Raw genomic sequence first — 44,615 nt, 5'->3', positions numbered from 1 at the left:
GGTATCTACAACATATTCTTGATCGTGCGATGCGCGAGCTCGTCGTATCTGCTCGAGCTCAACCGGGAGGCTACGATGCAGCTTGTCGTCTTTGCTATGAAGAAATTGTTCACCCTCGCGTGGCATAAATCCTCCTAGCTCAAAGCAGCAATTAGCTCGTGATACCGAGTCAGTACAGAATCAGCGCCAAATAAGTAAGAGTTGGTGCAAACGATGTCAAACTTCGCGGCGGCAATTTTCTTGAGTGTATCATCAGCTACCCCGCCATCGAGCCCTATTTCGAGATCTGCATTGAGAGCGCGCAGCTCAGCTACTTTTTTGAGCGCGGCCAGATGGAGTTTTTGACCTGCAAAGCCAGCTGGATAGGCCATAACCAAGACATGAGAGAGCTGCTCGAGAAATGGCTCGAGAGCTGATACCGGGGTCTCGGGGTTGATGGCAATCCCAGCGCGAATCCCACCCTTACTAATCCGCTCAATTGCTTCGGCCACACCATCGACAGCTTCGTACTGCACGATAATCGTATAGGGACGCAACTTAATCGCATAGCCGATGTGTTCATTTGGATGCGCGACCATCAGGTGTAGATCGAGTTTGAGTCCAGACGGTGGCTCAATTTCTTGTGGTAGGATTGTTTTATTGTCAACAAACACGCCATCGATAATGTCGAGCTGAAATCGATCCGTCAGCTGACGAACCAGATTGAGCTTTTGCCGATACCCAGCGGTAGTAGACTCCAGAATTGCCGGTACAACCTTCGCCATTAGTAACGCTCCTCAAGATCAGCGATTTGCTGAATGCGGCGATCATGACGCTCTGCGCCGGAGAACGGCGTCGTCAGCCAGACACGAGCTATCTCGACGAGCTCCTCCGCTGATACGTAGTCGTTCGGAAGCGCTAAGACATTCGCGTCATTATCATCTCGCGACTCAATAGCCACATGTTTCTCCCAAGCTAGCGCTGCCCGCACACCGTCGATCTTATTTGCCGCCATCGCCATACCTTCGCCCGACCGGCAAAGCAAAATGCCCATGCTGCCGGGCGTACTAACCACCGACTCACCTACCCGCTCAGCATACGGTGTAAAGTCATCATCCGGATCAAGCGCTGGCGCACCAAGATCCTCGATCGTGAACTCACCCTCCAGTGCGTTCACGAGCTTCTGCTTTGCCGCAAAGCCACCATGGTCAGCAGCAATAAAGACGGTCGACGGAACGTGCTTCGTCATATGCCTATTATACCTGGATTATACAGGTCTGTGTGAGTAATGCGTGTGCAAAATAAGCTATTTAAGCTTCTTGCCGACAAGCCCAACGAGCTCGACGAGTCGATTTGAGTAGCCCCACTCGTTGTCGTACCAAGCGACAACCTTCACCATATTACCCCCGACGACATTGGTAAGCTTCAGGTCAGCGATCGAGCTATGTGGGTTGCCCACGAAGTCTCTCGACACAAGCTCTTCTTCGGTGTAGCCGAGCACCCCACGGAAGCGCTCTTCTTTTGCGGCCTTTTTGATTGCCGCATTTACTTCCTCGATAGTTGCGGACTTCTTGGTCAGAAACGTGAAGTCAGAGAGCGATACCACAGGGGTAGGCACACGGATCGAAAGACCCTGGAAGACACCCTCGAGTGCCGGGAGCGCCTTAGCAGCAGCAATCGTAGCACCCGTGCTGGTTGGCACGATGTTTTCGGCAGCATTGCGACCTTCGCGGAGATCTTTAGCTGGAGCATCTTGCAAAGCCTGACTGGCGGTATAGCTATGCACGGTGGTCATCATCGCTTTCTCAATGCCAAACTCGCGCTCGATGACCGCCGCTACAGGAGTAATGCAGTTAGTCGTGCAGCTGGCGTTTGAAAAGACATGCTTGTTTTTCACGTCAATCGTATCTTCATTCACACCGATCACGTGGGTCGCAACGAGTGAGTCATCACCCTTGGCAGGCGCTGAAATGACGACTTTCTTCGCGCCAGCCTTTAGGTGTAAGCTCGCGTCTTCCCCCTTCACAAATCGACCCGTAGATTCGATCACAACATCTATATCCAGCTTCTTCCATGGCAGTGCACTCGGATCTTTTTCGGCAAAAACTTCTATCTTATGCCCACCGACGATAATGTGCTTCTCATCTGAGCTGACGTCCTTGTGATAGAGCCCATAGTTCGAGTCGTGCTTTAGTAAATGCGCCAGTACACGCGGCTCTGTGAGATCGTTGATTGCGACAATACGCATACCTGGCGTAGCAAAAGCCAACTTAAATGCATTGCGTCCGATACGTCCGAAGCCGTTAATAGCAACTCGAGTGGTCATGTGAGGAAAATCCTTTTGGTTAGTTATGCTTGAAAACGCTTACGTTTGTTTCCATTGTAACCACAAAGGAGTATGTACTCAAGCTTATAATATACGGCGAGATCGTGATGCTTAGGCTGTGTGTTTGTCTGGCATCTTAGAGTGCATCTGACAGACATTGTCTTTGCAATCAGCGCCTTGCGCAAGAGCAATGAGCGTTTCCTTATCCTGCACGCCGCAGAGCGCCTGCTTCGTCTGGGTATTTACGAAGCTCGGCACGGCCGAAAAACCGCCACATGCCGCCTCGATAATCTCAGCGTATTGTTTCATCAGTGCTTCGTTCTCAGGATGCTGCCATACCTCGAGACGCCTGATCTCCCCACCTAGTTCCTTATTCACATCATCAATCACCGGACGCATCGAGATGCAGTGCGGGCAAGTCTCACCGTAAAACTCGATCACATGACTAAAATCGGCCACTACCCTTCATCCTCCTCATTTTCTTTTGACTCATCATGCGCTGCCACTTGCGGCTTTGCCTCTGAACTGCGCCAATACCATATTGCTGTCAAAAAAATAAGCGTGCTCGTAAGGGCTGAAAGTAGGCAGTACTGACACCAAGCTTTGATGATAAATGCTTGAATACCAGTCAAAACGAGTGATACCACGAAGCCAATTGCGCCCCATCCCAACATAAAATACCTGTTTGGTCGCTGTTGATTCATTACAGCTACCAACATCATAAAGAGTACGAGAAGATAGAACCCAACCCCACCCAGAGCGATTGGTATATCACCAATGGTCGCAAACTTACTTGTCAGCACGCGTTCGCACCCACCAGTAAAGTTACACTGCAAGCCTAGCTTGGTATAGTGCTGGACCGTCAACAACGTAGCATCATATAGTCCAACAGTCGCCAGCGCTAACCACACCCACACCTGGACCGGAAGTTGTCGCCGAAAAGTCACCTCAGCCACGCGAACTACTGTGCCGCCTTAATTGCATCTTCGACAGCTTTCTTGAGTGCCGATGGATCACCCTTCAAGTCCAATAACTTGCCGTCGAGATAAAAGGTTGGTGTCCCCTTAAGCTTAAGTCTTGTCCCGAAATCCTTATCCCGCCTAATATCACCTTCACCGGCCTTATTATCATAGTCACTCTTAAATTGATCGACATTTAGGCCTATGCCACTTGCGTATGTAATGTATGTTTCTTTTGGATCATCTAGCTCTGACCAGTCGTCCTGTGTCTCAAACAGCTTATCGTGCATCTCCCAGAACTTCCCTTGCTTAGCTGCAGCTTCAGACGCGTACGCGGCTACTTGAGCGTTCTTATGCGGGCTCGGATACAGTGGGTAATGTTTAAACACTACCGTCAACTGGTCTTTGTATGTATTGCGAAGCTCTTCAACGGTTTTTTCGTAAAACTTACAAGCCGGACACTGGAAATCGGCAAACTCTGTAAGCACAATTTTCTTATCTGACGAGCCGTATATCTGGCCCTCTTTGAGAGCTGCCTTGTCCTCCTCACTTAATGCCACACTCGGCGACTGAGTATCTTCTGGCTTAGCGTCATTAGCTGGATTCGTCGCTGCACGAACCGCAAACACAATGATGCCGACTACAATCAATGTAAACAGGGCTGGAAGGATATATTTTTTCATGCACCGATTGTATCACAGATCAATGATCCGTCACCCGGAGCATGAAGATTCGCTAGAGATTACCAATATCTTTGGTGAGCGAATCAAGCTCGGCATCGATAGCATCAATATCTTGACGATCTATTTCGGTCGCTGCCGCCTTGATATCACTGGCTGATTGCACTGACTGCGTACTCGTATTGCTCGAAGTCTGTCGAGTGGGCTTCGGCTTTAAGGCAACAAATACTAATGCTCCTATGATGACCAGAATGGCAAGAATAATAATGACCTCGATTACCCCAATGCCCCTGCGCGCAGTCCTCATTGTGAATCTCCTTGTGGGGATACGCTTGGCGATACTGATAGTGTAACAGATGGGCTAGCGTTAGATGAGCTCGTCTCTTTGCCTTCTAGGACCTGTAGAATTGCCTGGAAATACGCCTTCACTGATTGTCGATACACCTTGATGGCTGCCTTGTAGACATCTACCTGGCTCTTGATTAGGGCTACCTGCTCTACTGCATCATCATTCTGGCACGAAAAGCCCGCGGCCGTCGCCTTGATACTCGCGACCGCATCATCTACCGCTTGAGATTTTGTAACGATGTCAGTCTTCAAAGCCTCTTCATTCTTAATCGTGATATTCTTCTTTGCCTTAAAATTTTCTACCCGAGCTAAAATTGTATCTATAGCTGATTTTACATTTGCGGTTTTAGTCTTAATTGCCTCGAAACGCTTCTTGGCATTAGCCTCTTTGACCTCACAGCGCTTGATACGTTGCTGGTCCTTATTCTTTTGTTGTTTCTCGCGAATTTCTTCTTTGATAACACTTATTTTTCGTAAGGCCTCTGCCCGGCCACGTTTGTCATCGAGCCCCGGGGTGTTTGTTGCTGTCGAAGATACCGCAGTCGATTTATCTGCATGACCTTCACCTTCTGGATGACTGCCATTATGAGCCTGAACCGACCCAGTAAATGCAGTTACCAACAGCACGAGGCACAGACCATACCCGAGTCGCTGAATGTATTTCATATATGACAAAACTACACCGCGCAGCAGTGTAGTGTCAAATAGATTATGCTTACAGTGCCGAGTCTAGCCGAGCTTGACTTTGCTTTCGACGAATTCTGCAACTTTGCGGATTTTCTTATCGTACTTCTTCATCGTTAGCTTATCCGGTGTCGAGGTTGCATTCTTCTTCGTGTAATACAAAGTACCCGTTTCTGGGTTCTTCAGTACTATGAGTTGGCGTGCTTGTTTCTTAGCCATAACGATTGATTATGTTATCAGATCTGACTAAAATTGTCTAGATATAAAGCTAGTCTATTGATTATTTTACTATTTGATTATATTATCGTACGGATAATTGCACCTACAGAAAGAGGTTCCGATGAATAAGGTGGTCATCACCATCGACGGCGGTGCTGGAACAGGTACTTCCAGCCTCTCCAAACGGATCAGTGCGCTGCTCGGTATCGAATGGCTGAGTAGTGGCGATCTCTACCGTGCTCTCACTTGGGGCTGCCTGGAGAATGGGGTCTCTTTCGACCCCGGACAGCTCAGCGCCGACGAGGGGCTGCCGCCAGAGCTCACGAGAGCATGCGCCGAGCTGGCACGAGACTTCGCGCCACACATCAAAGACGGCACTGTCGTGTCAGTGTGTGGTCGCCAAGTCGATGAGCAAATGTTGCGCAACATGAGTCCCTACGTACCCCACATCGCGAAGTTGCCGCTGGTTCGTGCTGAGATCGTCAAACTGCAGCACCAGTTCGCAAAGTATCGACCGGCAGCGATCATCGAGGGGCGCAACGTCGGTGTCGACGTCTTCCCAGAAGCACTCCGTAAGATCTTCCTCAAGTGCAACCCTACTGAAGCGCTTCGCAGACGCGCTGAGCATGACCATGCGATTGCAATCGAGGATGTCGCCGGCCGAGATCAGCTCGACCGCACACGAGCCGTCGCCCAGTTGCGTCCCGCGCCCGATGCCATCGTCTACGACACGACTGACACCCTCACCGAGCAGCTCGCCAAGAACGTGATTCTCTCCCTCAAGGACGTCCCTGTCGCTAGAGAGTTCATCGCTTCCTACCTCGTAAGGCTGACCGCCTAGCATAGTCCCCCCGACTTCGGTCGGGGGTGTTTTCTTTTATGCCTCTAGCTCGATACTAACTGGGCAATGATCGGAACCCATCACGTCGGGATGGATCTCAGCCGAAATTACTTTGTCTTTCAGGCTACTCGAAACAAGCACATAATCAATCCGCCAACCGACATTGCGGGCGCGCGCACCTCCAAAGTGTGACCACCAAGTGTAAAAACCATTGCCTTCTTTAAACAATCGCAAAGTGTCCACAAAACCCGCCTTCACAAAAGCATCAAATCCGGCACGCTCTTCATAGGTAAAGCCTTTCTTGCCGATATTTGGCTTTGGACGAGCCAGATCGTCCTCGGTGTGGGCTACATTCAGATCGCCACAGAAGACTACTGGCTTCTTCTTCTCAAGCTGCTGACAATACTCGAGAAAGGCCGGGTCCCAATGCTTCTCACGCAATGGCACTCGTGATAAATCGTCTTTGGCGTTTGGCGTGTAGACCGTCACCACATAAAACTTTTCAAACTCAGCAGCGAGTACGCGCCCCTCAGTAGATGCATCGCCATAAGAATCCTCAAGCTCGTACTTCTTGGCTATATCGTCTGGGAATCCATACAGTACCCCTACGGGCTTGACCTTCGTAAATATTGCAGTCCCCGAATACCCTGGACGAGTTGCCGAGTTCCACAACTCCTCATACTCAGGCAAATCGACTTCTGCTTGTCCTTGCTGCGCCTTAGTTTCTTGCAGGCATAATATATCTGGTTGATGAGCCTCGATAAAGGGCTTAAAAACGTCTTTCTTGAGCACGGCACGAATGCCATTTACATTCCATGAATAAATCTTGATTGTAGACATGCTACCAGTATACGAAAAAGCTGCTCCAGGGGATATCCCTGAAGCAGCCGTACATCACGTGGAGTACGTCACACTACCTTGAGCTGCGCGCCGACATCTCTGGCTAGCTCGCTCAGCGGCTCAACATGTTCAGGCTGACACGTCACTCGCAGCCAACCATCGCCAGGCCGGATCGACATTCGACTACAGTCACTGCGAAACGCCGCTTCGATGCGACGGCGCAGATTGCCGATGTCCCGCTTGCGTGCATGGATGGTCACCACGCACCTATCACCATGCCCACTTGCCTTCTTGCTCATCTGATGGCTCCTTCCAGCAATTTCGGGTAATCGAGGATGTAATAGATTCGCAGTCGAGCAAACGCATCATACGCTTGCTCCAGGCTTGCAAAATGAATCCGAAATACTTTACCGTCACGATGCCGGACGTCGGAATAGGCGATCCCTTTCGCGGTGAGCATATCAACGATCTGCTCACAAGCTGAAAGTGGGCACGCTGCCAGAGGGAAGCTACTCCGATCCGTCAGCTGCAATACGGCGTTCATGTCCACGCCACCCAGTTCGAGAGTATTGATGAGATGCAATAGTTATCGATCGTCATAATGTAGCCAGCCACACAGCCATGCAGCAGCAGCCAACCCAGCCACACGATTGCATGCGCAAATTCCTCGCACTCGGCATGAGTTCGAGGCCGTTCAACGCCGTCAACGCTCGGCAACTCGATACCACATTCCAGCGTTGTTGCTCGTCCACGCTCGCGGAAATCACGATCTTGAACAATCAATCGTCTCGCCCATTCGTACGGATCATCCGACCAGTCACTGTCCGACCTGGGGATTACTGTCACTCTAAAGACCTGCATGATGCTCCTCTTGGTTTTGTGTAGGTGCGGGTTCGAAAACAAAAAGCGCCTCGGGGTGAGGCGCTTGTGCTTCGTCTTCGATTGATCGAATCGTTAGTCGTCAATACGGACGTAAACAGGCGCCTCTTTGCGGAGGAGCTTGTTGACGATAATTGTAATGACAGCTTGCAGACGACTCATGGAACTAGAGTACGACGAAAATAGTATAAACGCAAGTATTTCGGACCTTTTTTTAAAACACATTTTATGTGCCAAACAAGAAACCCACCGGCTCGTCGGTGGGTTGTCAGCATAGATGTGTGTATCGATATAAAATGAAGGAATGATTCCGCGTGGACAAGACGAGGCTGCTTTCCTACGTCTGATATTTGTCCCGCGCCCCTTTAAGGAAGGCCTTTAGCGAGCTATTTGTCGCTGTTTGAGTTTTAGCGCGTTTAAGCGCTCGGCCTTAAGAGCCCATTTGGTCGCCATCTCATCCAACAGCTCATCGATCGTGCGCATGTCGTGTACTAGATTTTTTGGTGCTCTTCGGTTGCGACGGGTTAGTTTTTTCATAAAACCTCCTTTCGTCTTACCGTGACTATATATTCGCATGCGAAGTCTGAGAAATCGGTGAAAAATCTCACATGTTGTTCGGTTTTATGCAGATTCTTAGACTGTATGTTGAGCTTTTTCGCGCAATCCCAGATAGAGAGGTACTGCTATGAAGGTAAACAAAAATCCGACTTCGATCTTGCCTGTCAAAAAGACGACTGTGCAGACCAAAAACCGTCCAAGAGCAATGAAGATCTGACGAAACAAAAAGTAATTTGATATGTCGGATGACTGTTTAGCTTCAGCATAGACAACCTTTTCGAATGACTCATCAAGCAAATGATAACTGAGCTGACTGTATGCGTTGAGTAAAAATACTCCGATCGGCGAAAAAGCCAGGATTCGGATCAACCAGCTTGGAGCATGCAATAGCACTCCAAAGGTAATCGCTTTTTTTGGATTGCGATCTACTCGCCTCCCAAACCACACCACCACACCGATCATCATGAGGGACGTCACGGTAAAGACTGCACCAACCTCGACCACACTCTTCAGCGCGAGATAGATATAGAGCGGCCAAAACGTCTCAGTAGCAATCTGCATCGCACCAAATGCCACATATGCCCAACCCTTCTCAGCCACGTCCGCCCGCTTAAGCCTCCGCCATGAAAACTGTGGCTTTGGAGTCTTGATATCTTTTGTCATAAACAACGGCAGTATTGCGAGTACCGTCATAACTGCAGCCACATAAAACGATGAGGCAAATGAGGAGCTGACGATAACAAGTGAGCCAGCTAATGGCCCCAGTGCAGACGCCAAGATAACCACTGCTTTGGTTAAGGATATCTCCCTACCCTCCGCCTGCCTGTCTACGCTTTTCGTGAAGTCCACATGATACGCAGCCCAAAACAAGCCTGCAGCAAAGGCAAAGAGAAGCGTCGGCAACACTAGATACCCACCTACTTGCTTGAGTACGCTCACCGAAAACATATAGCCAATAAAGAGAATGTCAGCCGCGGCCATGGTTTTCTTCACGCCAAGCTTATGATTGAGCACAAGCCCAACAGGCGTTGCGATCAGCATACCGATAAACTCTATGAGATAGAAGAGCGCGATAAAACGGACTGAGAAGCCAATCGTTAGGAGATAAATCGGTATAAATACTAACACCAAACTACGAGCCAGGGTCTTGAGGAAAGTAGCGATATACAGTTCATCAAGCTCACGATTGCGCAAATAGCGCAATAAGTTATAACCCGGTACGGCGAAGTGCTGGCTCATCGATGACTACGCGCTTAAGATAGTGCTAATTAGGTAGTGCTACAAGGATAATACCCATCCCAATCATGGCGACCAAGGTATAGCCCAGATCAATTGCAACAAGCTTCTTGCTGCGGCCAGCAAACAGCGTGTGGATCACATGAGTCGGGAAGATAAAACCAGCCCAAATCCAGAATCCAGTCACAGCGCCTTCTACCCAGGTATCAGCTGCTACATACTGCACAAATAGAGCTAGCACATAGCTCACGAGCAACCAACAAAGCATTGTCACGAGATAAATCTGTCCGCCAGACTTCGACAGATCTTCTTGCGTTTTGTTGACCAGTTTCATCCACTCTTTGCCAAGTAGTGGCCCATACCAAACGGCGCCAACGATCATCGAAAAAGCCGTCGCAGCGAGTACACCCCAAAGATTAATAGTGACTGGTTCCATGTTTTCCCTCCTTAAATATATCTGTTCTATAGCTTAGGCGTATTATGCCCTAAGCTGGCAGCGGATGGCAAGCTTAGGGCTGGTTTGAGACTATTCACGAGCGGCTGCAAGCTAGACAGCCGGGCCAATATACTTGAAGCGTGGGCGAATGACTCCCTCGACCGTCATTGATGCAGTGAAATCATCAAGTGGCCGTAGCCAAATCTTGCCTGGGGCTTTGGGCATGTCGTAGAGCGACACATAGACAACGTGCGGCTCGAGATTTGATTCAAGCATAGCTACAAAAAGCACGAGATAGCGCTGACCCTTGTAGTGTTCGTAAACCCCTGTCTTGAAACTAGGCGTTGAGCTCGGCGAGTTTGTGCTTGGCATTGATGAGCTCCACGTTATGCTGGGTGAATAGTCCACGTCGACTCATGACTTCGACTTCTCCATGCTGAAGCGTTTTGTCAGAAATGACAAGCCGAATCGGGCAACCGATGAGCTCCGCGTCAGCAAACTTACCTCCTGCAGAAAGATCCGCTCGGTCGTCAAACAATACTTCATCGACCCCCAAGTCTTCATAAAGCTCTGATGCGGCCTTGTGTGCATCCTCGCCCCCGAGCACCACTAGATGATACCGATACGGAGCAACGGCTCCTGGCCACGCTAGACCCTTTTCGTCAGCAAATTTCTCAGCAATGATCCCGATCAAGCGACTCGTCCCGATACCATAACTACCCATCCATACCGGATGGCGTTCATTTTTCTCATCCGTATACTCAAAGCCCAGTGCCTTCGAGTATTTCGTGCCAAGCGGAAAGATATTGCCGGCCTCACTAGCGGTGACTTCTTCGAGTGCACTAAAGTCCACACCGAGTTTTTCAGCATCCTCTGGGGTTGTGACTTCTTTGTTGTAGGCTATCTTATTTGCTCGATCGAGATAAATTGTATCCTCGCCGGCTGGCAGTACGACTTGAAACTCGTGTGAATAATCATCGGTAAAATCACCTCCCGAGGCATAGCAAAGAAATGTATCCGCTCCAAGCCCAAGCCGCTGATACACGCGCATGTAGACAGGCTTTATCGCCTCGTAGAATTCCTTCAGATCGGCTTCGTCACGATGGAAGCTATAGAGATCCTTCATACGAAATTCTCTTCCGCGCAAGAGACCCGACTTAGCTCGTGCCTCATTACGAAACTTCGTCTGTATCTGATAGACAGCCCGAGGTAAATCTTTATAACTCGCGACGAACTCCTTGAGTATTGGGGTAATCACGTCTTCGTGTGTTGGATTGACGATATAGGTAGCATCATTTCTCTCTCGACTCGCCTCATTTCCGCCGCGAGCCTCGAAGATTACATCGACTGTTTCGAGTCGACCGGTATCACGCCAACGTTCTTGGCTCGTGAGTGTCGGCATAAGCAACTCGACACCAACGGTGTTCATTTCTTCGCGTACTATCTGCTCGATCTTAGTGAGCACGCGCAGACCAAGTGGCAAATAATTATACACCCCGGCAATTTCTTGCTTGATGTAGCCAGCGCGAGTGAGTAAGCGCGCGTTAATTGACTCCGTTTCTTCGGAGATATTTTTTGAGGTTTTCGTAAAAAGTTGACTCAGTCGCATAGCTGTATTGTATCAGAAAGCATTCATAACTCGATAAGATCGCCGGTGATACATTGCCGGACAGTTAAAAGTATGTACAATAACACTCAGACCTCATCACACTATGAAAGGAGGTGGCACCTTGCTGGCTAGTTCGCCACGTTATTTCATCTGTTCACATTTGCCATGTACGCAGCGTTACTTCTTCGGCGCCAAGTTCATCGAGATTGTGCGCCTCGGACGAGACCGCGAGGGTTGGGTCTTCTGGCGCTGCCCATCATGCAATCAGATCAATAGTAACCTCGTTACGACGCTGGAAATCTGGCGGCTCAAGCGAGCACAACACAACGGGCATATTCGCGACATCTACAGCCCAGAGTTTTGTACTCATATCATTACGTTGTCTTCGTTGTATCAAGAGGCACCTGAGATCTCACCAGAAGAATTCGAAGAGATGCTCGCAACGATCTACTCTTCCAAACTTGACGATGATGTCTACGATCTATGCCTCTGCATGCAAAATGACCGCATGGATTAAGCCCCGGAACCTACAATCGGTTCTGGGCAATTTTTTTATCTAAGATTCCGCGAGCCTGAACAATATCCTTGCACACCATGAGTTGATTACGCATTTCGGCTGCGCCATCAAAACCCTGAATGTAAATTTTGAAGAATCGCTTCAGAGGCTCAAACCGTTTCTCACCATCTGTCCACGTCTGCTCAAAGAGCTCCAGGTGACGCAGAAGCGCCGCGATGCGATCTGACTTCGAGTGATCACTCGCTTCAGGCGAGAAAGCCCATGGGTTATGAAAAATACCACGGCCGATCATCGCCCCCTCTACACCCGAGCCACTGAGCTTCTGCTTCGCATCCGCACGATCCGCGATATCGCCATTCATGATCAGGATAGTCTGAGGCGCAATCCGATCTCGCAGTGCAGCAATCTGATCAGCCAATTCCCAGTGTGCATCGACCTTGCTCTGTTCCCTCACGGTCCGTAAATGTACAGTCAGTGCAGTGATATCTTGCTCGAGCAAGAACCCAAGCCAACCCTCGATGTCTACGTCTGTAAACCCAAGTCGGGTCTTTACGCTAACTGGCAGATTACCGGCACCCTTCTTCGTGGCAACAATGATTTCTGCCGCCAGATCCGGCGTGCGTATCAACCCCGAGCAAGCGCCAGTCTTAATCACGTCACGCACTGGACAACCCATATTGATGTCAATCCCGACAAACCCCCGCTGGCTCAGCTGCTGTGCTGTCTGATTATATTTTTCGGGCATCGTACCCCAGATCTGCGCTACGATGCCTTGTTCACCATCAGCCAAGCGTAATCGTCGCTCCACAGCGTGTCGTCCGGGCGAACAAAATCCTTCCACACTCGCAAACTCAGTAAAATACACATCCGCAGGCGCGAGCTCCGTAACAAGCTGACGAAATACGAGATCGGTTACATCATCCATCGGTGCCAATGCACAAAACGGCTGTTGCTTCTCGGCGAGTGCTTGCCAGAAATTTTTACTGTTCGAAACATGAGCTTTTTTCATAATTGATAGAGTCTACCAGATAGGGGCCCTTATTTCAACCTACTCATTGCCTATCATGGGCGCCCTATACAAGATAAGATGGATGTAATGGAACAGATATTTTTTGTCACCAAGCCGACCGAAAAAGCGCGCAAAATCGAGAACAATTTGCGACAGTTGCTCGACACGAGTGGCATTCATCTCGAGAAACCTCTGATCATCGCGGTCGGTGGAGATGGCACCATGCTGCAGGCAATCAAGGATCACCTGCACTCAAATGTGATGTTTGTAGGTATTGCTGCCGGCTGGCTCGGCTACTTGCAAACCGTCAATCCAGACGAGATAGATTTACTTGTAAAAAGCCTTCGGCATGGTGAGTATGGTGTGGTCGAGGCGCCGCTCTTGGTCGCTCGCGATGCAGCATCAGAACAAATTTTGACCTATGCCTTCAACGATATTTCCCTCGAGCGAGCCGGAGCGCGAGCAGCCAAATTCGCCCTGCGTGTCGGTGACTCAGAAGGCAAATTCGTAGGAGATGGCGTGCTCTTCACAACCCCGCTTGGCTCAACTGCGTATGGCATGGCTGCCGGCGGACCAATAATAGATGCCAGCGCACGAGATGTTTTTGCGGTAGTGCCAAATAATCCGCATGTCTCAGTCCTCTACTCGAGCTTGCAACGCCCTCATATACTGTCGAGCAGGCGGTCGGTACGGTTGAGTTTTGATACCGAAGAAGTTGTAGAGCGACCACTCAAGCTCATTGGTGACGGCATCGAGGTCGAGACTGATTTTACCCACGATATCGAAATTGCTCTCTCCGATCGCCACATTGATCTGCTCGAGCTTACCCAAGATGGTTGGTACAACCACATCGACGCCAAGCGACTGGGGCGAAATTAATTAAACTCTAGGGAGCATTTGCTTCCTAGAGTAATAAAAATGATCAGCGCGGGTCAACCGACGGGTCAGGATGCTGCATGACCAGGTCTGTCAGCCCCAAACGACGAACGTACAGAGCGTTTTTCACCGACACGTTTCTGACACCCTCTATCTGGGCAGCATACAGGGCTGCATTCACGCACCCCGATATCGCCATTGTGCCAACAGGAATCTCGGGCGGCATCTGCACAATCGAGTGCAACGAATCTGCTCCCCCCAAAGTGGAGGTCTTCATCGGCACACCTACCACTGGGATTGAAGGAAGGTGTGCAGCAACCATACCTGGAAGATGAGCGGCACCCCCGGCTGCTGCAATGACTGCTGAGAAATCCATCCTGATCGCTCGTGATGCATATTCTTGGATCAAGTTGGGCGTACGATGCGCAGAGATCACGGCAGCTTCAGCGGGGATACCCAACTCATCGAGCGTAGTGAGTGCCATGTTCATCCCAGCAGCCCAGTCGCTCCACGAACCCATGATGATGCCGATGAACGGCTCTCCAGGTACTGCGCCTCGCTTGAACTTCTCAACTTGCAAGACCATTGGTCTCCTCCTCAGTAGGTACAAAAATGATCTTGGCAAGTCTACTGCGCACAAATCATTATGTCAATAAGAAAAGCCGGGGGGGTGAGCCTCCCGGCGGATGTCATGTCTTCGGTCGTCCGTACTCGTCGGTTGCTTCTGCTACCTGCTCGAAGAGCTTCTTGAGTGACTGACGCTGTGACTCGTCCATTTGTCCGACGATTTCACGGAAGACCTGCTTGTCAACTTGACCTTATTTCTTGCCGCCCCTCCAGACTCGCCATGAGTCGTTGTCGATAACGTCTGCCACAACGAGCCGTCCATCGCTGGTCAGTCCGAGCTCGATCTTGAAGTCGGCGATCACCGTATCGGAGATATCGAACCCCGCTTGCTGGTGAGCGCGCATGATCGCGACCCAGAATTGCCTCTCGGCGATGATCTTGCCGCGCTCAGACCAAAGCTGACACATCGGTACAGATGCATAGCGCTGGGCCAGGATATTCTCGATAACGGGTTTGGTAGTCATCTCATTTCCTCTAGTTGTGGGTAGGTACTTTTTCGAATACGAACCGAGTGATTATACATTATTTCGCTCAATCACCAAAGCACAGCGTCATGGATTAGAACATATTGTTAATTCTTCGGCAGCATCAACGTCACAACCGTGCCAGACTTTTCGGATGATGTGATACTAATCTCTCCGCCAACTCGCTCCATGATTACTTTATCTAGGTAGAGCGAAAGCCCGAGCCCTTCGTGATCATAGCGCAGTACGTCAACTGCCCTTGAGAATGGTGTCATCAGTTGATCAAGCTGCTTTTTAGGTATGACGAAGCCTTGATTCTGTACCGTGATGATCGGAAGCCCATTTTTCAGAGCGCCACGGATCTGAATCGAACTATTTTGTGTAGCATAGTTTACGGCATTTTCAATGACTGAAGTCAGCACCTGGTGAAGAGCCGTGGCATTCATTGATGAATACATATTAAGCGGTATGTCAATGTCGTAGGTTACGTTTTCGCTTTTCTGTATCTTCGCGATGGCTTCACGTGCCGTATTGACTGCTGCCCCTAGCGAAATTGGGGTCTGATTGACCGGATCAAGCCTCTCCATGACAGCTAGCGATTTCAGACGTGCTATCAGTCGGGCTAGTTGAGCAGCACCGGCTTTAAATTGCGCAGCGGTTGAACCGGATTTAATTGAACGAGTGTACATATTGATAATCGCGAGGTCAGATTCAAATTTCTCAGTTGCCTTATGAATGAAGTCGACTCGTCTTGAAAGTAAGTCTTTTTCTAGGTCAGCCTGCCTCTGAATAGCATTCTTCAAGGCTATGTGCTTCTCGCGCGATTGATGGGCAAATATGAGTAGCAACACACCGCCAATGAAGCAAAATACTTCGAGGAAAGCCACGGTAAAGCTGAGTGTGTTGCGATTTGCAGCTCGGTAGATGATATTTAGGAGTAGTAAGATAATCCCAACCAATAGGCTTGGCAGCCAAACTCCTAGCTGTCTAAATGGATTTTTTGATTGTATCATTGTTTGTTCTTTATACGCGACAGCAATTTCTTCGTTTGTCTGCTGGGCGCCTGTAATTAACTGTTTTGCGTCAGAAGCAATAGAATTAATCGCTTGATTTATATGGGACATCTGTTGAGTAGTCAATGCCTTCTCTTCTTTGAGCTGACCAAACGCAAGCTGCATTATTCCAATAGGTGTATTGAAGTAATGAGATACTAAGCCCACGAAGTTTTGGCTCGCTTGGCGAGTGTATTTGAAGCGATCGACAACCGTGTTGAGTCGTTTTTGATTGCGATACTCAATCCATGCTTGGCGAGCATACAACAGTGCAATCATTATTAGAATTAAAATAATGATCAAGGGTATAGCTAAGGCAATCACATCTGGCATTTGCTTAACTTGGGTCAAGAACCCATCTAAAAGCGTGCCTGTGACTTTTGAATCTACTGCACGGGTAGGGGTCGGTGAGGCCATTGGTACGAAGAGACTATTTGAAGTGCCTGGCATCAACTGACTAGTCGTAGGAGGACTAGGTAGAGGCGATACTGGGGGCAGGGGCGGCGGCTGCGTTGAGGGCGTAGGGGTAGCGGTTGGAGGGTTTTGTGTTGGTGTAGGAGTAAGAGTAGGGGTTGGTGAGGGTGTTGATTGCTGCTGTGCGATAAACTTCGGGAAATCATTGCTCCAAACAAACCAAACATTATCAAAGTCCCACTCCGTAAATGGTCCGTTGACACTATTGTTCTTGAAATAATTTGGCTGGGAACCATCTGTGTTTACCGCCTGACAATGTGCAGGGTTATTTACTCCTACCGGTGGGTTATTGATGACAGCATAGTAATAGCAATAATCTCCGTCTATAGCAGTTTTGTCATAAAAGTTACCCTGTATGATCGAATCTGGATATGGGGCACCAGAAGTCGCAAAGGCTGTAAGGGGTACAGTATTTGTCCCCATAAATGGGTTGGGGACAGTATTTCCATTACTTATCGAGCCTGCCACAAATGAGTTTCGGATAATCATTGCGCCCGACGCGCCCGGAGGTGCAATGCCACCAATCCATGATGATGTATTTGACGTTATTATCGAACCGCCAAAATATGTATTTTCAATCACGCCCTGGATTAATATGCCACCTATACCGCCAATGAAAGGAGTGGTCTCTGCATCATCGATGCCTGTTACATTTATCGATCCAGTATAGTATGTATCCTCCAAATGGCCGCTCACTATTTCATCAGGTGAAGGAAAATCTTGGCTCCATTCGGGCGGTAAGAAACTACCATTCATCACCGTACCGTACCCAAATGATCCGCTTAATCCACCAACCATTAAGGAACTTTCATTCGCTGCTAGGTCTTGCGTAACGGTCTGATTAACCGACGAATATACCTTGTGCAAGTATGACTCGACTTCAAGTGTTCCAGCTATACCACCCATGGTGAGGATTGCATGATTTGTTGACAGTTGTCCAGTAATCGAACCGGTAGTCGAAACGTTTGTAAAAGTTGTGCGCAAAGCATAGCCAACAATGCCACCAACATATCCATTTCCACTGACGTCGTAATCGATGTTGGCAAGTTGGAGGTTTTGAATGGTTGCGCCAGCTGTAACCCTAAACAAGCCCGTAGAACCTAGTTTCATAGCTGTCGTGTTAATTTTTAGATTGTTTATTTTGTAGCCATTTCCGTTCAATGTGCCCCTAAAGCCAAAGCCGTCTGAACTGTAGGCACCTATCGGGAAAAAGCCATCAAATGTGTATTCCTCGCCGCCACTTGCCTGAATGGTTCTGTTATATCCACTACAATCAATGTCTTGGGCTAAGGTATACGTACCAATAAGATCATAATTAATCGTCTCGAGGTCTGCACAAGATGATAACGTATGGCTCGCTCCTCCGTCCACAGTACTAACCGTCATGTAGGTGTATGGACCCGTTCCTACACTATTGGTAGCAGCGACCCTGAAATCATAAGAAGTATTTTCATCCAGGGGACCTATCATTTCCGACAGATTGGGGGTTACGTCACCCATCCATGTACTGTCACTGCTTTTCTTATACTCATAAATATAATCGCCTAGTGCGCGTCCTCCGAAATCACTCGGCTCTTGCCAATTTATTGCGATCGAATCGTACGCAACCAAACTAGTATTAAGTCCGCTCGGTGCACTAGGTACGGTTGCGTTCGTACAACTTCCAGTAAGGAACGTCTGGTCACTACCGTAGCCAGTACCATCACTATTTACAGCAAACGCACGGTAATGGTAAGTTGTCTCACACAATAGCTTGGATGTTGTCAAAAAAAAGTTACTACTGATTGGCTGAGGGTATTTGTGGATCAGGGACTTATACTCGTCAGCAACGTATACATTACCCTGGCCGTCTACGGCAATACCACGTACATCCTGAAACTGTTCCGCGCCATATCCCTGAGATCCAATATTGGCAAGAAATGATCCGTCAGGATTATATTTCTTTATGCTATTTGAATTCGTAACGTATACATTGTCTTGCTCATCAACCGTAACGTAACATCCATTGCATGATCCTCCTCCGTCAAAGGCCCATTGCGATTGATAAACTCCTGTCGTACTGAAAGTCTGTACCCTTCCTCCAAGATTTCCATCAGCCGCCAATAGCTGATTGGATGAGTTAAACTCTAGTCCGTGCAGACTGGCGAACTGTCCATTACCAGTGCCTTGGATACCGGCCTGGCAACCAGATGAACAAGTCTGAAATACATTACTGCCATCGTCAACGCCCCAACCCCACATCTCTATAAAGCTACCGCTACTACTAAACTTTTGGATACGGTTATTATCTTTGTCTGCAACATAAACATTGTTACTATTATCTATCGCAATTCCAGCTGGCGTACTAAACTGATTATCCCCTGAGCCATGAGTTCCCCAAGTCGCAAGTAGTGTCCCTGTGCTAGAAAATTTCTGGATACGATCGTTTTTATCGGATACATAAACATTGCCACTAGAGTCTACGGCTATTCCATGAATACTGCCACCAAATTGGCCTGGGCCCGAACCAAGCCCTCCACCCCAACTACCCAGGGCCTCACCAGTAGCACTGAAATGATGCACATTAAAGGTTGCTTGGCTGATTGCATACAGACTACCGTCTGGAGCAAAGGCAATATCAGAAGGAAACGCCAATTCACCTGGCCCAGGCTCACCCCACGTATCCAGATGGCTGCCGGATGTAGTAAATTTTTGTATACGGTTCATACCCCCAAATATGCTTAGTTCAGCCGTGTATAGGTTATTACTATCTGCCGTTATACTGAAGGGCATCTGAAACTGACCATCGTTGGTCCCCTGAGTTCCCCACACTGCAATTGGAGATCCCGTAGTCGTAAAGCTCTGCACACGATTATTGAATGTCTCGATAACATATAGTGTCGTACCAACCTTTGTAATATCGGTCGGCATAATGAATTGACCCAAACCCGAACCAGCTGAACCCCAAGCATTTATATAACCCCCTGACGTATCAAAAACCTGAATTCGATTATTAGACGAATCAGCAACATAAAGACTAGAGCCATCTAGATAAATACCCGTCGCCACATTACTTAATTGCCCAACTCCACTACCAGAAATTCCAGCCTGGCAACCAGAAGTACACACCTGCAAAGCTGCACTGCCATCATCGACACCCCATCCCCAGGTAGCAATAAAATTACCGCTAGTATCATACTTCTGTATACGATTACAGCCAGTGTCAAGTACGTAGATATAACTACTGTCTGAAACGATAGCGCCCATACCTTTGCTAAACTGCCCCTCAGCGCAACCCCTCTCCCCCCATCTTGCTAAAACTGTCCCGTCAGTGGCAAATTTTGTTATCGCCCTAAATCCAGGCTCCATATTATCGCTACCATCAAAAACAAACATATTGTCGCTGGCATCAAAAGTTATTCCATTGGCTGCCAGAAACTGCCCAGAACCTTCGCCCAGGCTGCCAATACTAGACACATAGCTTCCTTCTGGGGTAAATTTCTGCACCTTGCCTGGTCCACCCACATAAACAAAATTTTCATGATAGACAACTCTAGAATTTAGTAATGTTGTTCCGTTCTTGGTCTCACCCCACGTATCATATGATCCCGAATCTGGCAGGTCCTCGCTAAGAGTCTTGCCGTAACTCGTGTCAGTACCGTACTCAAAGCCACGACTCGAAAGCGATGCTCCACCATCATCACTAATAGTACCATTCAATCTGGCTGAGCCGTGCGTAATATTACTAGCGCTATTTGTAACAACATCCGGGCTTGCAGCTCGAACGCCTGAAGTGAAAACTAGTAATACAAACATCAGTAAGATATTCGCTGAAGAACCGGCCATCAATGTCTTTGTGAGTATCGCCCAGTTGTGCTTGATCCTTGGGAGTGCAACAACACGGATATGATGTAGGGGGGTATATTTTGTTCTGATGCTAGACTCAAAAAGCGGCTTGGCATGAATCAAATAATCAACCCAGACATAGATACCTATAGATAAGATTAGTAGTAAGGTAAGAAACCAAGCCATACCCGACTTACTAGCTAGCAAGCTTGGTAAGATGTTTAGGTTCTGTTCATTTGGCTGTGTACGCAAAGCCTGCTCCCATACAGGTGTCTTGCTGATTAGCCAAGCGATGAGGAAGGTTATGACAGGAGTACTAATGATAATTATTGTTCGCCAATATCTATGAGTGATCTGTCTCAAACCAGAAAGCTTAACCTTCATATTACATGCATTATATAGCACATTGCCCGCAATTACATCGATATTTGAATCCACTCATATTACACCGCACTTCCCTGAGCCTTCGATGAGTAATGCGAAATAACTCAACGCGACATAAAAGATCAAAATACAAATGTTATGGGCATCGGATAAACTAGATAGGACTATTTGAGTGGAAGTAAAAAAATACAGACGGGGCTGTATCGATCTAGCGCCGATGAGTACTCACAGCACACCCTACGGCCATTCGAGATGCGTCGCTTATCCCACACTCTCTCCAAAATCAATCTTAAGAACGTATCAACAAAGACCAATTTCTTTGATAAAACTGCCACAGACTACCTAGGGATCGTACACATGATCAAAACAGACGAATCCCCGCTTCACATAAGCCCAGTACGGGAAGCATTGCGGCTCGGCGGTAACACAAACTACGCCGGCCTAATCGATAAAATCGCCCGTCTGGTCGACGAGATCGATGCCCCGGTATTCGTCAAAGAGGTTAGTCACGGTATCGACGAACACAGTGTCAAGCAGCGCTTTGAGGTTGGTGTAGCAGGCATCGATGCAGCTGGACTGGGAGGCACGAACTACGCCTGGATCGAAGCCCAGCGAGCTAAAGCAGAATACTTCTCACACTGGTTCCGTTATGTCGGTATCTCTTCTGATGAGGCGCTTATTGTAGTAGCTTGCCACAAGCCAGTCGGGGTCAAACTGGTCGTCTCAGGTGGCATGCGCACCATGATTGCTGCCCTCAAGGCTCGTGCGCGGTGCAGACTATTATTCATCGGCTCGTAGCTTTCTCAGGCGAGCAGTCAAGAGTCTTGATGACACCTCAGAAGTCGTGGCTATGGCTCAGCGCGGACTACAAATTGCGATGTTTAGCTGTGGCATTTCAAGCTGGTAAGACGCTGCAACTATCAAGCTCATTGCTTCATCCGAACACAGTACACCGACTCGCCACATTACGACGAATAAAAAATCGGAGAGCGAAAACTCTCCGAATATCACTTACTATGCCCAGTGAGCGGCAATGTCATGTCGCAGCTGTTTTGTATCACTGTCGTCGGCGTTGACGAAGTTGATCTGCAATGCCGCTTCGTACGCACGACGGCGAGCGATTTCACCGGTGAATCCTGTTGCGGTCACTTCGAGTACGCGTCCACCACTGGTCAACATCATGTCTGCGTAGCCACTGTCTTCCACCCCGGCGGCATAGACGTGCACGCCTGCCTGCCGAGCCTGGAGTAGTTGCGGCAAGCCCGAGATGATGTCACCCTTGCGAGGCTTATCGGGGTACCCTTCGGCCGCTAGCACGACCGTCACTGCATATGCTTTCGAGCAATGAACCGGCGGAATCGTCTCGCCCTTCGCCGCAGATCGCATGACCACCGCAAGGTCGGACGTGACAAGCGGGAGCAGTACCTCAGCCTCCGGATCTCCGAAACGGATGTTGATCTCGAGTACGTACGGCTTGTCGTCCACAATCATCAGCCCGAAGTACATGAACCCGACATACGGAATACACCGTCTCGACATCAGCTCGAGTACCGGATCAATACATGCCTTCGCCCACTGCTCGAGCTTGTCCTCGTCGCCCGTCGGGGCATAGCATCCCATGCCGCCCGTCATCGGCGAAGTCGGGTCATCACTCACCCGCTTGTAGTCCTGCGCCATCATGGGCACAAGCTGCCGCTGGAATCCGTCCTTATCAACACGAACCAGAGCGAAAACCGAGCGTTCGTAGCAATCACTGAGGTCTGCCTTGCCGAGTAGCGCTTCGATGACAATCTGTCGACCCGACTCTCCGAAGCTCTCACCCCGCAGCTTGGCGAGCGCATCTGCACGAGCTTTTTCGACCGTCTCGCAGACAGTCACGCCCTTGCCCGCCGCCGGACCATCTGTCTTAACGACAGCGCCAGGGTTTTCTCCAGCGAAGAACGACGGTAAAAGATCATCGAGCTCGCCTTCGTCTGTAATTACCACGAAGCGCGCAGTCGGTGCGCCTGATGCTTGCACCAACTCTTTCATGAATGCCTTGGATGCTTCGATACGGATGCCGGGGTAGCCGGGCCCAAAGACCAGCTTGCCTTGAGCACGCAACTCATCGGCCAAGCCATCAACCAGCGGTTGCTCGGGCCCGATCACAAAGAGATCAGCGTCCAGCTCTTGCGGTGGGGTCGGTGTCGACCACGGAATGCCAGCATTGCCTGGGGTCACGATGACTTCATGCCCCTGACGATGGCAGCTATCGGCGAGCGCATGTTCGCGCCCACCCGCACCAACAACTACGACCTTCATGATTCAGGTACCTCCCTCGCGCTGCAGACCTTGCAGCGTAGCGAACCCTCGCATTCTACCAGATATTTTACTTCGGCTCAATAGATAAGAGCTAGCTAGTCGGTAGCTCCAGCGTGACGGTTGTCCCCTTCTCAGGCTCTGAGTCGATAGTGAACGTGCCCCCGACCTGCTCCATTATCACTTTATCCAGATAGAGTGAGGGTCCCATACCTTCATAGTCAAACCGCATCACATCCGTCGCACGAGAGAATGGCGCCATCAGCTGATTGAGTTTATCTCGCTGGATACCGACACCCGTATCGCTGATAGTAATGATAGCACGCGACCTTCTACTCTCGGCATGCACCTCAACAATCCCTCGAGCATTACTAAACTTGATTGCGTTATCAAGCACCGATGTCAGTAGCTGCTGCAAAACAACTGGGCTCATTGCTACTCCCAGATTAAGTGGAATTGTCTGCGTAATCTGTATTTGCTTCGCATCAACTGCCGCCTGCAAACTCTGCACCGCCCCACTCACCGCGCCATTGAGCATGATTGGCGTAATCGACGACATAGATATTCCCGCTCGAGTCTTTCGCAATTCCAGCCGGCTGACTAAACTGACCATTGCCCGATCCACTACCCCCAAAGCTCGAAGCAAACTGATAGGTATCTGGCTTAGTGTCAGATACAATACTGCCATACGCCACAGTCGGCCCATACTCAAAGCCCCGCACCGTTAGAGTTTGTGACCCATTTGAGGTCACATTTCCTGACAATCTGACGGATGTCTGAGTAATTTCACTCGCACTACCAGTGGTCACCGTTGGAGCAATCGCTCGCACTAGCTGGATAATAAAGATAGTCGTTACGATCAGCGCTGTCATCATCGACAGAAACAACGATGACCAGTATTCAATTGACGACCGACGATGTCTAATCTTCGGTAGTGTCACGACCTTCAGGTGATGCTTGACTGTATAGCGGATCTTTGGGTTCTCAGCAATCAAAGGAGCTCGAAAGACATTGTAGTCGATCCAGAAATACAACAAAATCCCGAGTAAGCTCACAAGTGCGGCTACAAGTGCAGGTATATTTATGCCAAGTATCGTCTTCGGATAGTCAACAAAGAACGGATTGCGCTGCGCAAACGACTGCACCGCTTCCTGGGCTGGCTGACTCAAGGCCAACCAGTACACACCAAGTATGATCGCCACAACCAAGACCGGGGCAGCCAATACTTACACACCTCGAGGAATCTGCTGTATGTGGTCGTTCTGCGCATCACAAATATTCCGTTCTACTCGATGCGGTGACAATCGACCAGTGATCGGTCGAGCGATTCCTACTATCCATACCTATAATTTTAGCACGAGCACAACTATCTCCAGACTGTTTTTAAAGCATGTGGTTAATAAATCTTAACTTGGTTGATGCGACAACAGATGCCCAATGACAAGCTTGGCGTTCGCAAGTGCTGCACGAGCCTGTGCTTGTGAGACTTCTCTACCCTCATGCATGACATCATTCCGCAGCTGATTGGCTGTCAAAAAATCTTTCCAAAAACTTTGCTCACTTATCATGTCACCAGATAGTGCTTCATACAATTTACTCGCCTTCGTAGTGCCGAGATTATGATTATTCTCGATCTGCTTCTTAAGCCAGGGCCGCAATGATACTGGTTGTGCGATGTCGATCCAAGCCGCAAGTACTTGATCGGCAACTACCTCAATCGCAATATGAGAAAGCACCACCGCCTCCCGATAATCACCATCACCATATTGCTTGACGGCCGATTCGAGCAGCTGTAAATGGGGCTGGGTATGCATGACTTAAGCATAAGGTTAATGGTCGATCTGCGCAATCCGTCAGATGCTACGAATGTAAGAGTTCATGTAGCTTGCGAACTGTATTGATATTTCGCACGGTCATATACCGATAGAGGTCAGTCTTGATAAGCTTAATGCCATTCCCGCGCGTCACATTCTCTCGATCGATATTCCATACTAGCGCACCGGCGACATACTTCACTCTCTCGTGGGTCGGGTCAATCTTAATCATCTTGAGGATGTCTTCGCTGTCAATCTCATCCCACAGAAACATCACATCAGTCTTATGGGCTGTATCATTCACCCAGCTCTCCGGGATTGCCGCGCAAAGCTCGGCAATCCGCTCACGGCTGCGCAACACAACCGGCACATGCACTTCGAAGGCCTCACGTATTGCGTCTTCGAGAATGCCCCGCAGCACCGTGGGCTTGCGTACATCAGCAAACACCACATTGCCAGAATTGATATAGGTCGCCACCTGATGGCAGCCCGCTTGCTCAAAAATATGTTTGAGCTTACGCATCTCAACGCGCGTGTGCCCACCGACATTTATGCCCCGCAAGAGAGCTGCGTATTTTTTCATATAGATAGTATATTAGTAAAATATGATCCATTCGAGTTGTGTATCTTCGCAGTCAATAAAGATAACTCAAAGAGAAAACCTTGCTGTTTCACCGCTCGACAGCCTTCAATCTTGTCCTGCTTGGCTGGGATGATAGGACTCGAACCTATGATCTCCTGTGCCAGAAACAGGCGCCTTACCAACTTGGCCACATCCCAATATAAACACCTGAAGACTATACTATATTTTACTACCGTTGGCTAGCGATTGACCTACCATCACCAGCTAGAGCGCCAGATTACCACTACTACTGGCAATCTAAATACGCGGTCAATAAATAATGTATTTGCTAGCTAGCCAGGTTTTTACTCGAGCCAACACCAGACGAAGAGACAACGGGTCGTTAAGCTAGTTTGAATCGGTCGCGAGGCATTGCCAGCCATATCGAAAGCTTGAATGGTATAGGTATATTTTGTATTCACAACAACTTCATTATCAACATAATCAGGCCTTAGCGAGTTGCTAACCATACCATCATTGCGTACTACCGAATAATGCTTGATTGCTCCTTCGGCATCCGCACTAGGAGTCCACTTGAGCTGTAAATTATAACGAAATCGAAAGATATCCAGTACTAACAGCCGAGATATATTGGATGGTGCGGTCGGGGGATTCTTGTCAGTCGTCGGAGGTGATGGGGTTGAGGTAATGGTTGCGGTAGGTGGTGGAGTTGAGGTAATGGTTGCGGTAGGTGGTGAAGTTGCTGCTATGCAATTATCACCAGGTTCTTCAATGGGACTCTTGGTGGTATCCCGACTATTACTAGGAATACAATTACTACTACTAGCCGAAACAAGTATTACCCGATCTACTTTTACATTGGCAGCTAGCCCAACCAGCCTGATTGTATTGCCAGTCTTAGTAACCGTGATGCTACCTACATTGCGCCACTCCCAATCAGTTATATTCTGACTGGAAGCAACTAAACAGCTCGGTGCTCCACCCGATGGAGTCACCTCAACACCAACACTATTTGCCAGAGCATCACCAGCACGCATACGCACCCATACATTGTGGACACCAGCAGCATTGACAGTAACACTCGTTTGCGTAACTGAGCCAAGCCCATTTGCCGGCGCACAAGCCGCCGCTTGTGCCGACCCAGACAGGGCTGTAAAGGTGGTCAATATCGTAACAGCTAGTATGCCGGCCAGTATAACTTTACCTCTGATTCTTATCTCTTCTATATGCATAACTAGTCTGCCCTTTTATAAAGTTTATGTTTGTAGAATATAAGTTTTCATCGATAAGTACAAGTACCTATGATAATAGTGGTGTCTTTATGATATCGGCATAAAGCTTGTGTTCTTACTTAAGATTGACTATATTGATAGTCAATCGCTAATGTAAATAGGTTTCATATCATCATGCCAAAAATTACTCGACATAAACCAAAGCCAAGATCTAAATCAAGATTGTTATCCACTCACAATCCCTTAAAGAATATGTCAAGAAATAGGTTACTACCAGCTATCGCCGGCTTGGCGGTTGCGGCAGTCGGTATCATCACACTACTGACCAGTCGGGCATCAACTGGACCACAAAAAATTGAGGCCGAAGGCGGCTCTAGGAGTGGCAATATTGGCGTCATCGCCGATACGACTGCATCTGGTGGAAGCTACATTATTTTTAAAGACCAAACCACTACTACCTCACAACCACCGCCTAGTCCTGGTTTTTCAACCACCCCTGGAAGAGTCATCCCAGACACACTTTATGGAGTTACTACAGAGACAATTGATAATCTTAGCGCTCTTAATGCTTCGCTCACCAAGCATAGTAAACGTCCAATTACGCGAATTGTATTCCAGAATAAAACAACTGCGCCTGACTACACTGTAGCAGTAGATAGCCTACGCAGAACCAGCTATATAATGGGGGAAATTCTGGATTCTACCAGCCTCAAATCTATAAGTGTCGCCAACTACAGGGCTCGAACTGCAAGTTTCGTGAATACCTACAAAAACACCATAGATATTTATGAGATTGGCAATGAGCTTAACGGCGAATGGGTCGGTACCCCATCCACAATTCTTCCTAAACTCCAGGCAGCCTATGATGTGGTTGAAAAAGATAACGCTAGCCTCAACCTTAAATCTGCCATTACGCTTAATTTTTGGCCTAGCAATGATTGCTATTCTTATTCCTGGGAAGATACCGAATCATTCGCAAATTCTATTCCACTAGAAATTAGAAATGGAACTGACTACATCTTCCTAAGCTTTTACGAAACCGCTTGTTCGCCACGCGCTAAGCCTACTAACGAGCAGTTTATCGCCATATTTAGCAAAATGAAATCTATATTCCCCAATGCGAAGATCGGTATGGGTGAAATTGGTGCCCAAGGCAAGGATGACGGCCTCCCTACCAATCCAAGCCTAAGTGAGAAACAGGCGCTCGCTAACCGTTATTACGGTATGCATAATGCACTCAAGGCATCGCTTGGTAATCGCTATGTCGGTGGATACTTCTGGTGGTACTACTACCAGGACGCGGTACCATTTAATAAGCTTGAGAGCCTCTGGCCAACTATCGAAGCTAATTTTAACACCTACTGAGCTAGCGACTCATTTGGCCTGCAATCACTACTGGCTTGATAAATATCAATGTCATATCTTATAGCCTTTGCTCTTTTGTGATAATCCCCACAGACAAGCAGTAAAAAGCCCTGCATAACGCAGGGTAAAAAACGACCATTGAGGGTGGAAGGAATTGGTGCGCCTTATCCAACTAACTCCAATTGCTGGCCATCCAGCCGATCGAGCTGTTGCCCGATATAATCATGAAACTGCCGATGCCAGATGACAAACAAATGCTCGGCATAGCCATGGATCAGCTCCACCCCTTCACTTCGACGAAACCCCGCTCGACTCAACAGTCGATGTAGAATTGCAGGCGCGAGGACGACATTCTTCGCGCCATACATTGTTGACGCAAACCACGGCACCACCAGCTGATCGAAGATCGTGTAGAGCGAATGGATATTTTCTTCCTCAAACTCCCTCACCCCGCGCAGGTTGTGCAGATGCCGCGAATGAGCTTCCATACCGCGGATAGCCGGCACCCAGCTTACCCAATGTCCTAGGCTTGCCAAGCGCGTACCATGATGGGGTGTGGCGAAATTAAACACCGCCACCACACGGTCAGGATGACGACCCGCGAGATCGAGTGTATGTACACCGCCCTGACTATGCCCTACCAGAATCAATTGTGCATCGTCCTCTGAGAATATTGCTTCATCCAAACGATTCGCCGCATCATCAAGGCTGCCCAAACCGAGGCGCGGAATTGTCAGAATCTTGACTGCATAGTCTCGACGCCGAAACACGTCCGCCAAAGGCTCATAGACGCGAGCTGCTGCAGCCGATACAAACGTACCCGCTATGATCACCACGCGCACACCCGAAACAGGCCTGACGACATGAGGCTGCTTTCGTTTCATCATCGCCCCCTCTCGTATGCAAAGAACAAAGCGAATTGCTTATGTATGTATTGTACGCCCCATTGTCAAATATCTGTCTACAAAAACATCTGCTGCAAAGCGAGCGACACACCAAGTCCAGCCAATGCCAAAAAACCCACTGCGCCGATAAGATACGCTATCCAAAATTGCATACGTCGTGACTTGCCCTCTGCTTTCGTCAAACGTATGACAATTTTGGCTGGAACAATCGCCCAAACAAGCGTGAAGAGTAAGAAAGAAACCACGAAGCCGTACCCTATCCACCCGTACTGAAAGAGGTCTTGCGACTGCATTACAACTCGCTCGTTTATCATTATGATTGTAGCATAAGCAATAAAAATTGCCGCCCTAGATGATCCAGGGCGGCCAACATTAGTGCAGTGGTGTTGCAGAAGTAATATCTGATACATCTTCGATCAACACATATCACCGGTCATCATGGCTTGCTCGAGAGGAGACAGCACCCGATGCACATACCCACACCGCTCAATCTCATGTGGCATCCAAAACCCAGTGCGATCCGCACCAGTCGAAGCACAGTCCCATCCAAGACACCCAACGACACAAACCGGGTCAGACCCGTATGCCACTGTGTCTGCACCCAATTCCATTTCTGACGGCTTGATATACAGAGTGACAGGATCGCCGATAAATATGACTGCCCCGCACCAGGCACAGCGGATCGCCATCTCTCCTAAGCAATTCAGGCAAAAAGCAACTTTGCCGTCTCGAATGGGCATTCTCGTCGTAATCGTTTCTCCGTAAGCGGAAACTTTGCCTTCAGAACGAGTCCTGTGGCCACACACTGTGGCTGTGTATCTACGTCTGAATTTCATCATAGGTGCCTTTCTAGTTTTCGAACAAGAAATCTGTATGATTCTACAATCCAAGCACACACTTCTCAAGCATAAGAAAAACCACCTGAACATATAAGCCCAGATGGTCTTAGAAGACTATTCGCGTCCGTCGCGACGCCAACGCAGAAGCGCCGATCGCCAACGCTGCGGATCACGATGATAGACAGTAATCTCGAAGCTACAACGCGTGCAGGTGTCAGCGATCCATTCCATGATCTGATGGAGGTCATCGAGATGCCGCACGCGCTGGAGCCGGCCAGTCTGCACGAATGGCGACGCACCGGTGACCTTAGCCGCAACCGGCAGAACATACATGTCCTTGATTAGGTCAGCCGTTCCGGCATGAATCGGCTGCACGTGCCTCGTGACACGGTACCGATCACGATAGCGGTCAGGAATGTGCTGCAACCAGCTCGTCAACTGATGAAGCGGCTGCCGCTTATCGACCGAACCAGGGCCGGCCAGACCAACAATGCCGCCGTGATTGCGCAGCATCTCCTCGAGCTCCATGCGCATCAGGCGATTGGAAACTCGCATGAGCTCAACCGGCAACTCAGATTCACGAGTCGATTCTGTGATCGGGAAGCTGAAGTGCACCCAGCCGATATTTGCCAGCAAGTCTGCGACAGGGAAGCCAAGTGCACCAACCAATCGCAAGGTACCAGCCAAGATGATGTGAAACTTGTGACAAAGTACCTGATACATGCGCTCGGCCGCCTGCTCCCACGTATCACTTCCTCGAGTCGCCTCACCCACCGCCAGATCTGCGTGATATTCGCAGAGTGCGACCAACACTTCTGGCAGCACGCGACCGATATCGGTGATGTCGTCATGCGCCATGAAGATTGCCACCGGCCGATCATCTCGAGCGTGATTATACAGCTCGTTGAGCTGATCCGGGCGGTCAGAAAACACTCGTGTGATCAGAGGCTCGCGATTTGGTGTCGCCAATCCAGCTAATGCCCTCACATCTCTCAGGGAACTGGGCTTGGGTGGGTAACTCACTTGTGTCAGGTCATGCAATGCACTCGACGAGTCATATGGCAGCTCCTCAAACAACTCCTGTGCCTGGATGTGTGGCGTAACCATGGTTGAAAAGATCCGAAAGATCTCTGGCCAATCAAAGCTTCGAATCTTCTGTCGCAGTTGATCAGGACTCATCTTGTTCAGATCAGAAGCACTCACGGCCACCTCGTTTGTAGTAAGGAACAAGAACTAACGTATTATGGCATATTCATACGCAACTACAAGGTTAAGCGTCTTGACAGTCTCTCCCGGAACAGCCAGCATAAATACATATGCTACCTTATCTTTTGATCATTACGGGCCAAATTCTCGCGGCAACATGGTTTATTCGCTATGTGATTATTCATGATCGCGGATCAAAAGAGCCACGAGGTGCAGTCCGAGCCTCGCTGCTTTTTGGCCTGCTGGCAATCGTCATCGTGTTTGTTACACATCCGATTCAATCAGACGATGCTTTTGTCAGCCTCAGAGATGGTACGGCACCAATCCAGTCGGTATTTATTGCCTCGATGATTATCGGCATCGTCGAAGAGCTCGCCAAATCTATTCCGCTGGCACTATGGCTCTACAAAAAACCATACTTCAACGAAATGACGGATGGCATTTTTTATTTCGGCATGAGTAGTGTCATGTTTGCACTTATAGAAAACATTCTCTACACCCTGTCCGATGGTGCTAGTACTGGTCTAGCCCGCATTATCTTTACGCCATTTCTACACATAGGATTCGCAATGTGGTTTGGATTCTTTCTAGCTAGACGCAAGGTCACTGGGCGCGGAACATGGATGGTAGTGGTAGGCTTACTGACTGCCATCATTCTCCATGGCCTCTATGACTTCGGCGTATTCTCACGACTGGGACCATTTACCATTGCATCGGTAGTCTTAGGAATATCGCTCAACCTTGGTGTGTTCAAGCTATACCGGTACGCTCAACAACACGACAAGGAGCTACAGCTCAGCGCCGACGGCACCAATCACTTTTGTCGCTCATGCGGGCGGCCAAATCCTGACCACACTCTCTACTGCGTGTACTGCGGACAAAAGACCTAGCCATGCTACAATGCTAACAAATATGAAGGAAGTGCCCATGCCGGCAGGAAGCCAAGCATCAGAAGTAATCTGCCCATACTGTCATCAGCCGACCAAAGCTGAGGCTCCATTTTGTGGCAATTGTGGCAAGCCGCTGACATCAAATCAGACAACTGCCACAACAGTATCAGCCAAACCAACCATCCCCCCTACAACTCCTGCACCCCCTACAACTCCTGCACCCCCTACAACTCCTGCACCCCCAGCAACTACAGGCGCGGCTTCGGCAGTACCACCACCCAATACACCTATCCCGGTCGATCAAGTTGCCATACCTTCGATGGGTCACATCAAAGAAATCCGAATCGCCAGCTGGATTATGATTGCCATAGCAGGCTTTAATAGCCTAGGCGGGCTGTATTTTATGCTCGACCCCGATGGCTATATTGCATCCTCGGGGACAGATACAGGTCTCACCGCATCAGATGTCCGCCTGTCAGGTGCGATTATGCTCGCGTTTACCATTCCTCTCATCATACTGTCGATCATACTTATGCGCTCCAAGCGTCCAGCCCAAGCCATCCGCTACCTACGCGTACTCCTAATCTTGCAAGTTCTCTTCGCTCTACTAACGTTTTTCGCTGGGCAACTACTCTTCGGCGCACTGTGTGTTCTAGCTCTTGTTTCGACTATGCAGGGCTACAAATCGATAAAAAAACTCCCGCAAATATAACCATTACAAAATCAACATAGAGTCGCCGTAGCTCAAGAAACGATAATCACTCGCTAGAGCATGGTCATATGCGCGTTTAAGGAATTGAGGACCTGCAAAAGCTGCTGCTAGCTGCAAAACGGTCGAATCAGGTGCATGAAAGTTTGTAAGCAGCATATCGACTAACTGAAACCTATACCCCGGGTATATAAAAGTGTCAGCCTCGTCACGAATCGACGTATCCTCATTAGCCAAGATGCTGGCCGCGGCATGCTCCAGCGCTCGCGTGACAGTCGTACCAACCGCAATGACCCGACCACCACACTTGCGCGCCTGACGAATTGCTCTCAAGGTACTAACAGGCATCGAATAATATTCACGGTGCATGACGTGCTGCTCGAGAGAATCTGTACGAATTGGCATAAATGTACCGCGCCCCACGTGTAATGTGAGCTTCACTATCTGTGCACCGCGATCCTTGATCTCATTCATAATCTCATTTGTGAGATTGAGTGACGCAGTTGGTGCAGCCACTGAACCTTCGCGTCGTGCAAAGACTGTCTGATACCTCTCTGCATCGGCTTTATCTGCCGTGCGTTTGATGTAGGGTGGCAAAGGAGTGGCACCTGCCCGCTCGGCCAAAACTACGAGTGGTAGAGTGGCTCGGATGCGCGCTTCGCCATCTTCAAGTATCTCGATGATTTCTATAGACTCCTTACCTACCCGCAATACATCCCCCGCTCGCAACTTACCCCTATAGATCGCGCGGCCCACGTGACTTAGCATAGGGCCATGGTGGCGCTCTGTCAGAAATAGTTCACGGCGTGCACCAGACTGAGTGACCGCATGGAGACGGGCCGGGATTACTTTGGTTTCATTCAACACCACAACGTCTTGCGGCCGAACATAATCTGGCAAATCGCGATATCGCCTATCCTGCATGTCCCCCGAGGCTCGATCCAGCACTAAGAGGCTCGATGCACCTCTCACTGCCGGAGGTCGCTGAGCGATCAGCTCATTTGGCAGCGTATATTCGAATGGTTGAATTGGCTTTTTGTGCATCATTGAGTGAACTTTTGTGATGTATCGTATATTTCTCAGCTATTTTTCAATTAGATCGCCTCATCACTATACATGACTACTCCATATGTTAAAATGAGCTTGAATATACTTATGCTAATCAATGTAAATAATCAACAAAAATGAAAAAAAATACCTACAAAAAAGTCTCGAAGGCGACCACGAGCACCCTATCACGCACCCGAAAGAGAGGGGGCAAACAAATGTTTGCGAGTCAGATCTATAAATCCAAAGGCTTTCCCATCGTCACGGCAATCGCTGCGATTCTTGGAATCATTGTCTTAGGCTTTCTACTCATTTCCTCAAGAGCAGCCACGACGGCTACCTACTGGAAGCCTACCGCTGATAAACCACTAAAACTCTCGTGGATACTGGGCGGACGTATCAACTTCAATAATCCAAAAGACATGGGGACCGTAGACAGTAATGGCAATCCCGTACCCGGAGGCGCAGATGTCCTTGACCTAGACATGGAATACACTACCGCTGAAGATGTGGCAAAATTACACACTATGGGCAAAAAAGTAATCTGTTATTTCGATGCCGGCGTGTTCGAAGACTATCGCAAAGACGCTCATTTGTTCCCGGGAACTTGGGGTCCAAACAAAAACCGCATCGCCCAGTCAGCCGAAGGCAAAAATACCTGGGGAACTACCCCCATCCCATACAACGGTGTAGCAGCCCATAAATCGATAGACCTCATCGGGGACGTGGACGATGGATGGGATGGTTCATACTGGCTTGATATTCGTCAGATAGAAGCCCTCAAGCCCATCATGCAAAGTCGCATTAATGCCTGTAAGTCAAAGGGCTTTGACGGGATCGAGCCTGATGAAATTACAAACTGGAGTAACGACAATGGATTCGATAATGTGGTCGTGAATGGCCATGCCGGCATTACCTACCAAGACCAAATCGCCTACAATAGAGCATTGGCTAGCTGGGCACACGAAGCGGGCATGAGTATTGGGCTCAAAGGCGATCTCGAGCAAGCCCACGATCTTGTAAATGACTTTGACTGGGCGCTGATAGAAGAATGTATCCAATACTCCGAATGTACCACGATTACGAACGCACCAGACTCGAGTCAGGTCAGTGGGATGCGAGGAGCAGATGGCAAAGATTATCCTGGCGTACAGCTCTTTACGAATGCCAATAAAGCTGTCTGGATCGCCGAGTATACAACGATAAAAGATTGTATGATCGTCAGCAAATACCGTGTCAACGTGGCAAAATACAAACTCGGATTACCAGAAGGAGGAGGATATCTGCTGCCCTGTGGTGAATTCCCAAGCCGAGCTACCAGCAATCCCCCTTCAACAACATCAGTACCTCCGACTACCACGACTGTGCCACCAACCACAACTAGCGTGCCCCCTACCGTAACATCACTACCTCCGACTCCAACTACGGCGCCTCCAGCTGCCACCTCGATCCCGCCCACACAGACACCGACGACTCTTTCGGCACCCACTTTCAGAAACTTCTCACTCGACTATGCCATATGGTCCTTCGAACCGTGCAGCTGGAAGAACAATTGTAAGCTGACGCTCAGCTGGTCGGCAGTACCGGGCGCTACGAGTTATGATGTCATACGCCCAGGCAAGAATACAATTAACACGACAACTACATCGTTTGTAGAGTCCCCAGTCAACGTATTCGACTCATACACCTACCAGATCAAGGCAAAAAACAGCACCCAATCCGCTTCCTCTCCCCTCGTCAGTAAGACAGTAAGCTGCTTCCAGTTCTTCCTCTACTTCTGCGGAGTACAATAGACTTACATGAAACGCAAGTCAAAACTAGGCTTTCATATACCGGGCAAAGCTGACCGGGTGCTCCCTGTTCCCGAAGGAGTCAAGGCTTGGCAAGCAGGGCTGCTCGTCATGTTGGGTCTCGTGTTTTGCGGATTCATCATCTGGCGGAGCTTCGCAGCTGGTTGGTAGCCACTATCTTGAAAAAGAAAGCCCGGCACAACATGTGTGCCGAGGTAAAATCACAATCCTTCGCGACGCTTGAGATCCATGTAGATTCCGTCGTGAGCTTCATGCTCTGCGACAGTTCCGATGAACTCAATTGAACCACTGTCCAGCGAAATAATCCGATCAGCGGGCTCGATGGTCGACATGCGATGAGCAATGATGAGCGTCGAAACCCGTCGATCTGCTAGTTCGCGCAGCGTATCCTTGACCAAATCCTGACTCTCAGCATCAAGAGCACTGGTCGGTTCATCAAGAACTAGTAGCACTGGGTTCTTGATTAACGCGCGAGCCAAAGCCAAGCGTTGTCTCTGACCGCCACTCAGCTTGACGCCGCGCTCGCCAACCAACGTATCGTAGCCTTCTGGAAGCGATTCAATGTACTCAGCGATTGCGGCCGACTTGGCAGCTAGCTTCATATCCTCGCACGATGCTGAGGGGTTGCCGATCTTGATGTTCTCTCCGATCGAACGATCAAAAAGAACATTGTCTTGAGCGACATAGCCGATTAGCGAACGCCTCAAGTACTGAGGGCATAGTTCGCGCAGATCAATGCCATCGAAGGTAATTGACCCAGCGGTGGGATCATATAGCCGCATCGCCAGACGGGCAATGGTCGATTTTCCACCACCAGATGCACCAATCAGTGCGATCATCTCGCCAGGGTGAATCCTGAAGTTTATGTCTGACAATGCAGTCAGACCACCATTCCCGTAGGAGAATGAGACGCTCGAAAAAACTATCTCACCTCGCGGGCATGTGATGGTCCGTGGAGATTGGGTCGTCTCTACAGCTGGCTGGAGCTCGAGGAGATCCGCCATTTCAGTCAGGGCCGGAACCCCTTCGCGCATCGTGCGCTGGAGCTCGTGGAAACGACCGAGGTTGCTCCACATGCGCTCCAAGATGCCGGACAACAGGATCAAAGTACCTACCGAAACGCCATCCCGCCAAGCGATATACGCCAGCGGATAGTAGCACGCGCGCAAGAAGGCCAAGCAGATAAACTGCAAGCCCATATGGCGGCGCCAGCGCGGCACGGCGATCAACTCTGCGTCATACAGACCCTGCATCTTCGACGCATGATTATCGGAGAAGTCTTTGACCAGTCCTTGTTCGTCAATCGTCAATGCATGGTGAGACAACTCCCCTTCTGAAATCTCGATCGCCTTAAACTGCTCGCGAAATTCCAAGAAATGCGGCCAACTCAAGCCCTGCGAGTACCGAAGTACCAGCAGATAACTCACAACAGACGCTATCGCTAGAATGCCAGCCCGCCAATCAGCCGAGAAGCTAAAGAGCAGGATGGCGCAAATGCGAAAGCACAACGGTCCGGTATTAAAGACGAGCTGGTCCGTGAGCACATCAATCTTTTTGTGATTGCGCGCTACGATAGAATCCTTCTCACCTGACGAACTGTTGGTGTGGAAGCTGGCTCCAAGACGCAGGAGATGCTTAGCCCCAAGCACGTTGATGAGCTTGTAGTTTCCCCACAAAGCCCGAAATCGAAAGCGTGTCACTAGCTGATCAATGCCCTCTTCGAGCAGGTGTGCAGCCAGCACGGCCAGCCCCACAACCAGTGTCCAAGTGCCAAGATTATCTGCATCCTTCAGCCCCCGATCAATGTAAAGTTTGATCGGGTATGCCTGAAAAAGGAGCATCATTTCACCAGATGCCATCCATAGCAATGTCAGCTTGATATTCTTGCGAATATCGGGCTGCATCTGTCGGCACTCGTCATATCGAGACATTGCTCGATACAATCGTCGATACTCTCGGAACACTGTTCCCTTCTTTCTCCGCAATCTCGATGTGCGGATCACGAACGAATTGTGTAGTTTCGGAACTGCCGGAATGAATCCAGACCAGCTCCAAGGCGGTGCGTATGCATCTGCACCGCGTCAGAAATGGTCAAAACCTCCTACATGACGCTACTGAAATTACCAAGGAATATGAAAGATAGACTGTGACACAGTGAGGGTCACTACCAAAAGTGCAATAGATATAAAACTTACTGAGAGATGGTGTGCGCTTGTGCGCCGCTAACCATAGAGGCCAGCTCGCCAGAAATGCACGCAGATCGAATTCGAGCAATAGTGTGCTGTGAAGTCGTGATAGTCATGGGCCGTCTCCTATGGTTAATAGTATTGACTCCTATCATATAAGCATAAGCGCTCATCTGTCAATACTTTTTGACGGACTTTATGTAAAATTATCAATATTTCTTCATAATTCCGTCAGATCAGGTCGATTCTGCTGTGTTTTTTTGACAGAATCGTCACGTCGCCAACCACGAATGACAGCATGATTCCCGCCGAGCAACTCATCTGGTACCTTCATACCCCGAAACTCCTGAGGGCGTGTGTACTGGGCATATTCGAGCATCCCTTGCGAGAAGCTTTCTTCTTCACTGGAACGCGCATCACCCAATACCCCTGGGAGCAGTCGTACAACGCTGTCTACAACCGTCATGGCCGGTATCTCGCCACCTGTCAGTACAAAATCACCGATCGAGATTTCCTCATCAACGATCGAAAGGATACGCTCATCAAATCCTTCATAGTGACCGCAGAGAATAATCAAGCCAGCCGACCGACTAAGCCGCTTAGCATCAACTTGCTTATATTGTTTCCCGCGCGGTGTCATCATCAGCACTAATGCCTCTGGATTAGACTGTTTGCACTGCTCTACCGCCGCGAAAACTGGCTCTGGCTTCAAAAGCATGCCCGCCCCTCCACCGTACGGCGTGTCATCTACTTGCTTGCGCGGACCGATACCAAATGCTCGCAAATCGACATACTCAAACTCAACCACACCAATCTCACTTGCCTTGTGGAGCATAGAGTGATCAAGCGTGGCTGCAACTACTTCTGGAAAGAATGTGATTATCTGGATTTTCATAGATTTACAATATTGATCAATGATTTGACAATATCAGATAATTATATGATACTTAATGTAAATAGTCTATATCTGGGGGAATAGGCATGGAACCTTGGTTGAAGATCGCGTTCGTCATGACCGCCTACATAATCTTGACGATATTTATCGGCAAATGTATCAAGTACGGAAAGGGTGGTGATATACGGTGGTAGCACTGTAGCTCGGGCAGCTGAAGCGCCGACACTATTGCTACCCATTACTTGCTCATCGATTCGCATCGATACCGCACTCCAACTGGGTGCGCAAAAGCAAGAGTCCTGACCCCACCAGTCAGGACTCTTTTACTTTTTTAGCAGCAATGTTTATGTCTACAACGACTATAAAGTACTTATGCTTAAATGTCCATATCTAGATCTTCAAGACCCTCACGAGCTTTTGCCTTAATTGCATCGGTGTCCACTTCTGAAATACTCTGCTCGGCAGGGCTTTCTTCTGCCTGAGCGCTCTGGGCATCCTCAGACTGCTCGCGAGCTGGCTCTTCGCCGTCCCCGCCATCTCTATCAACGATCTTGAGATTGAGGCGTTCATCTGTCTTGGCTCCAACAACCCGCAAGAGCGTGCGAATCGCTTTTGCTGTCGAGCCGGCCTTGCCAATAATCTTACCCATATCATCTGGATGAACTGAGAGCTTGAGAAGTACGCCTCGATCATCTACGGTCCTCTCGAGCTGCACATCATCTGGATTATCGACGAGGTTTTTCACTACATATTCAATAAATTGCTGATCTTGCTCTACTGCCATATCTGCTCCTTCTCCGGGACGGTGTCTTAGTAGGTTGTGGCCGCCCGTTCATTCATATTGTACGCGAATGACGTATAAACAAAAAGCGCCCAGATAGGCGCTTTTGGGGCAGATTTGCAAGGGCTATTCTTTGCTGGCGGCTTCAGCAGCTTCGGCAGCAGCTTCTTGAGCTTCACCACTAGCTTGTGCAGCCTGATCCGGATCTGCTGGGGCTTCTTGATTTGGAATATTGTCTGCTACAACTTCCGCTACTGCTTCTTCAGTAACTTCTGGTTCTTTCTTTGGCTTGCGATCTTTGGTGGCAACTTTAGCCCACTTTGGCAGTTCCATGCCTTCACGCTGCATCAGCTTGAGTACTGAGTTTGATGGCTGCGCACCATGACCTACACGCTTCTGAATGCCTTCCTTATCGAGAACCAGCTCTTTGGTATGTGGATTATAACGACCTAGTACTTCAACATATTTGCCCGTTGGAGCAAAGCGTTTTTCAGCAGCGACGATGCGGTAGGTTGCATATTTATTGCGGCCACCGCGTGCCAAACGAATTACGAGCATGTATGAATCATTTCCTTTCTTTAGAATCATAACGATACCGATCTAATCTGATGTGGTATCAAAAACTGACCTATACGCCAGTTATCAAAAGACTCCTTATTCTAGCTGCAATGATGCCCTTTTGTCAACCCATTACTTCGACAAATGTATTCTCACCCTACAATACATTTGTCGAAGTAGTCTCAAGCCCGTAAGATAGACATAAGAGTATTTTGGAGGAAAAGCGCGCACTATGTATCTGCGCCGTCTGGAGATTGCTGGATTTAAGTCTTTTGGGAGTCGCGTCAAGCTAGACTTCAAACCTGGGATTTCTGCAATTGTTGGCCCGAATGGTTCCGGCAAGTCGAATATTGCCGAGGCGATTCGTTGGGTGCTCGGCAGTCAAAATGCCCGTGATCTTCGTGCTCGTAAGACTGAGGAGCTCATTTATGCCGGCGCCGATGGCGGGAAGGCTAAGTCGAGTATGGCCGAAGTCATTCTGACTCTCGAAGGCAAGCCGCGCGACACTGAACTTGGTATATCTGAGCTGACAATTAGCCGTCGACTCTATCGTTCGGGCGAGAGTGAGTATCGCATTGGTGAACGCATCGTCCGAGTCAAAGACCTTCAGCGCATTCTTGCACAGGTGGGCTTTGGTACGGCAAGCTACACTGTTATTGGTCAAGGCATGATTGATTCGCTCATTATCGCCACCCCGGCCGAGCGAAAGCTATTGTTTGAAGAGGCAAGTGGTATTCGGGCCTTTGAACTCGAGCGCACAGATACCACGCGCAAGCTCATGCGCGCTCGTGAACAAGCCGAGCAGCTCCGCCTGCAAATTCAGACTCTTTATCCTGAGAAAAATCAACTTGCCGAGCAGGTCAAACGTCTTGAACGAAAGCGCGAGATCGAAAAAAAACTCATCGAGGCTCGAGCCGATTGGCTACACCGCGAACAAAATCGCATTCAATCACAAATCGATGGTTATGAGTCACATAAAAAGCAATTAATGACCGATCGGTCCACCATCACTGCGCAACTCAAGTCGACCGAGACTGATATCCGCGCTCTTGCAAAAACCGATCAGCAAGCCAATCGTCGACACGAAGCAATCGTCGCGCGCCTCACCGCAATCGACGAATCGCGCAATGCACTTTCGGATGAGTTAGCAGCGCGCGAGGCGGAACTACGTGTGCAAGAAGAACAAACTATTCAAAATGACAGGCCATCCCAGCTCAAACGCGAGTACGCCACCGAGCAAGCAAAGCTCGAAAAGTACCATCAATACCTCACTGAGCTTACGGCGCAAAACAATAGTCTCGAACAACAGATTGCCGGCTTCAATGCACAGGTCGTCAAGCTGAATGCTACGCTCACCACATTGCGACAAAAGCTTGTGAAGAATCAACGAAACGGATACCTCAAACAGGCACTTGGCCTGGCGCGCACGCTCTATACGCAACTCAACAAAGACGAGGCACAAGCTCCAGACGCCGCACAACTACGCATCGTACTCCACAAACTCATACGCATGGTGAAGCTCGCCAGCGAAGCTGACATGAGCCAACTACCTGGTGAAATTGGACGCGCCCAACAGCAAATCGCTCGTGAGCTCACCAAGCGAGAAGATGTCGTGGAGCGCCAAACTACTGTCATTATCAAGATTCGATCACTCGAACTTGACATCAACGCGAGCGAAAAATTACTCGCCGAGCTGACTGCCCGAATCACAAAAGCCGAGGCCCTGAACCAGCCGGGCAAACAGCTAGCGACCCTCAAAAAGAACATACGTGCGCTCATAAAAAAACGCAGCGAGCTCGATGTAGAAGCAACCACCCTGCGCGAAGAGCTCTCAACTCTCTCCAGCCAACGCCAGACCGACCAACAGCTTACCCTTGCTAGGCAAAGTGAGACCCTGAGAGCACGACTATCAACGTTAGTACTCGACCTATCGCGAATCGATACTGCAATCAATGATCTGCACCAAGAATTACGCCAGCGTGCCAAAACCGCCACACACTGGAAAATTCAACCACGTCCTGCAGCCCAAGCATACAGCCCATCCGATATTTCCCGATTCGAAGCTGAACTTGAACTCATCGGCGAGCTTGATACATCACTCACCGAAATACATGATGAGCTGGCCGAGCGGATTCGGGCCATCGAAACACAAGCCGCCGATCTAGAAACTGCCTCAGATGACTTACAAAAAATCCTTCAAGAGCTCGGAAAACGTATTCGCCAAACATTCGACAAAAACTTTGCCCGTCTCAATACAGCATTTGCCAAACACTTCAAAGAGCTATTTGGAGGAGGTACTGCCGAGCTCAGACTCGAGCCACAAGATGATGATAGCTACGGCATTAATATCGTCGCTAAGCCACCCTCCAAGCGCGTCGAACACCTCGCTAGCCTATCGGGTGGAGAAAAAGCGATGACAGCAATCGCGCTGCTTGCCGCAATCCTCACTGTTAATCCGAGCCCATTTGTTGTCCTCGACGAAGTAGACGCACCTCTCGACGACGCAAACACACTAGCTTTCACTCACATCTTGCGCGGCTTAGCTCGACATGCGCAACTTCTGGTCATCACACACAATCACGAAACTATGTTGCAGGCAGACGAACTCTATGGCGTGACAGCCAATGCGCGCATGAGCTCCCGCGTGATCACCGTTGATTTGCGCACCGCTGAAGCACTATCGGCTTAAATACTTGTTACAGATGGTTTTTGATATTGATATTGTGCTCGGCATACGTTCGTGCGTAATACACATTGCCATCATTGCCACCAATAAAGAATAGGTAATCGCTCGGCGTAGGTTGAAGCGTTGCCTTAATAGATGATAGCGATGGGCTGGCAATCGGTCCGGGGGGCAAGCCCGGGTAGCGGCGAGTATTGTACGGTGAATCAATTGCGAGATCCGCAGCAGTTGGTTCAATTCTCCCGGTCAGATATATTACCGTCACGTCACTTTCGAGCTTTATTCCCTGACTAATGCGATTATAGAAGACACCCGCCACGCCAGCACGATCGGAATCTCGACTGGCTTCTTTCTCAACTATCGATGAGAGTATGAGGACTTGATAGGGGGTTAACTTGTTCGGAGCCGGCTTCGAAAAAAGTGGCATAGCCTTAGCTTCGAAGTTTGTGAGCATGCGCTGCACGACCGTAGATGCCGGATCATTAATCACAACTTGATAGGTGTCTGCCAACAAAAACCCCTCCAGCGTCTTCTGAGCACCAAATTTCGCCTGGACGTTTGGTGACAATGTCGCTGCCGCCACAGCATCCTTAAACTCTTGTGCCGAACCAAGCCCTTGCGATTCATAGCTGGTGGCCGTCTGCGCGATCGTTAAACCATCGCGAACCACAAATGTCTTGGTAGCGATTTTACCTACTGCGAGATAATCAACAATTTGCACCATATTCATCGATGGTTTGAGCTGATACGGTCCTGGCTTCAAGGCACCCCTCGCAGGACCAAATTTGACATAGAGCGCAAAAACCGTCTCGTCACGGATATAGCCAGCCTCTCTAAGCTGTCTAGCTATGGAGGTAATGGACGCATTCTGCGGGATAGTCAACAAGCCCGATTGTCCCCCGCCAACCGCCACATTGAGGTTATACGAAAACCACGCACCAATGCTCATGACCGCGACTAATAACAGTACAAGCCCAGCAAATATTAGCCGCTTCATGATCTGCCTACCCCGTGTCCGTTCAACGGTTTGGATCGCATGCCCGCTCGGCCTCATCACAGGTTGGGGCGAAGATGAAGGCGACGAGCTCATACTAAACTCCCAATATAGTCTTCGATAAGCACTGCCGCAGCGTAGGCATCCAAGATCTTTTTCTCCTGTTCGCGTGTGCGCGCCCCAAGCCGCTGGCGTGCCCGCTCGGTCGTACCAAATTCGTCGTACATGATGATATGCAAGTCTGTCGCATCCGCGAGCTCCCCAGCAAACGCCCGCGCCCACTTCGTTTGGGCGGTGTCATTCCCATCGCTATTGCGCGGCAAGCCTACGATCAAGGTGTCGCACTTATATGTGTCCGCCAGCTTGGCGATCTGTGTATTTGTCGTTGCATCGCGCTCGATAACCAGCAAAGGCTCAGCGTGAGCTCGACCGGCCGCCTTGAGCGCAATACCGATTCGTTTCTCGCCCGGATCAATACCGAGAAATACTTGGTCGAGCGCCACCCCCACATGCTCGCCACCACTCATTTTGTGACCACTACCTCGACCTTTATATTGCCAGCATTGAGCGGCATATTTGATACCAACGGCCAAGCGTCCACTGTCGCACCAGTCACATTCGGGTACTGCTTGGCGATAGTGGATACTTCTTTTTTATCCTTACCTGCCACTTGTTGAGCGAGCTTTGTCTTGTCGATTGGCTGACCAATGAAGGCTATGGTCTTGAGGCCATAACTATAATCACCTTTGTCGGCCTTAGTTTGTACAAATTCTGCTTGATCGAGTCCGGCATCCAGGACTTCCGCGCCATTCGAGAGCTGGCTGGCGAGAGCATCTTTGACAAGCTGTTCTAGGTCGGTTGTTTCAGCAGCATAGACAGTAAACTTCACCTTCATTGATAGATTCCCGCCACTAGCTTCAGTATCAGCAACTTGGCTCGGTGTAGCGCTCGTCACTGCAGTCTGAAATGTATCGTCAAACACCTTCTGGCTCGAGCG

At 49.3% G+C, this 44,615-nt stretch carries 48 protein-coding genes and 1 tRNA gene (1 of these 49 only partly in view); 10 read left to right on the top strand and 39 right to left on the bottom strand.

Features of this window, described 5'->3' with window-relative positions:
• Nucleotides 1–134: 134 nt before the first annotated feature.
• The 9 genes from IT415_02545 to rpmG form a co-directional block, all read right to left on the bottom strand.
• Nucleotides 135–764, bottom strand: coding sequence for a hypothetical protein (locus IT415_02545; protein ID MCC7543564.1), 630 nt, complete (start codon nt 762–764; stop codon nt 135–137).
• Nucleotides 764–1,228: an RpiB/LacA/LacB family sugar-phosphate isomerase gene (locus tag IT415_02540; GenBank protein MCC7543563.1), complete on the bottom strand. Its 465-nt coding sequence runs from the start codon at nt 1,226–1,228 to the stop codon at nt 764–766. The genes IT415_02545 and IT415_02540 overlap by 1 nt, the downstream gene beginning before the upstream one ends.
• Nucleotides 1,229–1,285: 57 nt before the next feature.
• On the bottom strand, nt 1,286–2,305 hold the full coding sequence (gene gap / locus IT415_02535) for a type I glyceraldehyde-3-phosphate dehydrogenase (GenBank protein ID MCC7543562.1): 1,020 nt from the start codon (nt 2,303–2,305) through the stop codon (nt 1,286–1,288).
• Nucleotides 2,306–2,416: 111 nt separating this feature from the next.
• Entirely contained in the window at nt 2,417–2,764 is a 348-nt protein-coding gene (locus tag IT415_02530; GenBank protein MCC7543561.1) for a thioredoxin family protein, read from the bottom strand.
• Entirely contained in the window at nt 2,764–3,261 is a 498-nt protein-coding gene (locus IT415_02525; protein ID MCC7543560.1) for a vitamin K epoxide reductase family protein, read from the bottom strand. The genes IT415_02530 and IT415_02525 overlap by 1 nt, the downstream gene beginning before the upstream one ends.
• A gap of 5 nt (nt 3,262–3,266) precedes the next feature.
• On the bottom strand, nt 3,267–3,947 hold the full coding sequence (locus IT415_02520) for a DsbA family protein (protein ID MCC7543559.1): 681 nt from the start codon (nt 3,945–3,947) through the stop codon (nt 3,267–3,269).
• Between the two features lie 52 nt (nt 3,948–3,999).
• Nucleotides 4,000–4,251 carry a hypothetical protein gene (locus IT415_02515; GenBank protein ID MCC7543558.1) on the bottom strand — a complete coding sequence of 84 codons (252 nt, stop codon included), beginning with the start codon at nt 4,249–4,251 and terminating at the stop codon, nt 4,000–4,002.
• Nucleotides 4,248–4,958, bottom strand: a complete 711-nt coding sequence (locus IT415_02510; protein MCC7543557.1) for a hypothetical protein — start codon at nt 4,956–4,958, stop codon at nt 4,248–4,250. Before IT415_02510 ends, IT415_02515 begins: the two co-directional genes overlap by 4 nt.
• A gap of 63 nt (nt 4,959–5,021) precedes the next feature.
• Nucleotides 5,022–5,195 carry a 50S ribosomal protein L33 gene (rpmG, locus tag IT415_02505; protein MCC7543556.1) on the bottom strand — a complete coding sequence of 58 codons (174 nt, stop codon included), beginning with the start codon at nt 5,193–5,195 and terminating at the stop codon, nt 5,022–5,024.
• Nucleotides 5,196–5,316: 121 nt separating this feature from the next.
• Here rpmG and IT415_02500 point away from each other — a divergent pair, with 121 nt between their 5' ends.
• The gene (locus IT415_02500) at nt 5,317–6,036 is read left to right on the top strand and encodes a (d)CMP kinase (GenBank protein ID MCC7543555.1); all 720 of its coding nucleotides are present in this window, start codon (nt 5,317–5,319) and stop codon (nt 6,034–6,036) included.
• Between the two features lie 36 nt (nt 6,037–6,072).
• On the opposite strand, the gene xth is transcribed toward IT415_02500, so the two are convergent.
• From xth to IT415_02460, 8 genes are all read right to left on the bottom strand, one after another.
• Nucleotides 6,073–6,867 (bottom strand): exodeoxyribonuclease III, encoded by a 795-nt coding sequence (gene xth / locus IT415_02495; protein ID MCC7543554.1) that lies wholly within the window; start codon nt 6,865–6,867, stop codon nt 6,073–6,075.
• Between the two features lie 77 nt (nt 6,868–6,944).
• Nucleotides 6,945–7,175 carry a hypothetical protein gene (locus tag IT415_02490; protein ID MCC7543553.1) on the bottom strand — a complete coding sequence of 77 codons (231 nt, stop codon included), beginning with the start codon at nt 7,173–7,175 and terminating at the stop codon, nt 6,945–6,947.
• Nucleotides 7,176–7,416: 241 nt separating this feature from the next.
• Nucleotides 7,417–7,737, bottom strand: a complete 321-nt coding sequence (locus tag IT415_02485; protein ID MCC7543552.1) for a hypothetical protein — start codon at nt 7,735–7,737, stop codon at nt 7,417–7,419.
• Between the two features lie 396 nt (nt 7,738–8,133).
• Complete coding sequence (locus IT415_02480) at nt 8,134–8,292, bottom strand: hypothetical protein (protein ID MCC7543551.1); 159 nt, start codon at nt 8,290–8,292, stop codon at nt 8,134–8,136.
• Between the two features lie 96 nt (nt 8,293–8,388).
• The gene (locus IT415_02475) at nt 8,389–9,552 is read right to left on the bottom strand and encodes an MFS transporter (protein ID MCC7543550.1); all 1,164 of its coding nucleotides are present in this window, start codon (nt 9,550–9,552) and stop codon (nt 8,389–8,391) included.
• Between the two features lie 25 nt (nt 9,553–9,577).
• On the bottom strand, nt 9,578–9,985 hold the full coding sequence (locus tag IT415_02470) for a DUF1761 domain-containing protein (protein ID MCC7543549.1): 408 nt from the start codon (nt 9,983–9,985) through the stop codon (nt 9,578–9,580).
• Between the two features lie 111 nt (nt 9,986–10,096).
• Nucleotides 10,097–10,357, bottom strand: coding sequence for a DUF1653 domain-containing protein (locus tag IT415_02465; protein MCC7543548.1), 261 nt, complete (start codon nt 10,355–10,357; stop codon nt 10,097–10,099).
• Nucleotides 10,323–11,594, bottom strand: a complete 1,272-nt coding sequence (locus IT415_02460; protein MCC7543547.1) for a prolyl-tRNA synthetase — start codon at nt 11,592–11,594, stop codon at nt 10,323–10,325. Before IT415_02460 ends, IT415_02465 begins: the two co-directional genes overlap by 35 nt.
• Before the next feature lie 103 nt (nt 11,595–11,697).
• Between IT415_02460 and IT415_02455 the strand changes: the two genes are divergently transcribed.
• Nucleotides 11,698–12,111 (top strand): hypothetical protein, encoded by a 414-nt coding sequence (locus IT415_02455; protein MCC7543546.1) that lies wholly within the window; start codon nt 11,698–11,700, stop codon nt 12,109–12,111.
• Between the two features lie 10 nt (nt 12,112–12,121).
• On the opposite strand, the gene IT415_02450 is transcribed toward IT415_02455, so the two are convergent.
• A complete protein-coding gene (locus IT415_02450; GenBank protein MCC7543545.1) occupies nt 12,122–13,120 on the bottom strand; it encodes a tRNA-dihydrouridine synthase in 999 nt (332 codons plus the stop codon).
• An 87-nt stretch (nt 13,121–13,207) separates the two neighbouring features.
• Here IT415_02450 and IT415_02445 point away from each other — a divergent pair, with 87 nt between their 5' ends.
• The gene (locus IT415_02445) at nt 13,208–13,999 is read left to right on the top strand and encodes an NAD(+)/NADH kinase (protein MCC7543544.1); all 792 of its coding nucleotides are present in this window, start codon (nt 13,208–13,210) and stop codon (nt 13,997–13,999) included.
• Nucleotides 14,000–14,042: 43 nt separating this feature from the next.
• Here IT415_02445 and purE read toward each other — a convergent pair whose 3' ends face one another.
• From purE to IT415_02430, 3 genes are all read right to left on the bottom strand, one after another.
• Nucleotides 14,043–14,582 carry a 5-(carboxyamino)imidazole ribonucleotide mutase gene (purE, locus tag IT415_02440; GenBank protein ID MCC7543543.1) on the bottom strand — a complete coding sequence of 180 codons (540 nt, stop codon included), beginning with the start codon at nt 14,580–14,582 and terminating at the stop codon, nt 14,043–14,045.
• Nucleotides 14,583–14,814: 232 nt separating this feature from the next.
• Nucleotides 14,815–15,087 carry a hypothetical protein gene (locus tag IT415_02435; GenBank protein ID MCC7543542.1) on the bottom strand — a complete coding sequence of 91 codons (273 nt, stop codon included), beginning with the start codon at nt 15,085–15,087 and terminating at the stop codon, nt 14,815–14,817.
• 107 nt (nt 15,088–15,194) lie between these two features.
• The gene (locus IT415_02430) at nt 15,195–20,822 is read right to left on the bottom strand and encodes a fibronectin type III domain-containing protein (GenBank protein MCC7543541.1); all 5,628 of its coding nucleotides are present in this window, start codon (nt 20,820–20,822) and stop codon (nt 15,195–15,197) included.
• Nucleotides 20,823–21,179: 357 nt separating this feature from the next.
• Between IT415_02430 and IT415_02425 the strand changes: the two genes are divergently transcribed.
• A complete protein-coding gene (locus tag IT415_02425) occupies nt 21,180–21,620 on the top strand; it encodes a hypothetical protein (protein ID MCC7543540.1) in 441 nt (146 codons plus the stop codon).
• Nucleotides 21,621–21,836: 216 nt separating this feature from the next.
• Here IT415_02425 and purD read toward each other — a convergent pair whose 3' ends face one another.
• From purD to IT415_02390, 7 genes are all read right to left on the bottom strand, one after another.
• The gene (gene purD / locus IT415_02420; protein ID MCC7543539.1) at nt 21,837–23,123 is read right to left on the bottom strand and encodes a phosphoribosylamine--glycine ligase; all 1,287 of its coding nucleotides are present in this window, start codon (nt 23,121–23,123) and stop codon (nt 21,837–21,839) included.
• Between the two features lie 91 nt (nt 23,124–23,214).
• Nucleotides 23,215–23,658 (bottom strand): ATP-binding protein, encoded by a 444-nt coding sequence (locus IT415_02415; protein ID MCC7543538.1) that lies wholly within the window; start codon nt 23,656–23,658, stop codon nt 23,215–23,217.
• A complete protein-coding gene (locus tag IT415_02410) occupies nt 23,606–23,992 on the bottom strand; it encodes a hypothetical protein (GenBank protein MCC7543537.1) in 387 nt (128 codons plus the stop codon). Before IT415_02410 ends, IT415_02415 begins: the two co-directional genes overlap by 53 nt.
• A gap of 534 nt (nt 23,993–24,526) precedes the next feature.
• The gene (locus tag IT415_02405; GenBank protein MCC7543536.1) at nt 24,527–24,934 is read right to left on the bottom strand and encodes a hypothetical protein; all 408 of its coding nucleotides are present in this window, start codon (nt 24,932–24,934) and stop codon (nt 24,527–24,529) included.
• Between the two features lie 46 nt (nt 24,935–24,980).
• A complete protein-coding gene (locus IT415_02400; protein MCC7543535.1) occupies nt 24,981–25,517 on the bottom strand; it encodes a DUF1697 domain-containing protein in 537 nt (178 codons plus the stop codon).
• 121 nt (nt 25,518–25,638) lie between these two features.
• Nucleotides 25,639–25,714 (bottom strand) — tRNA-Gln (locus IT415_02395).
• 147 nt (nt 25,715–25,861) lie between these two features.
• The gene (locus IT415_02390) at nt 25,862–26,749 is read right to left on the bottom strand and encodes a hypothetical protein (GenBank protein MCC7543534.1); all 888 of its coding nucleotides are present in this window, start codon (nt 26,747–26,749) and stop codon (nt 25,862–25,864) included.
• Nucleotides 26,750–27,001: 252 nt separating this feature from the next.
• Between IT415_02390 and IT415_02385 the strand changes: the two genes are divergently transcribed.
• Nucleotides 27,002–28,114: a Tat pathway signal sequence gene (locus IT415_02385; protein MCC7543533.1), complete on the top strand. Its 1,113-nt coding sequence runs from the start codon at nt 27,002–27,004 to the stop codon at nt 28,112–28,114.
• Between the two features lie 164 nt (nt 28,115–28,278).
• On the opposite strand, the gene IT415_02380 is transcribed toward IT415_02385, so the two are convergent.
• The 3 genes from IT415_02380 to IT415_02370 all read right to left on the bottom strand — a co-directional run bounded on the left by IT415_02380 (nt 28,279) and on the right by IT415_02370 (nt 31,061).
• Entirely contained in the window at nt 28,279–29,001 is a 723-nt protein-coding gene (locus tag IT415_02380; protein ID MCC7543532.1) for a hypothetical protein, read from the bottom strand.
• Between the two features lie 74 nt (nt 29,002–29,075).
• Nucleotides 29,076–29,333: a hypothetical protein gene (locus IT415_02375; protein MCC7543531.1), complete on the bottom strand. Its 258-nt coding sequence runs from the start codon at nt 29,331–29,333 to the stop codon at nt 29,076–29,078.
• Nucleotides 29,334–29,972: 639 nt separating this feature from the next.
• Complete coding sequence (locus IT415_02370) at nt 29,973–31,061, bottom strand: hypothetical protein (protein ID MCC7543530.1); 1,089 nt, start codon at nt 31,059–31,061, stop codon at nt 29,973–29,975.
• Nucleotides 31,062–31,174: 113 nt separating this feature from the next.
• Between IT415_02370 and IT415_02365 the strand changes: the two genes are divergently transcribed.
• Nucleotides 31,175–31,954 (top strand): PrsW family intramembrane metalloprotease, encoded by a 780-nt coding sequence (locus IT415_02365; protein MCC7543529.1) that lies wholly within the window; start codon nt 31,175–31,177, stop codon nt 31,952–31,954.
• A gap of 22 nt (nt 31,955–31,976) precedes the next feature.
• Nucleotides 31,977–32,666, top strand: a complete 690-nt coding sequence (locus IT415_02360; protein ID MCC7543528.1) for a zinc ribbon domain-containing protein — start codon at nt 31,977–31,979, stop codon at nt 32,664–32,666.
• A 3-nt stretch (nt 32,667–32,669) separates the two neighbouring features.
• Here IT415_02360 and queA read toward each other — a convergent pair whose 3' ends face one another.
• Complete coding sequence (gene queA, locus IT415_02355; protein MCC7543527.1) at nt 32,670–33,707, bottom strand: tRNA preQ1(34) S-adenosylmethionine ribosyltransferase-isomerase QueA; 1,038 nt, start codon at nt 33,705–33,707, stop codon at nt 32,670–32,672.
• Nucleotides 33,708–33,847: 140 nt separating this feature from the next.
• On the opposite strand from queA, the gene IT415_02350 reads away from it, so the two are divergent.
• Together IT415_02350 and IT415_02345 are read left to right on the top strand one after the other, a co-directional pair.
• On the top strand, nt 33,848–35,503 hold the full coding sequence (locus tag IT415_02350; GenBank protein MCC7543526.1) for an endo alpha-1,4 polygalactosaminidase: 1,656 nt from the start codon (nt 33,848–33,850) through the stop codon (nt 35,501–35,503).
• A 6-nt stretch (nt 35,504–35,509) separates the two neighbouring features.
• Nucleotides 35,510–35,671 (top strand): hypothetical protein, encoded by a 162-nt coding sequence (locus IT415_02345; protein ID MCC7543525.1) that lies wholly within the window; start codon nt 35,510–35,512, stop codon nt 35,669–35,671.
• 50 nt (nt 35,672–35,721) lie between these two features.
• Here IT415_02345 and IT415_02340 read toward each other — a convergent pair whose 3' ends face one another.
• The 4 genes from IT415_02340 to rpsP form a co-directional block, all read right to left on the bottom strand.
• Nucleotides 35,722–37,425, bottom strand: coding sequence for an ABC transporter ATP-binding protein (locus tag IT415_02340; GenBank protein MCC7543524.1), 1,704 nt, complete (start codon nt 37,423–37,425; stop codon nt 35,722–35,724).
• Between the two features lie 502 nt (nt 37,426–37,927).
• Nucleotides 37,928–38,602 carry a tRNA (guanosine(37)-N1)-methyltransferase TrmD gene (gene trmD / locus IT415_02335; protein ID MCC7543523.1) on the bottom strand — a complete coding sequence of 225 codons (675 nt, stop codon included), beginning with the start codon at nt 38,600–38,602 and terminating at the stop codon, nt 37,928–37,930.
• 376 nt (nt 38,603–38,978) lie between these two features.
• The gene (locus IT415_02330) at nt 38,979–39,386 is read right to left on the bottom strand and encodes a KH domain-containing protein (GenBank protein MCC7543522.1); all 408 of its coding nucleotides are present in this window, start codon (nt 39,384–39,386) and stop codon (nt 38,979–38,981) included.
• A 123-nt stretch (nt 39,387–39,509) separates the two neighbouring features.
• The gene (rpsP, locus tag IT415_02325; GenBank protein MCC7543521.1) at nt 39,510–39,941 is read right to left on the bottom strand and encodes a 30S ribosomal protein S16; all 432 of its coding nucleotides are present in this window, start codon (nt 39,939–39,941) and stop codon (nt 39,510–39,512) included.
• 232 nt (nt 39,942–40,173) lie between these two features.
• On the opposite strand from rpsP, the gene IT415_02320 reads away from it, so the two are divergent.
• A complete protein-coding gene (locus tag IT415_02320; protein MCC7543520.1) occupies nt 40,174–42,630 on the top strand; it encodes an AAA family ATPase in 2,457 nt (818 codons plus the stop codon).
• 7 nt (nt 42,631–42,637) lie between these two features.
• Here IT415_02320 and mltG read toward each other — a convergent pair whose 3' ends face one another.
• The 3 genes from mltG to IT415_02305 all read right to left on the bottom strand — a co-directional run.
• The gene (gene mltG, locus IT415_02315; protein ID MCC7543519.1) at nt 42,638–43,621 is read right to left on the bottom strand and encodes an endolytic transglycosylase MltG; all 984 of its coding nucleotides are present in this window, start codon (nt 43,619–43,621) and stop codon (nt 42,638–42,640) included.
• 89 nt (nt 43,622–43,710) lie between these two features.
• Entirely contained in the window at nt 43,711–44,145 is a 435-nt protein-coding gene (gene ruvX / locus IT415_02310) for a Holliday junction resolvase RuvX (GenBank protein MCC7543518.1), read from the bottom strand.
• Nucleotides 44,142–44,615: the 3' portion of a hypothetical protein gene (locus tag IT415_02305; GenBank protein MCC7543517.1), read on the bottom strand. Its footprint extends 1,083 nt past the window's final position; the window shows 474 of its 1,557 coding nt (coding positions 1,084–1,557); its start codon lies beyond the right edge, outside the window — the gene reads right to left on this strand; its stop codon occupies nt 44,142–44,144. Before IT415_02305 ends, ruvX begins: the two co-directional genes overlap by 4 nt.

The sequence above is a fragment of the bacterium genome, from assembly GCA_020854115.1.
Classification (GTDB): domain Bacteria; phylum Patescibacteriota; class Saccharimonadia; order CAILAD01.
This window is presented reverse-complemented; position numbering and strand designations above follow the sequence as displayed.

What these genes read in the sequence shown, in the direction of transcription:
- IT415_02545 (MCC7543564.1), bottom strand. Translation starts at nt 764, where the DNA reads ATGGCGAAGGTTGTACCGGCAATTCTGGAGTCTACTACCGCTGGGTAT.
- IT415_02540 (MCC7543563.1), bottom strand. Translation starts at nt 1,228, where the DNA reads ATGACGAAGCACGTTCCGTCGACCGTCTTTATTGCTGCTGACCATGGT.
- gap (MCC7543562.1), bottom strand. Translation starts at nt 2,305, where the DNA reads ATGACCACTCGAGTTGCTATTAACGGCTTCGGACGTATCGGACGCAAT.
- IT415_02520 (MCC7543559.1), bottom strand. Translation starts at nt 3,947, where the DNA reads ATGAAAAAATATATCCTTCCAGCCCTGTTTACATTGATTGTAGTCGGC.
- IT415_02515 (MCC7543558.1), bottom strand. Translation starts at nt 4,251, where the DNA reads ATGAGGACTGCGCGCAGGGGCATTGGGGTAATCGAGGTCATTATTATT.
- IT415_02510 (MCC7543557.1), bottom strand. Translation starts at nt 4,958, where the DNA reads ATGAAATACATTCAGCGACTCGGGTATGGTCTGTGCCTCGTGCTGTTG.
- rpmG (MCC7543556.1), bottom strand. Translation starts at nt 5,195, where the DNA reads ATGGCTAAGAAACAAGCACGCCAACTCATAGTACTGAAGAACCCAGAA.
- IT415_02500 (MCC7543555.1), top strand. Translation starts at nt 5,317, where the DNA reads ATGAATAAGGTGGTCATCACCATCGACGGCGGTGCTGGAACAGGTACT.
- IT415_02490 (MCC7543553.1), bottom strand. Translation starts at nt 7,175, where the DNA reads ATGAGCAAGAAGGCAAGTGGGCATGGTGATAGGTGCGTGGTGACCATC.
- IT415_02485 (MCC7543552.1), bottom strand. Translation starts at nt 7,737, where the DNA reads ATGCAGGTCTTTAGAGTGACAGTAATCCCCAGGTCGGACAGTGACTGG.
- IT415_02480 (MCC7543551.1), bottom strand. Translation starts at nt 8,292, where the DNA reads ATGAAAAAACTAACCCGTCGCAACCGAAGAGCACCAAAAAATCTAGTA.
- IT415_02475 (MCC7543550.1), bottom strand. Translation starts at nt 9,552, where the DNA reads ATGAGCCAGCACTTCGCCGTACCGGGTTATAACTTATTGCGCTATTTG.
- IT415_02470 (MCC7543549.1), bottom strand. Translation starts at nt 9,985, where the DNA reads ATGGAACCAGTCACTATTAATCTTTGGGGTGTACTCGCTGCGACGGCT.
- IT415_02465 (MCC7543548.1), bottom strand. Translation starts at nt 10,357, where the DNA reads ATGCCAAGCACAAACTCGCCGAGCTCAACGCCTAGTTTCAAGACAGGG.
- IT415_02460 (MCC7543547.1), bottom strand. Translation starts at nt 11,594, where the DNA reads ATGCGACTGAGTCAACTTTTTACGAAAACCTCAAAAAATATCTCCGAA.
- IT415_02455 (MCC7543546.1), top strand. Translation starts at nt 11,698, where the DNA reads ATGAAAGGAGGTGGCACCTTGCTGGCTAGTTCGCCACGTTATTTCATC.
- IT415_02450 (MCC7543545.1), bottom strand. Translation starts at nt 13,120, where the DNA reads ATGAAAAAAGCTCATGTTTCGAACAGTAAAAATTTCTGGCAAGCACTC.
- IT415_02445 (MCC7543544.1), top strand. Translation starts at nt 13,208, where the DNA reads ATGGAACAGATATTTTTTGTCACCAAGCCGACCGAAAAAGCGCGCAAA.
- purE (MCC7543543.1), bottom strand. Translation starts at nt 14,582, where the DNA reads ATGGTCTTGCAAGTTGAGAAGTTCAAGCGAGGCGCAGTACCTGGAGAG.
- IT415_02435 (MCC7543542.1), bottom strand. Translation starts at nt 15,087, where the DNA reads ATGACTACCAAACCCGTTATCGAGAATATCCTGGCCCAGCGCTATGCA.
- IT415_02430 (MCC7543541.1), bottom strand. Translation starts at nt 20,822, where the DNA reads ATGAAGGTTAAGCTTTCTGGTTTGAGACAGATCACTCATAGATATTGG.
- IT415_02425 (MCC7543540.1), top strand. Translation starts at nt 21,180, where the DNA reads ATGATCAAAACAGACGAATCCCCGCTTCACATAAGCCCAGTACGGGAA.
- purD (MCC7543539.1), bottom strand. Translation starts at nt 23,123, where the DNA reads ATGAAGGTCGTAGTTGTTGGTGCGGGTGGGCGCGAACATGCGCTCGCC.
- IT415_02415 (MCC7543538.1), bottom strand. Translation starts at nt 23,658, where the DNA reads ATGCTCAATGGCGCGGTGAGTGGGGCGGTGCAGAGTTTGCAGGCGGCA.
- IT415_02410 (MCC7543537.1), bottom strand. Translation starts at nt 23,992, where the DNA reads ATGACAGCGCTGATCGTAACGACTATCTTTATTATCCAGCTAGTGCGA.
- IT415_02405 (MCC7543536.1), bottom strand. Translation starts at nt 24,934, where the DNA reads ATGCATACCCAGCCCCATTTACAGCTGCTCGAATCGGCCGTCAAGCAA.
- IT415_02400 (MCC7543535.1), bottom strand. Translation starts at nt 25,517, where the DNA reads ATGAAAAAATACGCAGCTCTCTTGCGGGGCATAAATGTCGGTGGGCAC.
- IT415_02390 (MCC7543534.1), bottom strand. Translation starts at nt 26,749, where the DNA reads ATGCATATAGAAGAGATAAGAATCAGAGGTAAAGTTATACTGGCCGGC.
- IT415_02385 (MCC7543533.1), top strand. Translation starts at nt 27,002, where the DNA reads ATGTCAAGAAATAGGTTACTACCAGCTATCGCCGGCTTGGCGGTTGCG.
- IT415_02380 (MCC7543532.1), bottom strand. Translation starts at nt 29,001, where the DNA reads ATGATGAAACGAAAGCAGCCTCATGTCGTCAGGCCTGTTTCGGGTGTG.
- IT415_02375 (MCC7543531.1), bottom strand. Translation starts at nt 29,333, where the DNA reads ATGATAAACGAGCGAGTTGTAATGCAGTCGCAAGACCTCTTTCAGTAC.
- IT415_02365 (MCC7543529.1), top strand. Translation starts at nt 31,175, where the DNA reads ATGCTACCTTATCTTTTGATCATTACGGGCCAAATTCTCGCGGCAACA.
- IT415_02360 (MCC7543528.1), top strand. Translation starts at nt 31,977, where the DNA reads ATGAAGGAAGTGCCCATGCCGGCAGGAAGCCAAGCATCAGAAGTAATC.
- queA (MCC7543527.1), bottom strand. Translation starts at nt 33,707, where the DNA reads ATGCACAAAAAGCCAATTCAACCATTCGAATATACGCTGCCAAATGAG.
- IT415_02350 (MCC7543526.1), top strand. Translation starts at nt 33,848, where the DNA reads ATGAAAAAAAATACCTACAAAAAAGTCTCGAAGGCGACCACGAGCACC.
- IT415_02345 (MCC7543525.1), top strand. Translation starts at nt 35,510, where the DNA reads ATGAAACGCAAGTCAAAACTAGGCTTTCATATACCGGGCAAAGCTGAC.
- IT415_02340 (MCC7543524.1), bottom strand. Translation starts at nt 37,425, where the DNA reads ATGCAGCCCGATATTCGCAAGAATATCAAGCTGACATTGCTATGGATG.
- trmD (MCC7543523.1), bottom strand. Translation starts at nt 38,602, where the DNA reads ATGAAAATCCAGATAATCACATTCTTTCCAGAAGTAGTTGCAGCCACG.
- IT415_02330 (MCC7543522.1), bottom strand. Translation starts at nt 39,386, where the DNA reads ATGGCAGTAGAGCAAGATCAGCAATTTATTGAATATGTAGTGAAAAAC.
- rpsP (MCC7543521.1), bottom strand. Translation starts at nt 39,941, where the DNA reads ATGCTCGTAATTCGTTTGGCACGCGGTGGCCGCAATAAATATGCAACC.
- IT415_02320 (MCC7543520.1), top strand. Translation starts at nt 40,174, where the DNA reads ATGTATCTGCGCCGTCTGGAGATTGCTGGATTTAAGTCTTTTGGGAGT.
- mltG (MCC7543519.1), bottom strand. Translation starts at nt 43,621, where the DNA reads ATGAAGCGGCTAATATTTGCTGGGCTTGTACTGTTATTAGTCGCGGTC.
- ruvX (MCC7543518.1), bottom strand. Translation starts at nt 44,145, where the DNA reads ATGAGTGGTGGCGAGCATGTGGGGGTGGCGCTCGACCAAGTATTTCTC.